The 57671-nt window shown below is 47.9% G+C and carries 46 protein-coding genes (2 of these 46 cut by a window edge); 18 read left to right on the forward strand and 28 right to left on the reverse strand.

The genetic code is table 11. The annotated features are described in order from the left end of the window. The 7 genes from Q0090_RS00345 to thrS form a co-directional block, all read right to left on the reverse strand. On the reverse strand, positions 1-52 hold the 5' portion of the coding sequence (locus Q0090_RS00345; RefSeq protein ID WP_297946259.1) for a permease-like cell division protein FtsX. The gene continues 821 nt to the left of window position 1, outside the view; 52 of the gene's 873 nt are visible here — the first part of the coding sequence; the start codon lies at positions 50-52; its stop codon lies beyond the left edge, outside the window. 327 nt (positions 53-379) lie between these two features. Next, a complete protein-coding gene (gene htpG, locus Q0090_RS00350) occupies positions 380-2449 on the reverse strand; it encodes a molecular chaperone HtpG (RefSeq protein WP_297946262.1) in 2070 nt (689 codons plus the stop codon). 36 nt (positions 2450-2485) lie between these two features. Further along, positions 2486-4675 (reverse strand): ATP-dependent Clp protease ATP-binding subunit, encoded by a 2190-nt coding sequence (locus Q0090_RS00355; RefSeq protein ID WP_297946265.1) that lies wholly within the window; start codon positions 4673-4675, stop codon positions 2486-2488. Positions 4676-4987: 312 nt separating this feature from the next. After that, positions 4988-5332, reverse strand: a complete 345-nt coding sequence (rplT, locus tag Q0090_RS00360) for a 50S ribosomal protein L20 (protein WP_004333375.1) — start codon at positions 5330-5332, stop codon at positions 4988-4990. 143 nt (positions 5333-5475) lie between these two features. Beyond that, positions 5476-5673, reverse strand: coding sequence for a 50S ribosomal protein L35 (gene rpmI / locus Q0090_RS00365; protein WP_040580681.1), 198 nt, complete (start codon positions 5671-5673; stop codon positions 5476-5478). A gap of 131 nt (positions 5674-5804) precedes the next feature. Next, positions 5805-6416 (reverse strand): translation initiation factor IF-3, encoded by a 612-nt coding sequence (infC, locus tag Q0090_RS00370; RefSeq protein ID WP_297946277.1) that lies wholly within the window; start codon positions 6414-6416, stop codon positions 5805-5807. A gap of 119 nt (positions 6417-6535) precedes the next feature. After that, positions 6536-8488, reverse strand: a complete 1953-nt coding sequence (gene thrS, locus Q0090_RS00375; RefSeq protein ID WP_297946280.1) for a threonine--tRNA ligase — start codon at positions 8486-8488, stop codon at positions 6536-6538. Between the two features lie 493 nt (positions 8489-8981). Between thrS and Q0090_RS00380 the strand changes: the two genes are divergently transcribed. From Q0090_RS00380 to Q0090_RS00420, 9 genes are all read left to right on the forward strand, one after another. Then, positions 8982-9542 (forward strand): nucleotide exchange factor GrpE, encoded by a 561-nt coding sequence (locus Q0090_RS00380; protein ID WP_297946282.1) that lies wholly within the window; start codon positions 8982-8984, stop codon positions 9540-9542. A gap of 28 nt (positions 9543-9570) precedes the next feature. Then, on the forward strand, positions 9571-10719 hold the full coding sequence (dnaJ, locus tag Q0090_RS00385) for a molecular chaperone DnaJ (protein ID WP_297946285.1): 1149 nt from the start codon (positions 9571-9573) through the stop codon (positions 10717-10719). Positions 10720-10745: 26 nt separating this feature from the next. Further along, positions 10746-12038, forward strand: coding sequence for a DUF4105 domain-containing protein (locus Q0090_RS00390; RefSeq protein WP_297946287.1), 1293 nt, complete (start codon positions 10746-10748; stop codon positions 12036-12038). After that, positions 12035-13612 (forward strand): alkaline phosphatase family protein, encoded by a 1578-nt coding sequence (locus Q0090_RS00395; RefSeq protein WP_297946290.1) that lies wholly within the window; start codon positions 12035-12037, stop codon positions 13610-13612. The genes Q0090_RS00390 and Q0090_RS00395 overlap by 4 nt, the downstream gene beginning before the upstream one ends. Positions 13613-13677: 65 nt before the next feature. After that, positions 13678-17016, forward strand: a complete 3339-nt coding sequence (secA, locus tag Q0090_RS00400; protein WP_297946292.1) for a preprotein translocase subunit SecA — start codon at positions 13678-13680, stop codon at positions 17014-17016. A gap of 183 nt (positions 17017-17199) precedes the next feature. After that, a complete protein-coding gene (locus Q0090_RS00405; RefSeq protein ID WP_297946295.1) occupies positions 17200-18111 on the forward strand; it encodes a YicC/YloC family endoribonuclease in 912 nt (303 codons plus the stop codon). Positions 18112-18120: 9 nt separating this feature from the next. Then, positions 18121-18687: a guanylate kinase gene (gene gmk / locus Q0090_RS00410; protein WP_297946298.1), complete on the forward strand. Its 567-nt coding sequence runs from the start codon at positions 18121-18123 to the stop codon at positions 18685-18687. Between the two features lie 139 nt (positions 18688-18826). Further along, the gene (gene hemH / locus Q0090_RS00415) at positions 18827-19810 is read left to right on the forward strand and encodes a ferrochelatase (RefSeq protein ID WP_297946300.1); all 984 of its coding nucleotides are present in this window, start codon (positions 18827-18829) and stop codon (positions 19808-19810) included. A gap of 237 nt (positions 19811-20047) precedes the next feature. Next, positions 20048-20644, forward strand: coding sequence for a hypothetical protein (locus Q0090_RS00420; RefSeq protein WP_297946303.1), 597 nt, complete (start codon positions 20048-20050; stop codon positions 20642-20644). Between the two features lie 129 nt (positions 20645-20773). On the opposite strand, the gene cobC is transcribed toward Q0090_RS00420, so the two are convergent. From cobC to aroQ, 6 genes are read right to left on the reverse strand one after another with little or no spacing between them, the layout of a single operon-like run. Further along, positions 20774-21307: an alpha-ribazole phosphatase gene (gene cobC / locus Q0090_RS00425; RefSeq protein WP_297946304.1), complete on the reverse strand. Its 534-nt coding sequence runs from the start codon at positions 21305-21307 to the stop codon at positions 20774-20776. After that, positions 21304-22104 (reverse strand): adenosylcobinamide-GDP ribazoletransferase, encoded by an 801-nt coding sequence (locus Q0090_RS00430; RefSeq protein WP_297946307.1) that lies wholly within the window; start codon positions 22102-22104, stop codon positions 21304-21306. Before Q0090_RS00430 ends, cobC begins: the two co-directional genes overlap by 4 nt. A gap of 11 nt (positions 22105-22115) precedes the next feature. After that, a complete protein-coding gene (gene cobT / locus Q0090_RS00435; RefSeq protein WP_297946310.1) occupies positions 22116-23156 on the reverse strand; it encodes a nicotinate-nucleotide--dimethylbenzimidazole phosphoribosyltransferase in 1041 nt (346 codons plus the stop codon). Positions 23157-23167: 11 nt separating this feature from the next. Beyond that, a complete protein-coding gene (gene cobU, locus Q0090_RS00440) occupies positions 23168-23680 on the reverse strand; it encodes a bifunctional adenosylcobinamide kinase/adenosylcobinamide-phosphate guanylyltransferase (protein ID WP_297946313.1) in 513 nt (170 codons plus the stop codon). Positions 23681-23714: 34 nt separating this feature from the next. Beyond that, positions 23715-24365 carry an O-methyltransferase gene (locus Q0090_RS00445; protein ID WP_297946315.1) on the reverse strand — a complete coding sequence of 217 codons (651 nt, stop codon included), beginning with the start codon at positions 24363-24365 and terminating at the stop codon, positions 23715-23717. Between the two features lie 18 nt (positions 24366-24383). Beyond that, a complete protein-coding gene (gene aroQ / locus Q0090_RS00450) occupies positions 24384-24812 on the reverse strand; it encodes a type II 3-dehydroquinate dehydratase (RefSeq protein WP_297946317.1) in 429 nt (142 codons plus the stop codon). Between the two features lie 92 nt (positions 24813-24904). Between aroQ and Q0090_RS00455 the strand changes: the two genes are divergently transcribed. Both Q0090_RS00455 and Q0090_RS00460 read left to right on the forward strand, forming a co-directional pair. After that, positions 24905-25810, forward strand: a complete 906-nt coding sequence (locus tag Q0090_RS00455) for a site-specific tyrosine recombinase (protein WP_297946319.1) — start codon at positions 24905-24907, stop codon at positions 25808-25810. A gap of 366 nt (positions 25811-26176) precedes the next feature. After that, complete coding sequence (locus Q0090_RS00460) at positions 26177-28201, forward strand: tetratricopeptide repeat protein (RefSeq protein WP_297946322.1); 2025 nt, start codon at positions 26177-26179, stop codon at positions 28199-28201. A gap of 201 nt (positions 28202-28402) precedes the next feature. On the opposite strand, the gene Q0090_RS00465 is transcribed toward Q0090_RS00460, so the two are convergent. Then, positions 28403-31441 carry a leucine-rich repeat protein gene (locus Q0090_RS00465; RefSeq protein ID WP_297946324.1) on the reverse strand — a complete coding sequence of 1013 codons (3039 nt, stop codon included), beginning with the start codon at positions 31439-31441 and terminating at the stop codon, positions 28403-28405. 585 nt (positions 31442-32026) lie between these two features. Here Q0090_RS00465 and Q0090_RS00470 point away from each other — a divergent pair. The 3 genes from Q0090_RS00470 to Q0090_RS00480 all read left to right on the forward strand — a co-directional run bounded on the left by Q0090_RS00470 (position 32027) and on the right by Q0090_RS00480 (position 36373). Next, positions 32027-33085, forward strand: coding sequence for a WD40 repeat domain-containing protein (locus tag Q0090_RS00470; RefSeq protein WP_297946327.1), 1059 nt, complete (start codon positions 32027-32029; stop codon positions 33083-33085). A gap of 130 nt (positions 33086-33215) precedes the next feature. Next, complete coding sequence (locus Q0090_RS00475; protein WP_297946330.1) at positions 33216-35366, forward strand: TonB-dependent receptor; 2151 nt, start codon at positions 33216-33218, stop codon at positions 35364-35366. A gap of 11 nt (positions 35367-35377) precedes the next feature. Continuing rightward, positions 35378-36373, forward strand: coding sequence for a sirohydrochlorin cobaltochelatase (locus Q0090_RS00480; RefSeq protein ID WP_297946333.1), 996 nt, complete (start codon positions 35378-35380; stop codon positions 36371-36373). A 153-nt stretch (positions 36374-36526) separates the two neighbouring features. On the opposite strand, the gene Q0090_RS00485 is transcribed toward Q0090_RS00480, so the two are convergent. The 12 genes from Q0090_RS00485 to prfB form a co-directional block, all read right to left on the reverse strand. After that, complete coding sequence (locus Q0090_RS00485; protein ID WP_297946336.1) at positions 36527-36910, reverse strand: GntR family transcriptional regulator; 384 nt, start codon at positions 36908-36910, stop codon at positions 36527-36529. Then, positions 36907-37674, reverse strand: coding sequence for a hypothetical protein (locus Q0090_RS00490; protein WP_297946339.1), 768 nt, complete (start codon positions 37672-37674; stop codon positions 36907-36909). Before Q0090_RS00490 ends, Q0090_RS00485 begins: the two co-directional genes overlap by 4 nt. Positions 37675-37699: 25 nt before the next feature. Next, positions 37700-38548 carry an ABC transporter ATP-binding protein gene (locus tag Q0090_RS00495; RefSeq protein ID WP_297946342.1) on the reverse strand — a complete coding sequence of 283 codons (849 nt, stop codon included), beginning with the start codon at positions 38546-38548 and terminating at the stop codon, positions 37700-37702. 9 nt (positions 38549-38557) lie between these two features. Then, on the reverse strand, positions 38558-39751 hold the full coding sequence (locus tag Q0090_RS00500; RefSeq protein WP_297946344.1) for a 1-deoxy-D-xylulose-5-phosphate reductoisomerase: 1194 nt from the start codon (positions 39749-39751) through the stop codon (positions 38558-38560). Positions 39752-39758: 7 nt separating this feature from the next. Beyond that, entirely contained in the window at positions 39759-40286 is a 528-nt protein-coding gene (rimM, locus tag Q0090_RS00505; protein ID WP_297946347.1) for a ribosome maturation factor RimM, read from the reverse strand. Continuing rightward, complete coding sequence (murA, locus tag Q0090_RS00510) at positions 40283-41593, reverse strand: UDP-N-acetylglucosamine 1-carboxyvinyltransferase (protein ID WP_297946349.1); 1311 nt, start codon at positions 41591-41593, stop codon at positions 40283-40285. Before murA ends, rimM begins: the two co-directional genes overlap by 4 nt. Positions 41594-41626: 33 nt before the next feature. Next, positions 41627-42217, reverse strand: a complete 591-nt coding sequence (locus Q0090_RS00515) for a DUF4290 domain-containing protein (RefSeq protein WP_297946351.1) — start codon at positions 42215-42217, stop codon at positions 41627-41629. 77 nt (positions 42218-42294) lie between these two features. Next, on the reverse strand, positions 42295-43578 hold the full coding sequence (locus tag Q0090_RS00520; protein ID WP_297946355.1) for a glucose-6-phosphate isomerase: 1284 nt from the start codon (positions 43576-43578) through the stop codon (positions 42295-42297). A gap of 16 nt (positions 43579-43594) precedes the next feature. After that, positions 43595-44599: an NAD(P)H-dependent glycerol-3-phosphate dehydrogenase gene (locus Q0090_RS00525; protein WP_297946358.1), complete on the reverse strand. Its 1005-nt coding sequence runs from the start codon at positions 44597-44599 to the stop codon at positions 43595-43597. A 156-nt stretch (positions 44600-44755) separates the two neighbouring features. After that, entirely contained in the window at positions 44756-46513 is a 1758-nt protein-coding gene (lysS, locus tag Q0090_RS00530) for a lysine--tRNA ligase (protein ID WP_297946361.1), read from the reverse strand. A 265-nt stretch (positions 46514-46778) separates the two neighbouring features. Then, positions 46779-48590 (reverse strand): DNA topoisomerase 3, encoded by a 1812-nt coding sequence (locus Q0090_RS00535; RefSeq protein ID WP_297946364.1) that lies wholly within the window; start codon positions 48588-48590, stop codon positions 46779-46781. Between the two features lie 103 nt (positions 48591-48693). Continuing rightward, positions 48694-49807, reverse strand: a protein-coding gene (prfB, locus tag Q0090_RS00540) for a peptide chain release factor 2 (protein ID WP_297946367.1) whose coding sequence is annotated in 2 segments (ribosomal slippage) — positions 48694-49743 and positions 49745-49807 — 1113 coding nt in all. Because the reading frame shifts where the segments join, the coding sequence is not laid out codon by codon here. A gap of 134 nt (positions 49808-49941) precedes the next feature. Between prfB and ruvB the strand changes: the two genes are divergently transcribed. The 4 genes from ruvB (at position 49942) to Q0090_RS00560 (ending at position 54459) form a co-directional block, all read left to right on the forward strand. Beyond that, on the forward strand, positions 49942-50976 hold the full coding sequence (gene ruvB, locus Q0090_RS00545) for a Holliday junction branch migration DNA helicase RuvB (protein WP_297946370.1): 1035 nt from the start codon (positions 49942-49944) through the stop codon (positions 50974-50976). Between the two features lie 62 nt (positions 50977-51038). Beyond that, positions 51039-51533, forward strand: coding sequence for an Lrp/AsnC ligand binding domain-containing protein (locus tag Q0090_RS00550; protein ID WP_297946373.1), 495 nt, complete (start codon positions 51039-51041; stop codon positions 51531-51533). A gap of 38 nt (positions 51534-51571) precedes the next feature. After that, positions 51572-52990, forward strand: a complete 1419-nt coding sequence (xseA, locus tag Q0090_RS00555; RefSeq protein WP_297946376.1) for an exodeoxyribonuclease VII large subunit — start codon at positions 51572-51574, stop codon at positions 52988-52990. After that, entirely contained in the window at positions 52990-54459 is a 1470-nt protein-coding gene (locus Q0090_RS00560; RefSeq protein WP_297946378.1) for a hypothetical protein, read from the forward strand. The genes xseA and Q0090_RS00560 overlap by 1 nt, the downstream gene beginning before the upstream one ends. Positions 54460-54632: 173 nt before the next feature. Here Q0090_RS00560 and Q0090_RS00565 read toward each other — a convergent pair whose 3' ends face one another. Then, positions 54633-55532 (reverse strand): Ig-like domain-containing protein, encoded by a 900-nt coding sequence (locus Q0090_RS00565; RefSeq protein WP_297946379.1) that lies wholly within the window; start codon positions 55530-55532, stop codon positions 54633-54635. Positions 55533-55616: 84 nt separating this feature from the next. Continuing rightward, positions 55617-57671, reverse strand: the 3' portion of a protein-coding gene (locus Q0090_RS00570) for a T9SS type A sorting domain-containing protein (RefSeq protein ID WP_297946382.1). The gene runs 894 nt beyond the window's last position; 2055 of the gene's 2949 nt are visible here — the last part of the coding sequence; its start codon lies beyond the right edge, outside the window; it ends in the stop codon at positions 55617-55619.

Raw genomic sequence — 57671 nt, forward strand, 5'->3', positions numbered from 1 at the left:
TAGCAATAAATCGAGTGTGAAATGAATACTTCCTCTTCTTGGGATGTGCCATATATCTAGGATTTTCTTACGCTGTCTGTCTCTATTTCTGTTTGGTAAATTTGTTGCTATATGAGACGATGTTGCGAGATACAACGCTCATTTTAGTGCATAACTTCACCGCCTACAAAGTTACTATCTTTTCATGATTCAGGCAATTTTGCTCCCCGGTTGCCCCTGTTGTGGGGGCCTCTTGTGGTTCGTAGTGCATCGATTGCCCACGGCCGGTCGATCCAAAAAAAATCTCCGGAGTGAAAGAAATGGATTAGATTTCCTTCACCTCCGGAGATAATGCGTAGGTATTACTACCTACAAACTCGGGTCTTTAGTTCTCTGGTTCTTATTGCTTTATTAGGCCGTAAGAGCGTGTCATGAAGTCGTGTAGACGCTCGCCTGAGAGCAAACCACGACTCAGAAGAGCGAGGTCCCAAAGCTGTGCAAGCTGGGGGGCACCTTCTGCAAATGCCTTAATAAGGGAGGTGAGTTGCTCGCTCTTTTCGTCGATTGCTTTGGTAATATCACCTCGGCGAGTACGCAGATCCTCTGGAATATCCTCTTCCTTTTTATCTCCGATCTCCTTGACTACTTCGGCGCGTTCATCGTGGAGTTTCTTTAGATCCTCTTGGAGGGACTGAAGAGAATCCTTCGAATTGTTCTTGAGCTCCGAGAGAAGTGTGCGCACGATAGGATGAGAAGCATTGACCACGAGGTTAAACGAATCGGGCAAAGTGCCGTAGAATGCCATCCCTTGTTGGAACTTGCTCATGTCTTTCATACGCCTAATCCACTCCCCTTGGATGAGTTCAACCGGTAGGGCGGTGGCGGAGGTGACCTCTTTCGTTGTTACCTGCACGTGGAAGGTACGTCCCTCTTCTTGCGGAGCCGTTTGAGTGAATAACTTATTGATAAGCTCCTCGTCTTGCTGGTCGAGAGACTCGTTCTTTGTCTCCTCTTTTACGATGAGGCGGTCTATGGTATCGCTATCTACGCGGGCAAAATGCACCTTCTCTTGCTTCTGTTCCAGCATATTCATAAGAGGGAGCGCAAGAGGTCCATCCATCACAATTACGCTGTATCCCTTATCGGTAGCCGCACGCATGGATAGGAATTGCTCCTCTTTGTTGGTGGTGTAGAGGATGCAAAGATTCCCGTCTTTGTCGGTTTGTTGGCTTTCGATGAGAGTGCGATACTCGTCGAAGGTGAAGTATTTGTTGTCGCAATCTCGGAAGAGCATGGAGGGGAAGAGACGATCATATGCTTTATCGTCGGTGAGCATCCCGTAATGTACGAATAGTCCGATAGAATTCCATTTTTCCTCATACCCCTTGCGGTCGTTCTGGAACAGTTCTGCCAGCTTATCGGATACCTTTTTGCTGATGTGCCGTGCGATCTTTTGAGCATTGGCATCATTTTGCAAATAGGAACGGCTTACGTTTAGGGGAATATCGGGAGAGTCTATTACCCCTTCGAGTAGCGTGAGCCACTCGGGTACGATGTCTTCTACATGGTCGGTAACGAAGACCTGATTGCAGAACAGCTTAATTCTATTCTTTTGTAGCTCTACATTGGGTTTAATATCAGGGAAAAAGAGTACCCCCTTTAGGGTGAATGGGTAGTCTACATTGAGGTGAATCCAAAAGAGAGGATCGTCTGAAGTGGGGTAGAGAGAGCGGTAAAATTCTTTGTAATCCTCCTCTTTGAGGTCATTGGGCGTACGTACCCATAGAGGGTTGGTATCGTTAATTTGATTATCCTCATCGGTGGGAACCATCTTGCCATCCTTCCATTCTTCCTTTTTGCCAAACAAGATGGGGATGGGGAGGAAGCGGCAATACTTATCGAGTAGAGCTCCTATTTTTTCTTTTTCTAGGAAGGCAAGGCTATCTTCGTCTACGTGGAGGGTGATGGTGGTACCACGATCGGTACGACTGGAAGGAGTCAAAGTATATTCCGGAGAACCATCACAAGACCAATGAACAGCTTCTGCTCCGGGCTGATAGGAAAGCGTATCAATCTCTACGGTATGTGCTACCATAAAGGCCGAGTAGAACCCTAGACCAAAGTGCCCAATGATGGCGGCTTCGCTCCCCTCGTACTTCTTTAGGAACTCCTCAGCCCCACTAAAGGCAATCTGATTGATGTAGCGGTCAATTTCGTCTCGGGTCATACCTACTCCCCTGTCCGTGATGGTAATAGTTTTGGCATCCTTGTCCAAATCGACGCGCACGGAGAGATCTCCTAATTCGCCTACACTAGTATCGGTACGTGCAATAGTGGTGAGTTTGGTAGTGGCATCTACGGCATTCGATACCAATTCTCTCAAAAAGATATCATGTTCGCTGTAGAGAAACTTTTTGATGATGGGGAATATATTCTCGCTTGTTACCCCAATTTTTCCTGTTGTTGCCATGTTATTTTTTGACGACTGATTGTTTGTTTTTCTAGATTATTGAGCCACCTCTGCAGGCTCGAGTTGCTCTTGCTTAGAGGGTACCTTAGCCTTGAGAGCTCCATCCTCTAATACGAACTCCACACAATCTCCTTGTGAGATGGCTCCATCGAGTATCAAGTCTGTGAACCTATCTTCGATCTCGGTTTGTAGGAGACGCTTCAGAGGTCGTACTCCATAGAGAGGATCAAACCCCTTTTGTGCCAGCCAGCGCTTGGCCTCCATGGAGATCTCAAAGCGATATTGCTCCCGTGCTACTCGTTGTTGCAAGACGGCTAGTTCGTTTTCGACAATGTGTAGGAGAGCCTCTTCGCTGAGGTGAGAGAAGTGAATTACGGCATCAAGGCGGTTGAGGAACTCCGGGCTAAAAGTGCGTTTGAGTTCCTTATCAATGATGTTTTGTGTGTACTCAGAAGCCGATTCGCTACTCATCTCAGACTCGGTACGGAATCCCAATGCCGATCGGAACTCAGAGACCCGACGGCTTCCCACATTCCCCGTCATGATGATTACGGTATTCTTGAAGTCTACCTTACGTCCGAGGCTGTCTGTTAGGGCCCCTTCGTCCAAAACTTGGAGCAGCATGTTGAATACTTCGGGGTGGGCCTTCTCTACTTCATCGAGTAGGACAACGGAATAGGGTTTCCGTCTTACCTTCTCGGTGAGTTGACCTCCCTCCTCATAACCCACATATCCCGGAGGGGCACCCACTAGACGAGAAGTGGTAAACTTTTCGGAGTATTCGCTCATATCCAATCGGATAATAGCATCCTCATCCCCAAATAATTGCTCTGCGAGTTTCTTGGCAAGGAACGTTTTCCCAATCCCGGTAGAACCTAAAAATAGGAAACTCCCGATGGGACGCTTTTCGTTGCGTAGCCCCAAGCGATTTCGTTGGATGGCTCGTGATACTTTGTCGATGGCCTCGTCTTGTCCGATAACAATGCTGCTGAGGGTGTCCTTTAGCGCCTTTAGTCGTTCCGTTTCAGCCTTGGCAATACGCTCTGCAGGGACGCCTGTGATGAGCGCCACGGTCTGAGCGATGTGGTCGGATGTGATGGTTGATACCGATTCTAGTTCCTCATTTTCGGAGGCGAGCTGCTCCATGCGGGCAAGTATATCACGCTCCTTCTCGCGCCAAGAGGCGGCAAGTTCGTAGTTAGAGGCCTTGATGGCTGCGAACCTTTGTTCCTTATAGTATTGGCTTCTCTCCTCCAGCTCTTTTGCTTTTTCGGAGGGTTCGCTATTGTTGGCATGCATCCGAGCCCCGGCTTCGTCTATTGCGTCTATTGCCTTATCGGGGAAGTATCGGTCGGATATATAACGATCGGTGAGTTCTACAGCACTCTCCAGAGCCTCATCCGTATAGTGTACTCTGTGGTATTTTTCGTAGATCCCTTTGATGTTTTTGAGGATGTTGAGGGTCTCTTCGGGGGTGGTGGGATTGACAATAATCTTCTGGAATCGTCTCTCCAGTGCCCCATCTTTCTCAATGCTTTTGCTATACTCCGCAAGAGTAGTTGCCCCTATGCAGCGGATCTCTCCTCGGGAGAGTGCCGGCTTGAGTATATTGGCCATATCCATACTCCCTTGGGTGGAGCCGGCTCCTATTATGGTGTGGATCTCGTCTATGAATAAGATGATCTCGGGATGCTCTTTGAGCTCCTTTACGACGGATTTTAATCGCTCCTCAAACTGGCCTCTGTACGAAGTGCCCGCAACGAGTAGCGCTGTATCTAGGGAGATGATGCGCTTGTCGTGTAGGATATGAGGAGTTGTACGGTCGTGAATGCGTTGGGCTAGCCCTTCTACAATGGCGCTCTTGCCCACTCCCGGCTCTCCGATCAGTACCGGATTGCTTTTCTTGAGACGGCATAGGATCTGGATAAGCCGCTCCACTTCCTTCTCCCGCCCAATCATGGGGTCTAGCTTACCCGTCTGAGCAAGCTTTGTTAGGTCTGTACCAAAGGTAGAGAGGGCTTTGAGTTGAGGGTCTTTGTGCTTCTCTCTCTCAGACGATGGGCCTGAAGAGGAATTGCTTGCCCCCTCGTTGTTTTTATCCGGCAGAGACTCCTCAAAGTCCTCTTGGCTAATGCCATTGAGAACCGTTGTCCCTTCTCGGTCTGGATCCATCCCCCTGAGGTGGTTGGTTTGCTTTATATTATTGTAGTCCATAATGCACTTCATTCTCATTATTTGCTTCAGACTCTTGCAACGTGCAAGTGTCGTCTCGGAGCTAAATACTCTCGAGGCTATCTGATTATTAGGAGGAAATTACAAAAACTGTGCCAAAAGACAACCTGTCATCCTCTCAGAGTTGGGGATAGATAGCAAAAAAGAAGGGCAATCAACTCATGCCTTGAGTGATTGCCCTTCTTGGTGATGTAAACCTAAAAGCTCCTCTCTTGTTTCCTCTTTCCCCTCTATTGCGCCATTTTACGATGGCTATTAAGAGTAGGGTACTAGCGTACCAAGAGAAGAGAGTCTCTGTTGTAGGGTTTATTTTACCTTCTCTACGATAGCTTTGAAAGCTGCAGGGTTGTTCATAGCGAGGTCTGCTAGAACCTTGCGATTGATCTCGATACCCTTGCTGTGAAGAGCTCCCATGAGACGAGAGTAAGACATCCCTTCCATACGAGCTGCAGCGTTGATACGTTGGATCCAAAGTGCGCGGAAGTTGCGTTTTTTATTCTTACGATCGCGGTAAGCATAGGTAAGACCCTTTTCCCAAGTATTCTTGGCAACGGTCCATACATTGCGGCGAGCACCGTAGTAACCGCGAGTTAGTTTAAGTATTCTCTTGCGCTTTGCGCGAGATGCTACATGATTTACTGATCTTGGCATAATAATTCGTTTTTGATGGGCAGCGGCTCTCGGTAGTCGATGCTACTCGTGAACTCTTTATCGGGCTTGCCCCTCGGTGAAACTTCGTTTTCTCTGAAAAACTTCTGATCGGATGTGGTTAATTGATACAGGAGAAGTTGCTATTAACGCATAACGAGCATCTCTCTTACGCTGGCAACGTTGGCCTTTTCTACCAACCCACTATACGTAAGATTACGTTTGCGCTTTTTGCTCTTCTTCGTGAGAATGTGGCTCTTAAAAGCATGTTTTCTCTTGATCTTCCCAGATCCGGTGATCGCGAAGCGTTTCTTTGCTCCCGATACAGTCTTTTGTTTAGGCATTTTCTTTTCTAATTTATTCGTGAAACTTTCAGTACTACTTCCTGCAACCATGGGGCACGCCTATGCCCTTCTGTTTACAGCCTTCTCCCTCTCTCTTAAAAGGAGATCGAAGTGAAATAGCACTCTCTTTGTTACTTGCTTTCTGTTTCTGCAGCTTGGGTCTCCACTTGAGGCTTGGGCTGTTGTTTCTTTGGTGCTGTTCCTTTTTTGGGGGCGAGCATCATAAACATTCGTTTTCCTTCGAGCGAAGGCATGCTCTCCACTGTTGCTATATCTTCCAAATCGGTAGCAAAGCGAAGTAGGAGTACCTCCCCTTGGTCTTTGAAAAGGATAGAGCGACCTCGGAAGAATACATAGGCCTTTACCTTCGAACCTTCCCCGATAAAGCTACGAGCATGCTTGAGCTTAAAGTTGTAGTCGTGATCGTCTGTTTGGGGACCGAAGCGGATCTCCTTGATTACGACCTTTACAGAATTGCTCTTTTGCTCCTTGAGCTTTTTCTTCTTTTGATAGATAAACTTCTGGTAGTCAATCACCCGGCAAACGGGAGGATTGGCCTCTGCAGCAATTTCTACAAGGTCGAGACCGGCACGATCTGCTATGCGTAGAGCCTCTTGTATGGGATAGATACCTTGGTTCACATTATCGCCCGTGAGACGAACCTCGCGTGCTGTAATGGCTTCGTTAATACGATGCTGATCTCTATTGTTGTTATTGCCGCTATGCTTCTTGTTGTCGTTCACTATCCTTTTTCTTAAGGGGTTGAGGGTTCTGAATATTCTTGTTTCTTTTCTTCTATATCTCCAGAGTGGTGATCCTGATGAGTTGTTCTACGCTCGAGTCTTGTGTAAGGCTCTGTTTATCAGCGGTCTCGCTGCCAGGCGTTCATTTCATCATCCACCTCTTGGCAGATTTTCTCCGCAAAGGTAGCTAATTTTACGGAACCTTGGTCTCCTTCTCCCTGCTTTCTTACAGAAACGGTTTCGTTTTCGCACTCTTGTGCACCCACGATTAGGAGGTAAGGAATGCGCTTGAGTTCGTTGTCTCGTATCTTTCTACCGATCTTCTCGTTGCGGTCGTCTACCGTTGCGGTTATGTCGTGATCGGCCAAGAAGTCCCTGACTTTATAAGCGTATTCGTTGAAGTTCTCACCGATAGGTAGCACGACAACCTGATCCGGAGTTAACCAAAGGGGGAAGCGGCCTGCGGTGTGCTCAATAAGGACAGCAACGAAGCGCTCCATGGAGCCGAAAGGTGCTCTGTGGATCATCACAGGGCGGTGCTTCTGATTGTCTTCGCCCGTGTATTCGAGGTCGAATCGCTCCGGCAAATTGTAATCGACCTGGATTGTACCCAATTGCCAGCGACGGCCAATGGCATCTTTGACCATAAAGTCGAGCTTGGGCCCGTAGAAAGCGGCTTCTCCATACTCAACTACAGCAGGCAGTCCCTTCTCTTGGCAGGCCTCTATAATAGCCTGTTCGGCACGATCCCAATTCTCATCACTCCCGATATATTTCTCGCGATTGTTTTTGTCGCGGAGTGATATTTGAGCTTCGAAGTTCTCAAATTTGAGGGCCTTAAATATGATGAATATGATATCCATCACCTTGAGGAACTCGTCTTTTACCTGCTCGGGCATACAGAAGATGTGCGCATCGTCTTGGGTAAAGCCACGTACACGGGTGAGACCATGTAGCTCACCACTCTGTTCGTAGCGGTATACGGTACCAAACTCGGCAAGGCGTACCGGAAGGTCTCGGTAAGAGTGCGGTTTGATGCGGTAGATCTCGCAGTGATGAGGGCAGTTCATGGGTTTAAGCATGAATTCCTCACCCTCCTGAGGCGTGGTGATGGGGCGGAATGAGTCTGCCCCATACTTGGCATAATGCCCGGAGGTCTTATAAAGTTCGATGTTCCCGATATGGGGCGTCATTACCTGTTGGTAGCCAAAGTCTTTTTGGATCTTCTTGAGAAAATCTTCGAGACGGAGGCGAAGTCGAGTACCACGAGGGAGCCAAAGGGGAAGCCCTGCACCTACCGTTTGGGAGAAAGCGAATAGCTCTAGCTCCTTGCCAATCTTGCGGTGGTCCCGCTTTTTGGCCTCTTCGAGTACGGCAAGGTACTCATCGAGCATCTTCTTTTTTGGGAAGGTGATACCATAGATACGTGTTAATTGCTTGCGCTTTTCGTCGCCACGCCAGTATGCCCCGGCTACGCTGAGCAGTTTTACAGCCTTAATGTACCCTGTGTTGGGGAGGTGAGGGCCTCGGCACAAGTCGGTAAAGCTACCTTGAGAGTAGGTGGTAATAGTACCATCCTCTAGGTCGTTGATTAGCTCTACTTTGTAGGTTTGCCCCTCGTTTGCAAAGCGATTGAGGGCCTCTTGCTTGCTGATGGAGCAGCGAGCCAAAGGTTGTTTCTCTTTGGCAAACTCGAGCATCTTCTCCTCGATCTTTGCCAAATCACTCTCTTTGAGCACGGTATCGCCTGTGTCTATATCGTAGTAAAACCCATTCTCAATGGCGGGTCCTATCCCAAACTGAGTGTGAGGGTATAGGGCTTGTATAGCCTCAGCCATAAGGTGAGCGGAGGTGTGCCAATAGGCGTGCTTACCCCCTTCGTCTTCCCACTTGAGGAGTTTTACGTTTGCATCTTTCGTAAGGGGAGTGGATAGGTCAACAATCTTTCCGTCCACCTCTGCTGCCAAAACGTCTTGAGCGAGGCGAGAGCTGATCTCCTCTGCTATCTGATACGGAGTTACACCCTCTTGGCATTCGCGTTGCGATCCATCGGGTAGCGTTATCTTTATCATAGTCTTTTCTTTTCTTCCTCTATTGTTCTAATGCCCGGCATTGACCCCTAGGAGTAGGTGTCATGCGGTCTTTCACAGAACAATTCTGTGCAAAGTTACAACTTTATACCCAATCAGCCACTTTTTCCTGGGGAGTTGTTTCTCGGAAATTTCCAGGCCTGTTGTTTTTCTTTTTCAGGCCTATAACAAAATATTTCTAGGGTGAGATTTTGAGGGATATAGGCTGGTTTTTCGGAAAATCTTGGGCAGCAAATTCTCAAACTTCAGGCGAGTTTATTTTGAACCTCTTTTGAGACTTCGTTTTCCCCTGGCCGGTTGCGGATGAGGTGAATACGCTATCTTTGTAGCCGAATTGTCGGATATGCACCTACTAGTAAGGTTCTGGCCCAGTTTTTGTATTTCCGTCTCGGGGGACGACCCTACCGGCAGTTTAAGGCGAGTGGATGGGTTCCCCTTAACGAGATTAGATACATTGCAATGGATGAATGAAGATATGAAGCAAAAAAAAGAGACCGAAAAAGAACTTGAGCAGAACGCTGCCAAGTCTCAGCATACAGAGGAAACAGTCCCCCAGAATGCCCCCGAAGTGGAGCAAGAGGCGCAAGACGAGCTCTCCAAAATAAAGGAGGAGTTGGCTGTGGCCAACGATAAGTATCTGCGTCTGGTGGCCGAGTACGACAACTTTCGCAAGCGCACAATAAAGGAAAAAGCCGACTTGATACAGAATGGAGGGGAGCGTATCTTGCTTGACCTCTTGCCCGTTGTCGACGACATCGAATTGGCTCTCAAGAATATTCGAGAGGCTAGTGATGTCTCTGCTTTGCGGGAGGGCGTAGAACTTATTTGTGGTAAATTTTCGGATTATCTTTCACGGCATGGAGTAGAGGAGATCAGGGCGATAGGGCAGCCCTTCGATGATGAGAAGGAGCAAGCTATTGCCATGGTGCCGGTCCCAAGTGAAGAGCAAAAAGGTATAGTAATTGATTGCACCAAAAAAGGATATACTCTCAATGGCAAGGTACTTCGCTTTGCGGATGTGGTAGTAGGGGAGTAAATAGTATCTCGGAGCAATTATAGATAATATGGCAACAAAAAGAGATTATTACGAGGTACTTGGTGTGGACAAAAACGCCACAGCAGAAGAACTGAAAAAGGCTTATCGCAAGATGGCCATCAAGTACCATCCTGATAAAAATCCTGGAGACAAGGAGGCTGAAGAGAAGTTTAAGGAGGCAGCCGAAGCCTATGACGTACTGAGCGATGCCGATAAGCGAGCACGCTACGATCGCTTGGGTCATGCAGGAGTCGATGGTGCCGCCGGTGCCGGAGGATTCTCGGGTGGCGGTATGTCTATGGAAGATATATTCAGTCACTTCGGAGATATATTCGGTGGCGGATTTGGCGGATTCGGAGGCTTCGGAAATGACGGACCTGTAGTACCTCAGGGTACTGATATGAGGGTCAATATTCGCCTGACCCTGCGCGATATAGCCAAGGGGGTGACTAAGAAGATCAAGGTCAAGAAGAAGGTGGCTTGTAGCATCTGTCACGGAAAGGGTACTACAGAGTCGGATGGGAAAAGCACTTGCTCCGTATGTCACGGAACGGGTCGGACCTCACGTGTAGTCCGTACTCCTTTTGGGCAAATGCAGTCCCAAACAACGTGTCAAAATTGCCACGGTACAGGAGAGGTGATAACGAAACCTTGTGCTCATTGTCATGGCGAGGGTATCGAAAATGGAGAAGAACTTGTAACCTTTGATGTACCCGCCGGAGCCAGCGAAGGGATGCAGATGACCCTGCGAGGCAAGGGAAATGCAGCGCCTCATGGAGGGGAAAATGGGGATCTGATCGTGCTATTCTCGGAGATTGAAGACCCCAATTTGATCCGTAATGGCAATGATCTTATATATAATCTTCTCATCCCCGTGCATATAGCTATACAGGGGGGAAAGGTCGAGGTTCCTACCATTGATGGAGTGGCACGAGTGAGCATAGAGCCAGGCACTCAGCCGGGGAAAATCCTTCGTCTCAGGGACAAGGGCCTCCCCAGTGTTCGGGGCTATGGCCATGGGGATTTACTCATCAATGTGAATGTATTTATCCCAAAAACGTTGGGCAAAGAGGAAAGTGAATTGGTCGAAAAGATGGCGTCAAAGCCCAGCTTTATGCCCACGCCAAAAGATAGAGAACTTATTGATAAGAAATATCGGGAGATGCTGGCTCGCTAGTCGCCTACCCGCATCGATATTCGCTTATGAAGCAACAAAATAAGAATGTTTGGAGTTGTTGGCTATTCTGTAGTCTGCTGAGTGGGCTTTTATCCCTCTTGGCGGTTCTTCCCCTGCAGGCAGAGCCTGTCGAGGAGGAACATACGGCAACTCCATTTAGCCCTTCGCTGGATAGCATTCCCACCCCTACGGTGAGTCTGCTGATTGTCCCGCCAAGAGACGAGGCTATTTATACGATCTATGGTCATGCGGCCATCCGAATACAAGGGGGCGTGGGGCTTACAGACCGGGTATACAACTATGGGGTTTTTGATTACGATGCCCCCAACTTTACGGCGAAATTTATTGCAGGGCGTACCGATGATTACATGCTCGCAGCTCAATACACGGCGGACTATGTACACAGCTACACAGAGCAGGGGTGCGATGTATATGAGTTGGTGTTGAATCTAAAACCGGAAGAAGCAAGAAAGGTGGAGGCTCTCCTTATGGATAATGCTCTTCCCGAAAATGCTAAGTATAGATACAATGTCGTCTACGACAATTGCGCTACGCGCCCTGTTGCCATCTTAGAGAAAGCAATACAAGGGCGCTTGTTGTATCCCGAGGATCTCAAGCCTTTTCTTGGGGTCACTTGGCGTAGTATGATCGATCATTGCAGCACTAAGTGGGCATGGCTCAAGCTGGGGACCGACTTAGCTTTAGGGATGCCTGCGGATGAAAAAGTAGAGGTGAGGGAGCAGGTTTTTCTTCCTCTCTATTTGCTTGATATAATGCGTTATACTCGTATTGTGGATGAGCAAGGCGAGGAGCGCAAGCTCGTACTCTCCGAGACTTCTTATATACGCACGGCAGAGCCTTCGATGGTTGCCCCTACGCCATTCTACCTACATCCGGGAGCTTTGGCGGCTCTTCTTCTAATAGGGGTACTTGTTGTTTGTGCCATAGATCGTAAGGGTCGCAAGGGATGTCGCATATTCTATGCCGGGTACTTTGCCGTTTTGGGATTGGTGGGAGTAGTGCTATTTTTTCTTTCTTTCTTATCATTGCATCCTCTTACATGGCCTAACCTTAACCTCATCTCGTTGCATCCTCTACACCTTTTTGTGGGGGCGCCTCTTATACTTTTTGCTCCCTACTCGCGTTGGAGCTACTGGTACCATCTTATCAATATAGGTCTGCAATTACTTTATGTCTTACTGATTGTATTTGCAGGTTGGCAGACGCCCAATTTGGCTCCTGTTGCATGGGCTTTGGGCAGTGTGGTGATATCTCTTCGTTTGATAGTTACAGCTAATCTAAAAAAAGCTCGGCAATGAATAAAGGGGGAGGGTGGTCTCGGTTACTTACTTCGCTGGTTGTACTCTCTGCACTCAGCATTCGACCTCTAGAGGCTCGTGATATTCCACGCCTCTTGCTGTGCATCCATTTAGAGGGGGCTGAGAGCAGTTTACTCGAGACTTACACTCCTTTATTAGGGCAAGATGGGCTAAAGCGCCTACTCTCTGAGGGCGTTTTGTATACCAATGCCGACTATGGCTTCCCCATTGCTGAGCCGCAAAGTGCCCTTGCAACTCTTGTAAGCGGCTGTTATCCGCGCGAGCATAATTTGGGATGGGGCACCGACTATACGGAGCTCTTCCGCTCTTCTCAACGAGGTGTCAATACGTCTAGCCGTCTCTCTCCCGAGCGCTTATCTTACTGCACGGTAGGGGATGTACTAAGGGACGTGACGCAGGGGAAGGCCTCTGTCTATGCTATCAGTGCTACTGCTCCTGAGGCTCTTACGTTGGCTGCAACGGGGGCTTCCGGAGCATTTTGGCTTGATGAGACGAATGGCATGTGGGCCTCGTCGGCTTACTATCCGGCTCTTCCCAAGGCTTTTACAGAAGTAAATAGAGCCACCCAATCGCTTAGGAATACAATCGCCAAGCAGGTTTGGACGCCTCTGCGCCGAGCCTCTTCTCCTTTGCCTTCTCACTATCTCCCCCAACCTCTTGAGGGAGATTTCCGATATTCTTTTGTAGGTGCTCATGCTTATCGTGAGTATATCTCTTCTCCCTTGGTGGGGGACGAAATTACACGTTTTGCCACGGCGTTACTCCAAGAGAGTGCCGTAGAAAAGTCTTCTGCACCTACCATCCTCAACATTACTTACCCCTTAGCTCCCAAGCATGCGGGTACGCCTTACTCTCCGTATAGTGCGGAGGCTCTCGATGCCTACCTCAGAGCGGATAAAGCTATTGGCTCTCTATTGCAGGTGGCAGAGAAGGCTTTTGGTGCAGAGCACTGCCTTTTTGTTGTCACCTCAGCTCCTCGTATTGCGGGAGCTGCCAAGCTAACACCCCCTAGTAATTCGATCAAAAAGCCTCTCTACTCTCCGGCCAAGGCTACGGCTTTGATTAACCTCTATCTCTCGGCTCTCTATGGTAAAGAGAATTGGGTAGAGCGTGCAACGAGTGATGCCGTTTACCTTAATCGTACCCTTATAGAGCGCAAGGCCTTATCCCTTAGGGAGCTGCAACTGCGTACGGCTGCCCTAATGCGAGAGATGGATGGCGTGGCAGAGGCCTTTGCGGTGAGCGAAGCAACCCCGGGAGATAACCTCTCCATGCGAATGCTGCGGGCTATCCCTCTTTCCGGCCGAGCTGATGTATTAGTTCGGCTCGATGCCACAACGTATGTTTCGGAGGGTAATGTTGAGTATCTTAATAATCCTCCTACGGCTCTGTCGCCCCTGCCTTGTTGGCTGATTATCGCCCATCCGGGAGGGAAGGCAAAACGCATAACACGACCCATTGAGATGGTGGCACTTGCCCCCACTCTGGCATACATCCTACGAATAAGGCCTCCTACGGGGGTTCAAGGTAGCCCTCTCGAAGAGTGGCTTTGACCTAAAAGATTACCCCCCTCTAAGAAGATAAAAAGAAGATATAGACTATAATACAGATTGATCATATGGGATTCAATGATATACTATCGAAGCTATTCGGTAATAAATCTCAAAGAGACCTCCGCGAGGTACAACCTTATCTTACAAAAATCAAGGAGACCTATCCTAGCATTCAAGCCCTAAGCAACGATGAGCTTAGAGCCAGGAGTGAGAGCCTAAAGCAGAAGATACGCGAGTATACGGCTGCCGAGCGTGCCGAGATTGAGACCCTCAAAGCCAATGTAGAAGAGTTGGATCTTGAGGCTCGCGAAGAGGTGTGGAATAAGGTAGACAAGATAGAAAAAACAATCCTTGATAGAACAGAAGAGATCCTCGATGAGGTGCTACCCGAGGCCTTCTCTATAGTGAAGGATACGGCTCGCCGATTCGCAGAAAATGCAGAGATTGTAGTAACAGCTACCGACCGAGATCGTGAGTTTGCCACCAAATTCGACTTCGTACGCATCGAAGACGACAAGGCGATTTATCAGAATCACTGGGTTGCCGGTGGTAATGATATGACCTGGGATATGGTGCACTACGACGTGCAACTTATTGGTGGGGTAGTGCTCCACAAGGGGAAAATTGCCGAAATGGCAACCGGGGAAGGGAAGACGCTTGTGGCAACTCTGCCCGTATTCCTCAATGCCCTATCCGGCAATGGAGTACATGTGGTTACAGTGAATGACTACCTCGCTAAGCGTGACTCTGAGTGGATGGGACCCCTCTATATGTTCCATGGCATTACGGTGGATTGCATCGACAAACACATCCCCAACTCCAACGGTAGACGCGCAGCATACAATGCCGATATTACCTTTGGTACGAACAATGAGTTTGGCTTCGACTACCTGAGAGACAACATGGCTACGGCTCCTTCAGACCTTGTACAGAGGAAGCACAACTATGCTATCGTCGATGAGGTGGACTCTGTGCTTATTGACGATGCTCGTACACCTCTTATTATATCCGGCCCTACGCCTAAGGGTGAAGATCAGCTTTTCGAAGAGTTCCTTCCCAATGTGGAAAAAGTGGTAGAAGCTCAGCGTAAGCTCTGTAATCAGATTCTGCTCGAAGCAAAACAGAAGATTCACAGCGACGATAAGAAGGTGCAGGAGGAGGGAGCCTTGCTGCTCTTCCGTACATTCAAGGGGCTGCCCAAGTCTAAGGCTCTCATTAAGTTCCTTAGCGAACCCGGGGTAAAGGCAACCATGCTCAAGACAGAAGAGTTTTACATGCAAGACAATATGCGTCAAATGCATGTGGTGACCGACCCCCTCTATTTCGTTATCGACGAAAAGATGAATAGCATTGAGCTTACCGATTTGGGGATTGATTTGCTAACGTCCGGTATAGGAGACCCAACGTTCTTTGTACTCCCAGACATTGCGGCAGAGCTTGCTCAACTCGATAATCTAGAGCTCTCTCCGGAAGATCGCTCCGCTCGTAGGGATGCTATGATTACGAACTACTCCATCAAGAGTGAGCGAGTGCACACGGTGAACCAGCTACTCAAGGCCTATACTCTCTTTGAGAAAGACGACCAGTATGTGGTAATGGATAATAAGGTGATGATTGTAGATGAGCAGACGGGTCGTATCATGGACGGGCGTCGCTACTCAGATGGTCTCCACCAAGCTATCGAAGCCAAAGAGCGTGTGAAGGTAGAAGCTGCCACACAAACATTTGCCACAATTACGTTGCAGAACTACTTCCGTATGTACCACAAGCTATCGGGGATGACCGGTACTGCCGAAACAGAAGCAGGAGAATTGTGGGACATATACAAGTTGGATGTTGTGGTTATTCCTACGAATCGCCCCATCCTCCGCAAGGATATGAACGACCGCATCTACAAGACGGCTCGTGAGAAGTATAACGCTGTTATCGAAGAGATTGTAAGCCTCGTAGAGCAGGGGAGACCGGTGCTTGTGGGTACTACTTCTGTAGAGATTAGTGAATTGCTCAGCAGAATGCTCTCTTTGCGTAAGATCGAACACAACGTGCTCAATGCTAAGTTGCATCAGCGAGAAGCCGACATCGTGGCTCAAGCAGGGCGCAAAGGCACTGTTACCATTGCTACCAACATGGCAGGTCGTGGTACCGACATTAAGCTCACCCCCGAGGTGAAAGAGGCGGGTGGTCTTGCCATTATTGGTACGGAGCGTCATGAGTCTCGCCGTGTGGACCGTCAGTTGCGAGGCCGTTCCGGTCGTCAAGGAGACCCCGGTAGCTCTGTTTTCTACATCTCTCTTGAGGACCATTTGATGCGTCTTTTTGCGAGCGATCGTATTGCTTCTTTGATGGACCGTATGGGCTTCAAAGAGGGTGAAGTACTCGAAAACAATATGCTTTCGAAGTCGGTAGAGAAGGCACAAAAGAAGGTCGAAGAAAATAACTTCGGGATTCGTAAGCGTCTTCTTGAGTACGACGACGTGATGAACTCTCAGCGTGAGGTGATCTATACTCGTCGCCGCCATGCTCTTATGGGTGAGCGTATTGGGATGGACGTCCTCAACATGCTCTACGATGTAACGGAAGGGATTGTATCAAAATACAAGGATGGAGAAGACTACGAAGGCTTCGTCGCCGAGATGTTCTCTACGCTAGCCGTTGAGGTGGAGCTAACCGAAGAGCAATTCCGCAAAGAGCGTGAGCTTGTAGAGATTGTCTTCGATGAGGTATACAAGACCTTTAAGCGTCGCTGTGATACCATTGCTTCTGTTGCTTATCCCGTTATTCATCAAGTACGAGAAGAGCACGGAACGCAATACGAACGCATCGTAGTTCCCATTACAGACGGGCGTCGCGTCTACAATATCGCCGTAAACTTGCAAGAAGCCGATGCCTCAGAGGGTAAGAGCATCGTCAAGGAACTTGAGAAGAGTATCTCACTCTATACCCTAGACGAAGCGTGGAAAGAGCATTTGCGTGAGATGGACGAACTCCGTAACTCGGTACAGAATGCAAGCTACGAAAACAAGGATCCTCTCCTCATCTACAAGCTGGAGAGCTACGAGCTATTCAAGACAATGATAGACTCGATGAACCGCAAAGCCTCTGCTATCTTGATGCGTGCGCACATCCAAGTGGCTCCTCCTCAGGAGGCCGAAGCTGCCCCAACCCAAAAGGTGGAAGTGAAGCAAGCTACTCCCGAGCGCCCCACGGATATGAGTCGCTATAAGACTAGAAAAGACGATATCGAAGAGCAACGTGAGGCACAACGTGCCGCTGCCGCAGGAGCCGGACAGGCTTCGCAACCGAAGGCTGAGCCGGTACGTGTAGAGCCGAAGATTGGCCGCAACGATCCTTGCCCCTGTGGTAGTGGTAAGAAGTTTAAGAACTGCCACGGACGCGATCTCTAATCCACTAGCTTAGGGATAGCTCACCTAGGTATGAGAAAATAAAAGTCAGATTTCGTACTACGACAAGAGGGGCTTCCCTCTCTATCGTAGTGCGAGATCTTTTTTGATTTTGAGTTGTTTTGATTAATACTTTATAGAGCATTATATTCTCATTTATACATAGAAAAAATAGGACTATAAGATATGATTCTATCAATGACAGGCTTTGGGAAAGCCGAGGGCTCCATAGCTGGAAATGCGATCTCAGTGAACATCCGATCTCTAAATAATAAGCAACTAGAGCTATCTTCTAGAATTCCCAATTTATTTCGAGACGCAGAGCCTGAGATACGTAGTGTAATAAGTAAACGAGTAGTACGTGGAAAGGTCGAACTTACAATCTCGTTGACTCCGATTACAGACCCTGCCTCCGGAGGGGATACCTCTGATAGTTCTTTCTTTGACAAGGAGAAGATCGCCCAATACTACCGAGAGCTGACTCAGATATCTTCGCAATACAACATTCCCCTTCCGCAAGATTTGCTAACTCGAATCCTCTCGCTTCCCGGAGTGACAGCGACTACGTCTGCCGAAGTGGCTACCAAGGCTTCCGCTCAAGAGCAAGCAGAGCTCTTGGCCCTTATAGAGGAGGCTCTTACGAGCTTTGAGGCTTTCCGCAAACAAGAAGGGGAGATGCTTGAGCGTGTGTTTGAGGAGAAAATTGCCAATATCGGGGCCTTACTAGAGGAGGTTGCCCCCTACGAGACGCAACGTATTGAGGACATTCGTACTCGTTTTACAGAAGAATTGGCCAAGCTTGATGGGGTAACTATTGACAACGGCCGCTTCGAGCAGGAGATGATCTACTACATAGAGAAGCTCGATGTGCACGAAGAGAAAGAGAGACTTGCCAACCATCTAAAATACTTTATGGAGACCATGAAAGAGGCCTCAACACAAGGGGTAGGTAAGAAGCTCGCCTTTATTGCTCAGGAGATAGGTAGAGAGATCAATACCTTAGGCTCGAAGAGCAACCAAGCCGCCATGCAGCAGATTGTAGTGCGCATGAAGGATGAACTGGAGCAAATTAAGGAACAAGTACTGAACGCTTTGTAATAATCTATTATGTCTCGCATAGTTATACTATCAGCCCCTTCCGGTACGGGAAAAAGCTCTGTGATAGGTCGTATTATAGAGGATCCTAACCTTAAACTTACTTTTTCTATCTCTGCCACCAATCGTCTCCCCCGTGGAGAAGAGAAGGATGGAGTGGAGTACTATTTCCTCTCCGACCAACAATTCCAAGAGTATATAACGGAGGAGCGATTCATCGAGTACGTAGAGGTGTATCCAGGGCGTTACTACGGTACGCTCAAAAGCGAACTAGAGCGCATCGGTGGTCTTGGGCGCAATCTGATCTTAGATATAGACGTAGAGGGTGCCTTGGAGGTGAAGAAGAAGTATGGTCAAGATGTGCTCGCTATCTTTTTGCTACCCCCTTCTATCGACGAATTGCGCCACCGGCTCGAAGGGCGAGGTACCGATACCCCCGAAGTAATTGCCGATAGACTGGCACGGGCTGAGTATGAAATAAGCCTGGCAGGGCAGTTCGATACTCAGTTTGTCAATGATGATCTTACACGTTGCTCCGAAGCGGTGCGGGAGGCCATTGCCGACTTCCTAAGTCGCTAGACCCTACTTGTCCAATTATCATAGAAGGTATGTGCTGAAGATAAATTCGGTGCGTCCTTTTCTTTTTCCCAAAAAAAATCAATACTAGGCCCCTTCCCCTCCATTGTAAATAACCTAAAAAGAGTACCTTTGCTGGGCAATGAAAGCGATTGTTTTGTGTAATATTGCTACTCCCAAATCCTCTGCTTCGGAGGATGTGCGTGAGTACCTCTCTAAGTTTCTGAGCGATAGATACGTAATCTCTATCCCTCAGCCCTTCCGTTCTATCCTCGTTAATGGCATTATAATACCACGTCGGCTCCGCCATTCGACGGCTCGGTATCGGCTCTTGGAGTCGCTCTACGAGGGGGAGATGCCGCTCCGTAAATATATGAATGCGTTGGTTGAGACAATGCAGGGCCTCTCCCAAGATTGGGATGTCTTTGGCTATCTGCAGCACGGAGAGGAGCGCCCTGAGGACTTGGTAGCTCGTCTTAGAGCAAGGGGGAATTATACGGAGATTGTGGTGCTTCCCCTCTTTCCACACAAGACCTTTAGTACCTATTTGTCGGCATCTCGTCAGCTTTGTCGGCATCTACGGCGTCTCTTGGGTGAGGGGGTCATACTGCGTGTTACTCCGCCTTATTTTCGCCATCCTCACTACATCCAACTCATCCAGAAGCGGCTAGCCGATACGCTGGATACGCCTAGTGATCTCTATGTTGCTGGGTTTCATAGTATCCCTATAAAGCATCAGCGTATGGGGAGGAAGCGGGGATTTAACTACCGAGAGCAGTGCTTGGAGACCGCCACCCAAATGTTTTCGATTCTCCCTCATACGACCGAGCGCAGGGTCTACTTTCAGTCCGCCCTAGATAGGGTGCATTGGATAGGTCCCTTTTTAGAAGAGGAGATGAAGGGATGGGTTGACGAGGGCTTCCAACGTGTTACCATTGCCTGTCCCGGCTTTGCGATAGATTGCCTTGAGACGGTACTGGATATCGGGGTGGTGCTACGAGAGGAGTTCCTAAGCCTGGGAGGTCAAGAACTTCGGTTGCTACCGGCACTCAATGGTGATGAAGATGTAGCAGACTTCCTCTTGTCTCTCGCTCATGAATCTCTGGATATCCCATCTGCCTTCTAACGGAATTCTCTCTCTATATATAAGTTTCTTAGATTTACTTTGGAGGGACTGAGGGAGAGATAACCCCCGTTGCTACGGATTTAGATCCACGAAACCTTCTGTTTCCCTTGTGGTGAACTTGTGAAATATAAGGAATTTTACCCCCCCCCCTCTATGCTTTATAGTACATTTGCACCGGCTAAGAGTAGCAAAGGAAAAGTATTTAATTCACAATAAATCAGGAAAGGAAAACAGAGAATGAAAAAGATTATCTCACTCTTGTTGTTGTGCATGGCAATTCTGCCCATGTCTGCTCAGAAAAGGAAGTTAGAATTGAGTATCTATGGAGGAACTCAGTCTTATACCAAATTCGGCAACGCGTACAAATACACCTTCCAAACGGGCTTTGGTTTTGGTGCCCAATCTAAGTACTATCTAAGCAACCGTGTGTTTTGGGCTACCGACCTATATGGGGGAACAGATGGTGGTTCGGATTGGATATTAACGGGGCTTCCCGGAGTGGGTTTTCGCTACATTGGTATGTGTCGTCGAGACTACTCAATAACTACAGGTGTGGGCTTTAATTACGTGTCAACAAAGCTACTAGACTGTTATCTGCAAATGAATCTGGGGGTAGGCATAGTTGATGGATATTACCACGATGTTCTTCCTCCCGATTACGGTGCAGTGACTATAAGTCTATTGAAGCCCTCTTACATGATAGCCCCTTCTACGGGAATAGACTTTAAAATTGCCGACAAATGGAAGTTAGGACTAGGATATACTTTCCGATATTTGGGGGACGTCGATGGTAGCCACTCTGTCTTTGCTCGTGTTACCTATGTGCTAAAATAGAAGGTAAAAGATGGATAGATAGGAGGCTATTTCTACCTCCTCCCTTATAAGAGGATGTGTCAATTGGGCATATCCTCTTTTTTTTGGTTTTCTCGCAATTCTTATGCTGCGGCCTTGATCGTAGGGAGTCTATACCTCTAGAGGGTACACTGTGCCGTAGGGCACTTGCAGGTCGAATATATGGTCTAGCGAACAATGCTCAACTAGGAATCGCAGCGCCGTTATTACGCCTCCATGGGTGAATAAAGCCAAGGTATGAGGTGGTGGTATTGTCTCTTTTAGCTCTTCTAAGAACTCCTCGGCACGAGCTACCACATCCATAAAGCTCTCGCCCTCCGTTGCCCTGGTGTGCACAAAGTCGGCATACCAAATCTGTAATTGGGGATCGTCAATACGTGCATATTCCAATCCCTCCCAAGCCCCGAAGTTCCGCTCGATGAGCCGACTATCCGCTACTGCATGGGGGAATCCACAATACTCCGCAAGCCGTTTACAGCGACTGAGTGGACTTGTAAAAGCCTGATCTATCTTGTATTCCGAAAGCCTCGTTTTCACCCGAGCTGCCTCTTCGCAGAAACTATCTCGTAGGGGCATATCACTTGCTCCGTAGCAAATCCCAGGCTTTACATCTACCGAGGTATGGCGAATCAAAAGTAGCTTCATAGGGTGTGGGGTAGTAAGGCGATGAGGGAGAGATAGGAAACAAGCTCTACCAAGAGGAAAATCCCTCCGTAGCAGTCGCCCGTATAGCCTCCAATTCGATGCTTTAGATAACGTAGGGCAGCGAAGAAGGTCACCCCGGCTATCCCCAAGACGATGAGTAGGGCCCACCAGAGAGTAGGCCTTAGGAGTAGTAAGCCGATAAGAAGCAAAAGTGCAGGGGTAAACTCGTAGTAAATACCTTGGCTAGAGAGGGATTTGAAGGAAAACCCCACCTTGGCTTCTTGTTCTTCTCGGGCGTAGGGGAGGAAGTTGTGTAGTAGGGAAACGAGGGCTTTGCTGCTCACGTCTAGCCAAACAATGAGTAGGCATAACTCCCAGCCCGAGGCGTAGATTTGCAGCAATACGAGCATGAGAGATAGGAGCGAGAAGTGAGCGATTAGCCCCAATACTCCGTAGGTGCCAATGTGAGAGTCTTTCATAATGGCAAGGGCCTTCTCCCGAGAGCAACTGCCCCCGAAAGCATCGCAGCAATCTGCCCAGCCGTCTTCGTGCAATGCGCCCGTAAGTAAAAGACGGAACAATACAGCCATGAGAGCGCCTCCAACAGCCCCCCAAAGGAGCCCGCCTAGGTACATGCCTAGGGCCATACTTCCCCCCGTTAGAATGCCCACTATAGACCAGTAGGCTACTACGTTGCGGTAGCTATCGGGGCGGATATTGGGGATGAACTTGTAGAGCGGTATGCGTGTGAAAAAACATACGGCAGCAAATAGCTCGTCAAGGGCTTTAGGGCGCATGGTGTAGTCTCTTACTTGAAGTATTTGATAATGCCGTCTGAGCTAAAGGTACCCATTTGGGTAAGCATGGCTACAGCTCCCTGTACAATGGGGTAAGCCATCATGGCTCCCACTCCTTCTCCTAGGTGCATACCGAGGTCGAGTAGGGGCGTTGCACCCATTGCGGCAAGCATCCGAGCGTGTCCGCTCTCTTTGCTCTTATGCCCAAAGACGGCATAATCTAGGAAGTTGGGGTTGATGTGCGATGCCATAAGGGCTACAGCGCTCATCACAAAACCATCTATGAGTACCACCATCCGCCGCTCTGCTGCTGCAAGCATGGCACCTACAGCCATTACGAGCTCAAATCCTCCGAATTCTTGCATGAGATGCTCAGGGGTTGGGGTGCCTGTAAATCGGCGAATAGCAGCCGATAGTACCTCAAGTTTGTGTTCTACCCCCTTGCGAGATAATCCGGAGCCCACACCTACGCACTCTTCGAGAGGAGTCCCTGTAAGGTAATGCATCCATAGGGACGAGGTGGAGGTATTACCAATCCCCATTTCCCCTACACTTAGCACATTACACCCTTGGCTTGCAAACGAAGCCACAAACTTCTCCCCAACGGATAGACAACGCTCCATTTGCTCAGGAGTCATAGCCGATTCTAGGCGATAGTTGCGGGTTCCTTCGGCTATTTTTCGGTTTATTATGGAGGGCTCTATGGAGAGATCTCCTATTACACCGGCATCTACAATGGTGAGGTCGAAGCCGTATAGCCGAGCAAAAACAGTGGCGCAAGCACCGCCTCGGGCAAAGTTTAGCGTCTGTTGGTAGGTAATGATCTGAGGTGCCAAGCTAACTCCGTCTGCTACAATGCCATGATCTGCCGAAAAGAGGATGTGGTAGGGATGCTCTAGGTGAGGCGATAGGGTACCCTGCATTAGGGCAATGCGTTCTGCCAGAGTCTCTACATAGCCTAGCGATTGTTTACTCTTGGATAGGTGGTCTATCTTTTCTCGAATAGGGGCAATCAGCTCACGGTCTATAGGGGGGATATTGTATTGTCTCATTCTAGAGTAGATTATTTAATGCGTATAGGGATGCCGGATACCATCAGAGTGACCTCGTCGGCTTGGTGTGCAACGATCTGATTGAGGCTTCCCTGTAGGTCTGTAAATCTGCGCTGCGTGGCATTGGGAGAGACGCCGCCCAGCCCGAGTTCGTTGGTGACAAAGATATAGGTAACATCCTTTTGGGCAAATAGAGCCTCTAGCTGCTCGCGTAGGGCAAGTAGGGCTTGCTCGATAGACTCATTGAGGTCGAAGAAAAAGTTGGTGGCCCACAACGTAAGGCAGTCTACCAATACAACGCGTTGAGAGAAGTTGTGGCGAGCTAGCTCTTTTCCCTCTTCTATGTTGGTCCACTGAGGACCCCTGCGAGCTTGGTGCAAGGCTACACGCTGGCGAAACTCTTCGTCGAAGACTCGAGCCGTGGCTACATAGATGGGATTGGGAGAGAGAGACAGAGCCAATTGCTCGGCATATTGGCTTTTGCCGGATCGCTGTCCTCCGGTTATTAGCAGTACGCGTGTCATCTTGAGGATCTTCGAGGGGGTTAGGGGTTCTTTTTCATCGCTTGCGGATGAGTGTGAGTCCATCACGGAGAGGCAGCATGACTACTTCCACACGGGGGTCGCCGGCTACGAGGTCGTTGAAGTTGAGTATCCCTTGCGTCTGAGCATCCTTAGGGGGAGGGGATTGGAGTACCTTGCCGTCCCACAGCGTATTGTCTGCAAGGATCAGGGCTTGAGAGGGTAGTGCAGGGATAAGTAGTTGGTAGTAGCTCGGGTAGTGCCTTTTGTCTGCATCGATGTACACCAAGTCAAAGGGGTGCTGAGAGAGTAGCTCTTGCATTACCTCTAGAGCATCTCCAATATGGACTACCACTCTATCTCCAAAGGGGGAGAGAGCCAGCGAGCGATGGATAAAGTCTTCCATTTCGTCGTTGTGCTCAATGGTGTGTACCCGAGCAGAGGGGTTTTGTAGCCCTTCGGCTAAGCATAGGGAGGCGTAGGCGGTGTAGGTACCCAGCTCCAGCACATTACGGGGATTGACCAACTGAACCAGCATCTTGAGTAATCTCCCCTGCAGGTGCCCCGAGAGCATCCTAGGTTGCAAAAGGTGAACGTGCGCCTCACGACGCAACCGGCGTAGCTCGGTGGGTTCTTGGGAAGAGTGTTGCTCTAGATATTCCTCTAGTAGGTCTGTTTGTAGTGACATAGTGCGGTTGCCTCTCCCTTATTCCTCAAGGAAAGCGAGTAGAGCTAAGCGATAACTATGAATGCCAAAGCCGGTAATGGTGCCGCGTACTACGGGCGCGATGTAGGAAGTGTGCCGGTACTCTTCTCTCGCTGCGGTATTGCTGAGGTGTACCTCTATTACGGGAGTGGATAGACTACGTATGGCATCCGCAAGGGCTAGGGAGGTGTGGGTATAGGCTCCGGCATTGAAGATAATGCCCGATACCTTTTCGTCGTCGAATTGTTGGAGCAGGTCAATCAGCACTCCTTCGTGGTTGCTTTGGTAGTACTCTATGGTAATGTTGGGGAAATCTCGTTGCAGTCTCTCCATCATTTCTTGGCTCGATACTACTCCATAGATAGAGGGTTCTCGCCGTCCCAGGCGATTGAGGTTGGGGCCGTCTAGTATAATGTAACGTTGCTGCATAGGTATAGTAGTCTTATCTTTGTGGCTACAAAGGTAGTGCATTAGCTCTATAGGTGGTTACCCCTCTTGGGGCACCGGAACTCGCAAACGGGATGAATACGGAGAATCAAAGGCTTGCCGCAGCTTTTAAGCGACACTTGCAACTGGAGCAGGCATTAAGCCCCAATAGCATCAGTGCCTATCTGATGGATTTGGGCAAGCTTATTGCTTATGCCGAGGATTGCGCTCTGCCCCTAGACCAGGTAGAGTATGAGCACCTCGAGACCTTTGTTGCCTCGCTCTACGATTGTGGCATAGCGGCTCGCTCTATTGCGCGCATCATTGCCGGCGTAAAGAGCTTCTACCGCTTTCTCTATGTCGATCAGTACATCCAAAAAGATCCGACAGAGTTGCTCGAGTCTCCCAAGTTGGATTTGCACCTACCTACCGTGCTCTCTGTGGAGGAGATCGACCGTATCCTAGAAGCCATAGACTATAGCAAAAACGATGCCCTCCGCAATAGAGCCATCATAGAGGTACTCTATAGTTGTGGCTTGCGTGTGAGTGAGCTGTGTCATCTCAAGTTGGGCGATGTGCATCCGGAGGAGGCATTCGTACATGTCGTTGGCAAGGGGCGCAAAGAGCGTCTCGTACCCATTAGTCCGGTGGCTCTCGATGCCCTGGCTCAATACCTCGCCTCGCCCCATAGACCTATACCCAAGCCGGGGCAGGAGGATTATATATTTCTCTCTCGCTTGGGTAAGGCCATTGCACGCAATAGCGTCTTCGATCTTATCAAATCTCTGTCTGAGGCGGCAGGGATCACTAAGACGGTGAGCCCGCACACTTTTCGCCATAGCTTTGCCACGCATCTACTCGATGGAGGAGCTAATCTGCAAGCCATCCGCCTAATGCTGGGGCATGAGGATATAAGCACCACCGAGATTTACACGCACATCGATAGCCAAACTCTGCGAGAGGAGATCCTCCGGCACCATCCGCGTAACAAGGAGGGATAAACCCAATGCTCGGGGCAGAGTAGAAGGCATGCCGATGCGGAGCCTGCTCTAGGCGGCAAATAGCCTTTTTAGTCTAAGAAGAAAAGCGAGGGAATTGCTGCCTAATTTTCGATTCCTTTTTAGCCAGAAACCTCACCCCATACTGCCTGAGATTTTTTATTTTCTCACCCCAAAGTGGAGGGGAAAATTAGCCGGAATCCCAACAAATTCCACCCAAGAAAAAACACTTTTCTGAGCCCCAATATTTTTTATACCTTTACGCATTTGAAAATCCGTTGGTCTTAATCCCGATCGGTTGTTGGGAGTTTGTACTATGCGATTTTCCTCTATGTATGATAGCAGTTGAGCAACGTGTTTGATAAAACTATGATAGAAATACCTCCAGGCCTAAGGGAGGCCATCAAAGCAGATGAGTTGGTACTATTCGTGGGTGCCGGCCTATCTTGGAACTTTAAGAACAAGAAAAATGAGACGTTGGAAGGATGGACAAAAATGGCTTCGTCTATTACCTCCCATTTAAAAGAGAAACGTCGTATCACGGAGGAGGTGAAGCAATCTTGCGATAAAAAGGAGCCGATAGATGCTCTTAAAGAGATAGAAGATAATGGAGTAAACAAAGGAATAGTAGGGAGCTTTGTCAAGGACTACTTCTCCTTGGGAGAGGAGAACGATTATTCCTTTCAGCAGAAGCTGTTCGAATTATCCACAAAGATCATTACCACCAACTATGATAGAGCCTTTGAGATGGCGGTTCCTAGACTCCAAGAGATAAAAGCATATCGGGGTAAAGACTATGAACTAAATAGACTGAAAAAAGATTCTATCTTTTTATTCAAATTACATGGTTGTATAGAGCATATAGACTCTATGGTCTTATTCCCATCCGACTATGAAAAACTTTATAATAGCAAAGGGAGAGATGCAGAGCATGCCCTATATGCTTTGAGAAATCTCATTTTCAATAAAACATTTCTCTTTATTGGGACGGGTTTGGGTGATCCTCAAATCAATAGCTTTTTTGAAGAGATCAAAAGAATTCAAGGGATCTATAGTCAAGAGCACTACATTATTACTCCTGAATCGTTAGGGGAGTCTCTTGATTTTTTGACTCCTATTAAAGTTGATTCTTATGTAAATGTCCCAACGGTTATAGATCAGCTTTTAGAATTTAAGCGAGTTGCAGAAGAAAACAAGAGCTCTCAGGAGAAGCTGTTCCTGGCTCAACTCAAGGAGACCGAAGAGAGAAATGAAGTCCTTACAAAAGAGCTTGAGAAAGTAACGGATGAAAATGAAAGACTCTTACTTCTTTTAGAGAGAGAATCCAATAACCACCTTAATATCGGGTTAAGGCATCATCTGGCTGCAGAATACTTAGATGCCTCAGAAGAGTATAAGTGCGCGATTGAATTAAATCCTAGAAATTATGAAGCATTCTCTAATTGGGGTGTTACTTTAAGTTTGTTGGCACAGACAAATTTTGGATTCGACATTGAAAAATTGTGCAACGAAGCCATTGACAAATATCAAAAGGCAATAAAGTATAAGCCAGGCTCTACTGAGATATATAACAATTGGGGGAATACTTTATGTCTTCTAGCACGGATAAAATCAGGAAAAGACGCTGAATTTTTCTACAACGAAGCATTTGAGAAATATAGAGAGGCAGCAATGTATAAGTCAGACAAGCATGAGACCTATTATAATTGGGGAGTTGCTTTAAGTCTCTTGGCAGAGACAAAATCTGGCAGTGATGCAGAACGATTCTATAATGAGGCTATTGACAAATATCAAGAGGCAATAAAGTATAAGCCGGACAAGCATGAGGCCTATTATAATTGGGGACTTAATTTAAGTTCCTTGGCGCAGCAAAGATCTGCTATTGAGGCGGAAAAACTCTATAATGAAGCTATTGAGAAATATCGAGAGGCAATAAAGTATAAGCCTGATTACTATGAAGCCTTTTGCAATTGGGGAATTGCTTTAAGCGATCTAGCAGGGACAAAATCTGGTCTCGATGCTGAAAAGCTCTATAACGAAGCTATTGAGAAATATCGAGAGGCAGTTAATTATAGGCCAGATCACTATGGGGCCTATAATAATTGGGGAAATGCTTTAATTTATCTAGCGCAGATAAAGTCTGATAGCGAGTCTGAAAATCTGTACGATGAAGCCACTGAAAAATATCAGCAAGCGATTGAGTATGGAGGAGATTCTTTCTATAATTTGGCTTGTCTTTATGTGCTGAGAAATCGGAAAGAGGAAGCGCTGAAGTATTTGGATCATGCGCTCTCAAGAGGAGAAGTCTCGGTAGAAATTCTGGAGAGTCGGTGGATTTGGTTGCGAGATGATCCGGACTTTAAGTGTCTTCTCTCTCAACATAAGGGAAAGTAGGGGCGGGTGCTTACTAGAATCCTCTACAGAGCAAAAAAGAGAGACAAAAGGCTATCTATATCGGATAATTCGTAGTAACCTTCTCCCGAAGCTCTCAAATAAAAAGAGTCGATATATCTCTCCATTTGGAGAAATATACCGACTTATTACATCTGCTCCTCCCTTTGAGTTACGCACCCAAAGGGGGAGAGAGGTGCTCTATTAAAGAGCGATTTTCTTCACGAGACGCTTGCCCTCTTGGCTTACTACTACGATGTAGTGTCCACGGCCAAGGTTGAGGGAGATAGCTTCGTGAGCGTTAGCTTCTACAAGCATCTTACCTTCGAGGTCGTAAACAAGTACGTGAGCGCTATTGAGCCCTGAGATGCTGAGAGCCTCGCCTTGGATAGCGAAGAACACGTTGTCAAGAGCTACCTCATCTACTGAGAGGAGGTCTTCTTCTACGATATTGGTAAATATCTTCCAACCCGGAGCTTGGCTGTATGCAGCCTTAGTGCCGAAGGGTACGTGGAGAGTTGCTTGCTCGATTTCTACGATATCAGAGAATGCCAACTCATCGAGTACGGGAGGTACTGTATTGAACGAGAATACGTTGGCAATAGACTGGCAGCCTCTGAATGCATTAGCCCCGATCTGTACGTTCGTAGGAATGTTGAGCGAGACAATAGCAGTACCTTGTAGTGCTTGCTCACCAATGAAGGTCACACCCTCTCTGGGGAGATCGAAACTTGCCAATCGGAAACAACTCTTGAAGCAGAAGTTGCCAACGCTCTTGAGTGCCTTGCAGTGATCGATCTTGAGCTTAACGATGTTGGCAGCGCCATTGAACGCATAGTCTTCTAGCACTTCGAGAGACTCGGGGAGTACGAGCTCTTGAGGAACAAAGTTGAAGGCGAAGGCATATCTCTCGATCTTCTTAATGTCATTAGGGAGCTCGATAGGCTTCGCAGCTTGCCCTTGTTGTACAAATGAGGGGTAGTGCATCAAGGCACGGTCTGCCTTGCGGATGAGCATACCATCAACGGTTTCGAAGAAGTCGTTGCTACCCTCAATCTTCTTGATGCTCATAGCAAAGGTGAATGCACCCGTGCGTATCTTTTCTACAGAAGCGGGGAGTGTGAATACCTCTTTGGGGTAAACGGTAGCTACTTGTACCAGTTCCTTACCATCCTTTGAGTAGACAGCGTTGTCTACAGACTTGAAGTGTGGGTTGGCAGCATCTACTTCCAATTTCTTCAACTGTCCGCAGTACATAAAGGGAAGTACCCCGATGGTTTCTACCTGAGCAGAGATCGTTAGGCCTGTTAGCTTAGAGCCCATAAAGGCATAGTCTGCAATGTGCTTAACATTGTTGGGTACCACGACATCGCCCACGGCATCCCACTTAACGAGTGTATTGCCTTCGATTACGGGGTCGTTGTCGCCACCATGGTGTCCTTCCTCGTAGCAAACCAAGTGTACATTGAGGTCGCTCGTTACATTGTTGATGCGAAGTTCGTTATTCGTTTCGGTTTGCTCCTCATCGTTAATGATCCAAGCTCCTACCTTGTAGCCCGCATTGGGAGCTGCTGTGAAGATAATATCTTGGCCACTTGCAATAGCTTCGCCACTAGCGACGGGTGTACCTTCTGAGGTGCGAGCCGAGAGTGAACCATTGCCGCTCATCTCTTTGTATTGGATAACTACAGAGCCTTCGTTGCGCTCGAAACGAACGAGGAAGTCGATCGTTTCTGTAGGAGTTACCGTCCAAGTTGTTTGCCCCTTGAGAGACTCTCTTTCTACATACTTACCTTCGCTATCCTCAAAGAGCCAGTCTGTCACCTTGTATCCCTTGATGGGAGTAGCCGTGAACGTTACGCTCTTACCTGTGGGTACGAGATCACTACTCTTGAATTCTTTTCCGTCCATTACGGCGGTTACCGTACCACCGGCAGCGTTGGCAGACTTGAAGAATATACGGTTCCCCTCGGGGAGCTTGTTGCAATGCGCAACGATGTTGAGCGCTTCATTTACAGAGGGTATCTCAAGTATCTTTTGGGTTCCGGGGATGCCTTCCATCTTCTGACCGTTTACGGTCCAGTGCGAAAACTCGTATTGAACGAAGTTGTAACGGCATTCCATCTTGAGCGTACTGCCTTCGGCTACCTCGTCTCCGTTCTCCACGGTAACGGGTCCCAAGAGCCATGCTTCTATAAATCCTGCTTCTTGTGGATCTACTTTGAAGGTTACTCGATGTTTCTTTAGTTCTGAATCGGGAGCTCCTACCTGGATCTTAGCTCTCTTATAATACTTCTCAAGGGATGTCTTTACCGTTTCGTTGGCTACATAGATAGTCATGGAGGCGTTGTCGCTAGGACCACTCATGTTGTTGTCGCCAAAAGCAACAAATCCGGCACTTTCGTGGATGTCTACAAGCTTGATACCGGCAATTTGGCTGAATGCCAAGAAGCCTACAGTCTCGAGCTTAGGTAGGTCGATGCTTTCCAAAGCATCTGCCGATAGGAAGCAATTGTCGCCTACGCTTTTTACGGACGTACCGATGATTGTATTGAGCTTCTTTAGGTTCTGACCTGCGCCATCGGCTATGATTGTTGTTTCGTTGGGGAGAGTAATCTTAGCCACCTGGGGGAGTAGGATTACGGCCTGTGTCTTATCTTTCGAAAGCACAGCTCCGTCCAAAACCATATATCCTGCCTGAGGATGGGTGATGGAGAACTCAGTAATGTTGGGGTTGTTATTGAAGGGATTCTTTTCGATCTTCTCTAGGGCTCCTCCTAGGATCACTTTGGTGAGAGAGGTGCAGTTGAAGAAAGCATTTTTCCCCAAGATCTTGATTGCCGGGAGCTCAAGGGTGGTAAAGCTCGCGTTGTCGCAAGAGGCAAAAGCATCTTCGCCGATTTCCTCTACTTGAGGCATCTTCATGGACTTAATACCCTTGCATTCCTTAAAGGCTTCTTTGCCAATCTTTTTTACGTTGTTGAAGTCGATAGAGGTAATTTCGTCGTTCGAAGAACGTAGGCCACTGCGCATACCGGCAGATTCCCAATCGTCATCGCCCCAATCACCACCACTTTGGTAGAAACAGTTAGGGGCAATTTCTACTACCTCATCGGGCATTTTGATGTCTCCTGATGCCATTGGCCAGCTTATAAGCACGCCATCTTGAACGTTCTGAGCTTTGACGACGCCAAAGGTCGTGGCAAGCAAAGACAACAGGAAGAAAAGAGTAATTTTTTTCATCTGTAAATATTATAACGATTCAATTTTTGTCTGCGCATGCAGACACTTCTTTTTTGTTGGTGATAAGTTCGTTGCGAATAAAGGCCCATCGGAGAGGAGGGCTTTTACAGGTTTTCGATGGTAGGTGAGAGTTGGGATTTCCCCGATAGGGAAATGAAGAAAAAGGTCACACCTTCCCCCTATATTCGATCTATTTAGCCGATCGCAAAGGGAAAATAGCGCATAGGAGGGGGTGTTAGTCCCTCTTAGTAGTCTTACAGACTCTCTTTGTGCGGGTATAGCTTTATTGTCCGTTGTTTGCAAAACTTGTTTCTTAAAGGGAATTCACTGTAGGTTTGTTGGTGTTTTGTGAGAAGTGTCTCTAAAAATGACCTACATATGCACTATCCACGCTAGGATAGCTATCTCTTTGGGAAACAAAGGTATATAATTATTGGGGCTTTTCAATAGACTTCTCGGGAGAAAAATAGGTGCAAATACCGGGAGCAAATAGCTATCTTTGCCTCGAGAATGTGAGGTAAAGCCATGGAGAACACCGTCACTTGCCCTCGCTTCATGCCATGATTCTTTAGAATGTAAAATGCTATGACAAAGAAAAGTATCGCACGATGGATTGCTCTGTTTCTCACGAGCACAACCTTATGCCTAGCCTTCGGCTCCATCCCAGCCGAGGCTCAAAAGAAAAAGGGAGCCACTCGTCAGGAGGCAAAAGGCTCGAAAGTGCCCAAACTACAACTCCTCAAGCATCACAAGTCCGAGGGGGATGTGGATCTCGTTGTTTTAAATAAGTCGGGTAGTGTGGCTGCCACCTACTTTGGAGAGGATTATGGGACGCAGCGTAAGGTCAAGAAGCTCGTCCTTTGGGACACTTCTAAGTTTACCCAAATTGCCGAATACAAGATTAATTGTCGTGATATATGCTTTGGAGAGGACGAAAATACCCTCCTGTTTGTAGATCCCTATGGGATCAAGGAGATGGACATCCGAAGCGGAGAGATCTCGCTAGTGCTAGAGGGAGAGTTCCTAAAGGCGGCCTACAATCCGCTAGACAACAATGTGATTTTTTATTCCGATGAGGTGGATGCCTATTATTACGATCGTACAACAGAGACTTCGGAGCACCTACATACAGTGAGCAAAGGCTCTGGTGTAAGACCCTTCCGCTTCTATCGTTTCACCGAAAATCACTTGCAGATCTTGATGTGTCGTAACTATACGTTACAGATAGATCTTAGAGACTATACAACCCAAAAGGTGTATTTCTCGGAGGATGATAATTGCCACATAGACCTAGCACTGAGCCCCGATGAACAGTGGATCCTGCAGGGAGGTGCCTTTAACTATAACCGGTTGTATAAGAATGCTGACTACCTAGCTCGAGGAGAGGAGGCTAGGCTTCAAGGTCAGTTTGATACGAATAATATCAATTATGAAACCCTTAAATTCATGGAGGATGGCTATATCCTCTGTGGAACGGTCAATGGTCGCTCGGTAGAGATCTGGGATCTCAAGACGCTCAAGAAGGTGAGTTCTTTTGCTCAGAAGGGTAAGCTCAGTTATGTTGGTGGTATTGCCTATAATCCGGAGAAAAGGCTCATTGTTGTAGGTTCTCTCTACGGCATCGTCTGCTTCTTTAGGTATTAAGCACCATTGCTTTCTGTTACTTTGCCTCGGTTACCTTGGAATAAATCCGAGGCAGCCGGGGCTCTTGGATATTATTACGTACCTTTGCAGATACAAAAAATAGATTATCTGAGAAAATGAAATAGAGGAGATGAGAAATCGATTGTTTCTTGCCTTTGTATTTGCCTTCTTGCCCCTACTGGCAAAGGCACAGACTGATACTCTTATTCACTCTTCACAACAGTTGGGAGAAGTGGTAGTGACGGGGACCGGTACTGCTCACTATCTCAAAGACGCCCCTGTACAAACCGAAGTGATCACTCGTAGCATGTTGCGCAATTACTCAGGGCGCAGCATCAGCGATATTCTTACGGCTCTTAGCCCCGGCTTCGATATCTCCTCTAGCGATATGGGAGGGCGTATTACCATGGGAGGACTCAATAATTCCTATATTCTTATTCTTCTCAATGGACGGAGATTGCATGGTGACCTTGGGGGGCAAAACGACCTTTCTCTCATCGACCCTCTGGATATAGAACGTATCGAAATAGTGCGCGGAGCCTCTTCTTCTCTCTACGGATCAGACGCCATTGCAGGCGTAATCAATGTGATAACAAGACGGAAAACCAAACAGATCCCCCTGAGCTTCGATAATACAACTCAGGTGGGCGGCTTTGGGCAATTGCTCCAACATAACCGCCTACAGCTGCAACTAGGGCAACTGCATTCCGATACAAAGTACTCGGGAGCACGCAGCGATGGTTGGCAAAATTCGACTCAAGAGTACTATCGTTATAAACTCTATGAGAACTCCACCACAAAGACAGAGAGCGCATCCGATAATAACCGCATAAGTCAGGCTTTTTCGTTCACCCCCTCTCCTCATTGGAGCTTCTCCGCAGATGGGATGTACTACCTTAAGCACATCTATCATGAGCCGGGGTTACCTCGCTTTCGCTCTTATAATCTCCGTTACCGAGACTTCTCTCTGGGAGCTTCGGCCGAGTATAAACAAGAGGGAGAGTTCTCACTCGCTTTCCTTGCAGACTATAGTCGCCACCGTTACTTCTACGATTACTACAATAATTACATTGACGAAATATTTGAGCATCAGCTTATTGGGGGGAAAGATGTGCGGGTCCCCAAGCATATTGTCTACAGTCCCGGATCCTCTTCCTTGGAGAGCGATCAAGGGCAATTCAATGCTGCGCTAAAAGCCATTATCCCGTTCAACGAGAAGCATCTTTTCTCGGCAGGGGTGGAGTATCGTCTTGACGACTTATATGCTCCTAAGCGTATGGTCAAGGCGCGCGAGGCTAACTATACACTCTCTTCTTATGCTCAAGATGAGTGGAATATTCTCCCCAAACTAAATCTAACAGCAGGGGCGAGATTGGTGCACCATGAGGCATTCGGTTGGCACCTTACACCCAAGGCTTCCCTTCTCTACAAAAGTGGAGATTGGAGATGGAGAGCGACTTATTCGTGGGGATTCAAGACACCTACGATCAAAGAGTTATACTACTTCTACGAACGCCCCATCATGAGTAAGGTGAGGCTTTATATTGGGAATGAACGTCTCAAACCGCAGCGGTCTCAGTACGCCTCGGCAAGTGTAGAGTATCGACATGAGGGCTGGCAATTTTCGTTTACCCCCTCTATCAATAAACTATGGGACATGATTGCTCTCGTTTCCGTACCCATTCCTCCCGGTTATGCCGGTGATGAGGGGAACGACTACGATGGAGCCATGCAATATATAAACATGGAGCAGGCGCTCGTCGCCAACTTCGAATTCTCGGGAGCATACACCTCCCCCCACGGATTTGCTTTTGGTGCAGGCTATAGTTATACCTCGGCTCGAGCTCACTTGGTAGACGAAGAGGCGAGTAAGAAGGCGCAGAGTCCCATCATAGAAGTGCGCAGTATCGATGGCACGGCTAACCACCATGCCAATCTCTTTGCCAAGTGGGGGCATACGTGGGGCAAGTACTCTCTAGGAGTCGGGATCTATGGAAAAGGTCAGACCGAGCGGTACTATAAAGAGTATGGCAATGCCCCAGGATTTTTCCTTTGGAAACTCTCTACGGATCATTCCTTTGCCCTCCCCGCAGGATTGCATTTGGAAGCCGCTTTGGGGATAGACAACCTGCTCAACCATGTAGAGAGACATCCTTATGGGTACAACTTTGGTACTACAACCCCCGGTCGTACCCTATTCCTCTCCCTCAGTTTGGGCTATCAAACGGGAAAGAAATCTCAGAAAAACAAAAGGCAACAGATAAGAAGTACAACAATCTAATTAGTATCGAAATGAAGATTCTAAAGGCTTTGGCTATAGCAACAATAGCCACTACTACACTCCTTATGGCTTCTTGCAAAAAGCAGGATCCCAAAGATCAAGAGATCGTAAAGTATGAGAAGAAGCACGACACAGCCGTTTTGCTCGTAACATTTGGTTCTACTTTCGACGATCCCCACACAACATACAAGAAGCAGATTGCAGATTTCGAAAAAGCATTCCCCAATGCCGATGTATTCTTCTCATTCACCTCTCGTACTTGTATCAATCGTTGGCAAGCTGCTAAGAATGAACAATTCATTACTCCAGACCTCTGGTTCAAATCTTTCCTTCAGAAGGATTATAAGACCGTGCTCGTACAGTCTCTCCATGTTATCCCCGGAGAAGAATTTACTCTCTTGCGCGATGGTTATGTAAAGCCTCACTACAATTTCCCCGCTGAAGAGTTGAATCGTGACAAGGCTGTGCTAGGGAATGCCCTTCTTACTTCGGACGAAGATATCGAAAGCGTAGCAAAGATCTTGGTAGATGCGTTTGCTACTCAGCTCAAGGCTGGGGATGCCGTTGCTTTCATGGGTCACGGTAATCCCGTTTCAGACTACGACCGCGCCAATGCTTCTTATGAGAAGATCGAAAAGGCCATGAAGGCTTATGCTAAGAAGACCTACAACAATGATAATGTATATGTAGGTACCGTGGATTATCCCGCTATGCTCGTAGATCACGTAATTGATCAGCTCAAGAGCTCTACATGCGCCACCAAAAAGATCCACCTTCACCCTCTCATGTCTATTGCCGGAGACCACGCCAATAACGATATGTCTAGCACTGCTACCGAAGAGGATGGTAAGAAGCTCCCTCTAGAAGAACAGAGCTGGCGTAATCAGATCGCTGCTCAAGGTTGGACTGTAGAGTCCCACCTCAAGGGGCTCGGCGATTACCCTGCCATCAACCAAATTTGGATCAAGCACCTCAATGAGGCTATCGCAAGCGCCAAAGAAGATTAATCAGAAGGTATCTCGCCTTGTCTCTGGAGAGGGGGACCGCTCATACCCCCTCTCTTTGTACGAGAGACGATCTAGAGATACAAAAAGAGGTAGGATGCCCCCGAGCATCCTACCTCTTTTCTTTTAAGGAAGAGACGGTCTTAAGATGGTTCCCTAGACGCCCTTGGTTATCATCGTTCGGTCTAGATCGTGGCGGAGATTCTCTAGAACACGATCGTAGGGAATGTTGAGAAGCTTCATCTCCTTGGCCACTGCAGGGAGAATCTCGTTATAGAACCTCTTCTGACGTTCTTGCGCAACAATCTCAATAGCCCCCTCTTTTATGTAGTTGCCAACCCCGGGACGGGATTCGATCAATCCGGCTGCAATCAAACGATCGTATGCCTTTACAATGGTGTTCGGATTGACCTCTAGACGAGCCGCCATATCACGTACGGATGGAATACGAGTTCCCACTTTATAGGTGCCCGAGAGGATCCCATTGTGGATTCTCTCAATAACCTGAAGGAATATAGATTGTGGTTGAATCGGATTCATTGGATTTGCTTCTTCTTAAAGATATAATACCCCCCAACACACATGGCAATATCCACGAATAAAAATAGAACAGAGGCAATGATATAGGTCGAGATCTTCTCGTAAAGATCTCCTGTAATGTAATTCTCAAGGGAGAACTCAACGAGAAGGGGAAGCAACGTCACGAAGATAAGGATAAACCCTACACTGGCTGCCAAGGTGGCTATCACTTGATTTCGTATAAGTATCCGGAAGAAAAAGAGCCCTACGATAAGGACAGATACGAGAGATACGAAGAGTATATGTTGCCAGATATCTAGCGGAGTCTGCATGTTTTCCCCGAGGAATGGCACAATGTGGGATAGGGCCATAGATAGATTGGGAGAGAAGATGAGAAGATAGGGAATGAGTGAAAGAACAGCAACAACTGTAGCCAATAGAGACATCACAACCCCCTGCAATAGTATAAGAAGATACTTCTCTAGCGAAGACAAGGGCGCCAGATAAAAGTGTGGAATACGGCTATAATAAAGGGTGTTCGAAACCCAGGAGAGGAATGCAAATAGGTAAAGAATACGCGCAATGGCGAAGTGAAAAAAGGAGGGATCTATGGAGTAAATCGCTTTTTCCCACTCTGTAAATGATCTGGAGAAGGCTAAGGGAACAAGCTCGATAAACCAGATTACGATCATAAATATGATGGCAACGAGTATGTGCTGCCTACGATTGATCATCCAATCTCCCTTAAGCAAAAGTAGTATGCGTCCGAGGCTATTATTTATCATAGGTGATTTTCTCTAAGGGGTAGGGTTACACTAGGTTATTTGCTCGTAGTATGGCACTTATTTTTTCTTTCTCTCGGGAGATCCCATTGAGGAAAAGTTCTGTGGAGAAAAGCCCTTCTTCCATATCATCTCGGTGCTCAAATATTCCTATATCTCCTGAGAGAGATGACTCTTCGTAGAGGGCTTCTGCTCGGTTGTAGTCGGTAACCATCCCGAAAGAGAAGATCTCGGATAGCTTATATATGGAGGCATTTACCAAGAGGTGTCCACCCTCTAATATTACTATGCCATCGAGGAGAGACTCAAGGTCTCTTAGCTGGTGTGTACTTATTATTACGGCTTGCTCTTCTGATATATGCTTTGCGAGCAATTTCCTAAAAGCCGACTTCGAAGGGGTGTCTAGACTATTAGTCGGCTCATCCATCAGAAGAAGAGGAGTCTGTAATGAGAGGGCAAGGGCTATAGCTACCTTCTTTTTTTGTCCCTGAGATAGCATCGACAACCGTTGCTCCCAATCCAACCGAAACTCCGTCATTGCCTCCTCTGCAATCTCTTGCGAGTAGTTGGGATAGAAGGGGGTGATCAATGAAAAGTAGGTTTTTACCTTAAGGTTGGGCACAATGATCTCTTCGGGGAGGTAGTACACCTGCTCGAGAGTTTTACGCATCCTCTTAGAGGGGTCTTCTCCATTGACCAGAAGATTTCCCGAGAGAGGGAGCAATTGCCCACACAGCAGCTTGAGAAGTGTTGTTTTTCCTTCTCCATTGCATCCAAGGAGCCCTACGATAGATCCCTTGGAGAGATTAAGAGAGAGATCGTCAAGGACGAGGTTCCCCTTTTTGTACTGGAAAGAAAGATGTTCGATTTTGATCATACAGACATTTTACAAACGCGCTTTAGCATAACTGTGGCTCCTTCCGGCATATTGCTTGACTAGCTGTGAGGCCATTTGGCGACACTCTTCATTTATCTCAATGAGAGCTGTTAAGGAAACGTCAGTCTCTTCAATGTTAGGAACATGCCCTAGGACATATGCATTGATCTCGTGTATCGTAGTAAATCCTATTTGCTCGTGGAGGAAGGCCTCTACGGCTATTTCATTGGCAGCGTTGAGAGCGCAAGGGGAGGCTTTCCCCGCTTCCATAGCCTGATAGGCCAAGCTGAGATTGGGGAACCTCTCAAGGTCGGGGTGCTCAAAGGTCAGTTGTAGTTGGGTGAAGTCGAGCCTAGGAAATCTATTGTTCAAGCGTAGTTCTTCTCCCAACGCAAAGCTAATGGGCAAGCGCATATCGGGCTGCCCAAGTTGCGCTTTTACGCTTCCATCCTCAAATTGCACCATCGAGTGAATGATACTCTGGGGGTGTACGAGAACCTCAATTTTTGAGGGTGGGACATCGAAAAACCAACAGGCCTCCATCATCTCAAAGCCCTTATTCATGAGAGAGGCAGAGTCTATTGTCACCTTGGCTCCCATACTCCAATTGGGGTGCTTTAGAGCATCTTTTGGGGTTACGTTGCCTAGTCGCTCGGTAGGAACGTGCAAGAATGGTCCGCCCGATGCGGTAAGAAGTATCTGCTCCAGCGGGTTGCGTTCTCCGAGCAAACACTGGTAGATTGCGGAGTGCTCAGAGTCTACGGGGAGGATATTTACCCCTTTAGCTCGAGCTTTCTCGGTAACAATGGCACCGGCCACCACCATTGTTTCTTTATTGGCTAGGGCAATAGTTTTACCCGCATCAATGGCACAACAGGTGGGAAGGAGGCCGGAGTAGCCCACCAGAGCCATGAGTACGATATCGGTTTCGGGGAAAGAAGCGACCTCGTAGAGGGCCTCTTTGCCTGTGTGTACAGAGATGGGAAGATCTTGAAGAGCCGCACGAACCTGAGGATACAGGCTTTCGTCTGCAATTACTACATGACTAGGAAGAAACTCCCGAGCTTGCCGGATAAGTAGCTCCGCTTGTCTATTCGCGGTAAGTACGGAGACAGCAAAACCTTCGGGGTGCGCCCTAATTACGTCAAGGGCTTGTGTGCCAATAGAGCCTGTGGAGCCGAATATTGCTATCTTTTTCTTCATATTCAAATTAGATCAATCCGTCGGGGATAGTAAGACTTATAAGCTGTTTTTCAACATCAATATAGTGCACTAGCCCGTCCGCTATGGGTATCATGACCTCCTCATTGGAGTCTTTTCTCTCCACAATCAAGAGTATATTGGCTGTATTGTCATCGATATCTATAACCTTCCCTACCGGCACTTCGTTTGCATTCACAAGCGTATAACCGATAAAGTGGTGGGGTTGGAACTCGATATCTTCGCCTATCAAATCGGCGGGTACATACACAGGGCAACCATCGTATCGCTCAGCTTCCTCTCGGTTATCCACCTCCTCAAACTTGACCAGTAGGGAAGACTCGGCTTTCCCTCGCAGATCTTCGACTAAAAAGGGGACGGGGAGACCATCTATCTCTAGATGTAAGAAAAAATCTTTATCCTCAGCAAGAGAAAACATACTCTCCTCATCTATGGAAGGGTAGAGGTTAATCTCTCCGTGGATGCCATGGGCACGCCCCAGCCGCCCTACGAGGATAAGTTCCGGTGTGTCGGTCATTCTCCTATGCGACTGATGTGGGCACCTAGATTATTCAGACGGAGATCAATCCGTTCGTATCCGCGGTCTATTTGGTCTATTCGATCTATTCGGCTTGTCCCTTCGGCGCTCATGGCGGCAATCAAAAGGGCTATACCGGCACGTATATCGGGAGAAACCATCTGAGCAGGGCGAAGAGCTACTCTACCGCCTAGCCCAATAACCGTAGCTCGGTGGGGGTCGCACAAGATGATCTGTGCCCCCATATCGATGAGTTTATCGACAAAGAATAGGCGGCTCTCGAACATCTTCTGGTGGATAAGAACGCTACCACGAGCTTGGGTGGCCACTACCAAAAAGACGCTCAAGAGGTCTGGTGTTAGACCGGGCCAAGGGGCATCGGCAATGGTAAGTATGGAGCCATCCATATAGGTGTCGATCTCGTAGCCGTCGTGTTCGGGTATAAAGAGATCGTCGCCACGCTCTTCTATCGTGATCCCCAAGCGGCGGAATGCCGAGGGAATGATACCGAGGTTGGGGATGTTTACGTCTTTAAGCGTAAGCTCACTATGGGTCATAGCTGCCATACCAATAAAGCTACCTACCTCTATCATATCGGGTAGGAGTCTGTGTGTGGTCCCACGTAGGGAGCTTACTCCCTCTATGTGGAGGAGATTTGAGCCTACACCGGAGATCTTAGCTCCCATGGTGTTGAGCATCTTGCAGAGTTGTTGCAAGTAGGGTTCGCAAGCTGCATTGAAAATCGTAGTCACTCCCGGGGTCAGTACAGCCGTCATAATAACGTTGGCGGTACCCGTTACAGAGGCTTCGTCGAGGAGCATATAGGCTCCCTTTAGGTTGCCTCCATAGATCTCGTAGCAATGCTTTTCTTCGTTGTAGGTGCATCGTGCCCCTAGTGCTGCAATACCCGTAAAATGGGTGTCAAGACGCCTACGACCAATCTTGTCTCCCCCCGGTTTGGGGAATATGGCGAATCCGAATCGGCTAACAAGAGGACCAACAAGTAGGATGGATCCTCTAAGGGCACGACTCTTGGCTTGGAAGTGCTCGCTCCGTACGAAGTCCAAATCAATAGATGCCGCACGGAAAGAATATTCGCCGGGAGCCAACATATGCACCTCTACTCCCATACTATGGATAAGGTTGATCAGATTGTTGACATCCAATATGTCGGGTATGTTGCTAATACGTACTTCTTGGTCGGTGAGTAGGGTGGCTGCAATTACTTGCAGAGCTTCGTTTTTTGCTCCTTGAGGGGTCAAACTACCACTAAGTTTGTACCCACCTTCTATTACAAATGATGCCATATCCTTATTCGTGCTTTGGTCCGAGGAAGCGCTTTACTTGCGCTTTTTGTTTTTCTGTTTTGTCTGTTTGGGTGTAGAGTATGCGGGTAAGTCAAGCTTATAGCGAGCCTCGCTGTACACGAGGTTACCGTTGGAGAGCTCAAAAAGATCCTTGAAGATCTGGTAGTCGTCTACTGTGTTCTTGTTCCACTCCAAGTAATTGATCTTCATCTGTTTGGCAATACTGATGGCAAGAGCATCTCTCTCGGCGCCCTCGGGTAGCTCTATTGCTTTTTGGATTAAGCCCTGTATGATGTGCCCATAGTGACGGTAGATAATATCGTTATCGGGGTAGGGGATTGTCTCAGGCTTGGAATAAAGAGAGGTGGGGGAGACTACTTCGTAGGGATAGTCTATATCCAGCTGGAAGCCAGACATGATGGCAAGATGATCCCAAAGAGCTTTTTCGCCATCTTGAGCCAGACGATGATCCGGAGCGAGTTTCGCCATTATGCGGATGATCGACTCGGCGCACCACTGACGCTCAGCTCGGTCTTCGAGCGTGAGACAGTGATTCACCATATTTTGGATGTTACGCCCATACTCGGGCATTGGTATCTTTTGTTGTTTACTATTATACTTCATTGCATTCTCTTTGGTAGTGAGAAGTGTTCGTTCTAATATAGCTTTGCTCTATTGGGGAAGTACCCCGCAGAATCGGGTTATACCGGTTTGTTTAAGAGCTGATTCATCTTTTGTTTGTAGGCCTCAACCCCAGGCTGGTCGAAGGGATTGATCTGCATCATGTACCCACTAACCCCTGCTGCCATCTCGAAAAAGAGGAGAAGCATCCCCAGGTTATACTCATCGAGGCGAGTCATTTTAATCCTAAAGAGAGGAACTCCGCCCTCGCTATGGGCAATACAAGTGGCCTCTTCGGCTTGGCGGTTAACCCAATGAAGGGATTGGTCTGTGAGGAAGTCTAGCCCATCCCTAAAGTGCTTATCCCCCTGAATGATGACATCATTTGTAGGAGCCTCTTCTACAGATAACATGGTCTCCATGATGGATCGCTCTCCATCTTGGATCCACTGCCCCAAGGAATGGAGATCTGTACTAAAGGAGGCTGTGGTAGAGAAGATGCCTTTTCCGTCCTTGCCTTCACTCTCTGCAAAGAGCTGTTTCCACCACTCTTGAAGCGAATGGAGAGGGGAAGAAAAGGTGGAAAAGATCTCTATTTTCTTTCCCTTTTTGTATTCTTTGATGCGCCAACCTGCATAGGAGAGTAGCGGCATCACTGCCTCCTGGTCTCCCCGCAAGATCGCCGCAGAAAAGTCTCTTGCCCCACTGAGCATCTTGCGAATATCAATACCGCAATAGGCTAGGGGAAGAAGCCCTACAGCACTGAGCACCGAGTAGCGCCCGCCGACAGAGGGAGGAATAGAAAATGACCGATACCCCTCGTGGGTGGCTATTGCTCGAAGAGATCCATGCTCGGGATCTGTTATTACGACAATATTATTTCGAATTAAGTCTTCGTCTCCCTTGGCATTCTCGACCAAGAGGTGCCTTAGTTGATGAAAGGCAATAGAAGGCTCTAATGTGCCCCCACTCTTCGATATATATATGATGCCAAAGCTTTTCCCTTTTAGATAGTCTTGTAGATGGGATAGATAGCAACTATCTAGGTGATGCCCTGCAAAAAGTAAAGAGGGAGTCTCCCTACAAAACGAAGGAGGAGTAAGTGCATCTATCACGGCTTTGGCCCCGAGATAGCTACCACCAATACCGATACATACAACGCACTCTGTACGGGTGCGTAAATCTTGGGCTGCCGTCTCTATCTCCTCCAATAGGGTAGTCTCTGCAAAGGGAAGGTCTAGCCAACCCCTGTATTCGCTACCCAGGCCTCCCCCCTCAAGGAGTCGATCAAGCGCTATTTGCGCCTCTTCTAGAGATCCAGAGGATATGGTTGCAAAACTCGTATCTATGCAGAGGGGAAGCATATTTTGTTACCAACGATTATTTGAAGTGTTTAGAAAGCTCAAGTATCGCCTCTGTAGCATCTCTTTTTTCGTAGAGGATCTCATAGACCATATCGCAGATGGGAATATTTACTTGATAGCGTGCATTCACTTCGCGTACGCACTTGGCTCCGAAGTATCCCTCTGCAATCATTTCCATCTCTGTTTGTGCCGCCTTTACGCTATAACCTCGCCCAATCATATTCCCAAAAGTGCGGTTGCGACTGAACTGAGAGTAGGCTGTTACCAGCAAATCCCCGAGGTATACAGAGTCTGTAATTTCCCTATCAATCAGGTGCACTGCATTGACAAAGTTGTTCATCTCTGCTATGGCATTGGAGATAAGTACGGATTGGAAGTTATCTCCATATTGCAGTCCATTGCAAATGCCTGCAGCTATGGCGTAGATATTTTTGAGCACAGAGGCATATTGCACCCCCACGACGTCGTTTGTCGTAACGCAGTTTACAAAATCATTGCGGAGCACCTCTGCAAAAGCTTCTGCTTGCTTGAGGTTTTTACAAGCGACTGTGAGATACGAACGCCTATGTTTTGCAACTTCTTCTGCATGGCAAGGCCCTCCTACCACAGCTATAAGCTCTTTGGGGACATCAAACTCCTCCATCAAGTAGTCGGAGACAAGCATATTTTCATCGGGTACGATACCCTTGATCGCATTGACGATCAACTTGTCTCGCATACTCGACTTGCGTACCTTTTTGAGGTAACTCTTCGCATAGGGCGAGGGAGTGACAAGTACAATCGTATCACTGGCACGAAAGAAACTATTGATGTCCGACTCCGAGAAGAAGGTAATATTATTGGTATCGAACTCTGCCGCCGGTAGATAATTTGGGTTGTGGCCCAGCTTTAAGAAGCCTTTTACCTGTTCGCTACGGCGTACGTACCAATTGATATGGGGCTGCGATGTTAGTACAATTTTAGCCAAGGCGGTAGCCCAACTACCACTTCCTAAGATCCCAACTCTTCCTATAGGTTTCATCGCCTTTCCTTTTCTTTCTTAATCACCAACTCCTACTCAAGATGAGTATAAGAAGGTTTTATTTCCCTCAATTCTCTTATCAGTATCCACCATCTTTGGGAGCATTATAGGATTGAGAGATTAACCGAACCTCCCCAGCTCCCTTCGATTCTTTCTCTATTCTTTACTCTGTGTCCAGGCTGTTACCTCTTCTAGAGAAGGCATAGTCATGCCGAGTTTGTACTTCTTGTTTATGTCCATCATAGCCTGCATGATACGCCCGGGCTTCTCTTCTGCATGTAGAGATTCAACGGTAAGGTAACCTGCTTTCTGCAAGAGGGGGACAAAATCTTCGTTAACTCCTAGGGCAATGTAGGCAGCCGGTTTGTCTCGTTTTACTACAGTCTCCGGCTTCATTTGGGGGAAGAAGAGCACCTCTTGGATGCTTTCTTGTCCCGTTAAGAGCATCACAAGGCGATCCATACCAATTCCTAATCCTGCCGTAGGAGGCATCCCGTACTCAAGAGCACGGAGGAAGTCTTGATCTATAAACATGGCCTCATCGTCTCCTTTCTCGGATAGAGCCAATTGGTCTTCGAATCGTTTGCGCTGATCGATGGGGTCATTCAATTCGCTATATGCATTGGCAAGCTCTTTACCATTGACCATCAATTCAAAACGCTCTGTAAGGGCGGGATTGGTTCGGTGCTCCTTGGTGAGAGGCGACATCTCCTTGGGATAGTCTGTAATGAAGGTGGGTTGGATGTACTTCCCTTCGCACTTCTCTCCAAAAATCTCGTCAATGAGCTTGCCTTTACCCATACTGGGAGTGGTCTCAATACCGAGTTGCTTGCAAACCCCTCGCAACTGATCTTCGTCCATACCACTGATGTCGATGCCGGTATGTTCCTTGATGGCCTCTAGGATGGGAACCCGCTTGAATGGGGGGCGGAAGCTGATCTCGCGATCTCCCACTTTTACCTCCGTGGTGCCTAGTACCTCCTGAGCAATACGAGACAACATGGTCTCTGTAAAGTCCATGAGCCAGTTGTAATCTTTATAGGCTACATAGATCTCCATGGCGGTAAACTCGGGATTGTGGGTACGATCCATCCCTTCGTTTCGGAAGTCTTTGCTGAATTCGTACACCCCTTCGAAGCCTCCTACGATGAGCCGCTTTAGGTATAGTTCGTTGGCAATACGCAAGTAAAGGGGAATGTCAAGCGCATTGTGATGCGTAATAAAGGGGCGTGCTGCTGCGCCTCCCGGTATCGATTGCAATATGGGGGTCTCCACCTCTAGGTAACCATGCTCGTTGAAGAAATTGCGCATGGAAGTGAAGATCTTGTTGCGCTTTAGGAAGATGTCTCGCACTCCGTCATTGACCAAGAGGTCTACATAACGGCGGCGATAACGCTGCTCGGGATCGGAAAACCCGTCGAAGACCTTGCCGTCTTTCTCCTTTACGATAGGGAGAGGACGTAATGACTTGCTCAGTACCGTAAGGCTTAAAGCGTGTACAGAGACTTCTCCCGTTTGCGTCTTGAAGACGTAGCCCTCTATGCCGATAAAGTCCCCAATATCTAGGCACTTCTTGAATACGACATTGTAGAGATCGGTATTCTCGCCATCGGCTAGACTATCTCGTGTGATATAGATTTGAATGCGTCCGGTGCTATCGGCAAGCTCCACAAAAGATGCTTTGCCCATAATACGGCGTCCCATGATACGTCCGGCAAGGCGTACCCGTTGCTCTCTCAAGAGAGCCTCTCGTTCTTCATTCCCTTCGGGGTATGAATTGATGATCTCTTGTGCATAGGCAGTAACTTTGAATTCTGCCGCAGGGTAGGGGTTAATGCCTAAGGAGCGTAATTCGTTCAGACTATTGCGACGTGCTATCTCTTGGTCGCTAAGTTCGAGCATGCTGAGGTCCATCTCTATATCTCTCGTTTATATCAGTAACTACTTTTTGATTGGCGATGTTGGTGAAAGTGTGCCTTACACTTGCCTTGCTCGATACTTATCCTTCTCAATTTGCTGCTGAGAGAGATGATCGCTCTCAAAGAATGATAATGCGAGCCTTTTTTGCCAACATATGTCACCACAAAGATACGAAATTTATTCGCTTCTAGCTGAGATTTGCTCAGAAGGGAAGCAACAACCTGGTGTTAGCTAGCAGAAAAAGATATTTTCGGAGGTATTAGTGGTAGCGACGAACACTTTGCACCAAGTCGGAGACTTGCTGTTTGAGCTCTTGTAAGAAGTCTGATGCCGTGTATTCGCCACTTTCGATTTGTCGGAGCTTATACTCCCACATGCCCGTTAGTTCTGCGCTTTTTAGCAGGGGGTCTTGTATTGTGTCAATCAATTGAATCCCCGTCTCGGTGGCACGTAGCGAAGACTTTTCTCTTCGGATGTAGTCACGCTTGAAGAGGGTCTCGATAATGGAAGCCCGGGTGGAGGGGCGCCCAATACCATTTTGCTTAAGAGCCTCTCTCAATGTTTCGTCCTCGACTTGCTTCCCTGCTGTTTCCATGGCTCGCAGCAACGTAGCCTCGGTATAGTACTTGGGCGGCTCTGTCGTACGCTCTCGAATAGAAGGCTCGTGGGGACCGGACTCCCCCTCCTTAAAGGCGGGTAAGAGGCTCTCTTTTCCCTCTTGGGGCTCCCCTTGTTCCTCTTTATTTCCTTGGCTTGTTGCCTCCTCTTTGCCCTTTTGAGGATAGAGTACAACACGCCATCCCGGATCTAAAATCTCCTTTCCGGTCGCCTTTAGTTCTGTCCCCTCCACCTCGGCAAGAACCGTCGTTGTAGCCGTTTTGGCATCGGGATAAAATGCGGCAATAAAGCGTAGGGCGATAAGGTCGTAGATCCGATTTTCGTTCAACGTAAGTCCGGAGGGGAAGGGCACTCCTGTAGGAATGATGGCGTGGTGATCGGTTACCTTTTTGTTGTCGAATACCTTTTTGCTCTTCTTGGGAGGCTTCCCCGTTGATAGGATGGGGGTGACAAGCGGCTCGTAGGGGCGTAGTCCCTTGAGGATGGATGGCACTTTGGGGTAAATATCCTCGGATAGGTAGGTGGTGTCTACACGCGGGTAGGTCGTAAGTTTCTTTTCGTAAAGGCTTTGGATGGTCTGTAGAGTAGTCTCTGCCGTCATGCCAAAACGTTTGTTGGCCTCTACTTGTAGGCTGGTAAGGTCGAAGAGTCTTGGAGGGAGTTCTTTCCCCTGCTGCTTGGTTACCTTTTTGATGGTAAGTGGAGCGGAACGGATGCTCTCAATAAGTGTTTCCACCTCCTCTTTGGTGGAGAAACTCTCTGCCGTCTGCCGGAATAGCGTCTCTCTATAGGTCGTCTGCAACTCAAAGGAAGTCGAGGGTACAAAGTGCTCAATTTGTCGTCCTCGCTCCACAATGAGAGCTAGGGTGGGCGTTTGTACTCGCCCAACAGAGAGCACCCTCCCGGGTTGTGGGAAGCGCATGGTGTAGAGGCGCGTTGCATTGATCCCGAGGAGCCAGTCGCCAATAGCTCTTGCGAGGCCTGCCTCGTAGAGACTTTTCATCTCTTCATTCGAGCGAAGTTGGGCAAATCCCTCTCGGATGGCCTCGTCTGTAAGGCTGGATACCCATAGCCTGCGAATGGGACATTTGCAGAGCGCTTTGGTGAGAACCCACTGCTGTATAAGTTCTCCCTCTTGCCCGGCATCCCCACAATTGATCACCTCATCGGCCTTCTCTACAAGCTGGCGGATGACTTCGAACTGGCGCTTATAGTCTTCGTTCTCAATTAGTTTGATGCCAAAGCGCTGAGGAATGAGAGGGAGGTCGCCGAGGCTCCATCGTTTCCAGAGAGGGAGGTAGTCGTTGGGCTCTTTTAGGGTGCAGAGATGCCCCAGAGTCCACGTAACACAGTACCCATTGCCCTCAATGAACCCATTTTGAGAGTGGTTTGCTCCCAATATGCGAGCAATCTCGCGAGCTACAGACGGTTTCTCGGCAATACAAACAATCATAGATAGATGGGCTCCTCTCTCTGGGTGATATTTTTTTCTTTTTAGGGCAGAAACCACTCCGGTTTCTAGCTGGAATTTCTAGAGTTTCTGCCCTAAAAAGAAATTATTTCTCGCCACCAAATTCCATTAAATAGGCCTTGATAAAATCATCAATGTCACCATCCATTACAGCATTTACATTGGAGGTCTGGAAGTTGGTGCGATGGTCTTTTACGCGTCGATCGTCGAATACATAGCTTCGGATCTGCGAACCCCATTCGATTTTCTTCTTACCGGCCTCTACTTCTGCTTGGGCAGCCCGTCTCTTCTCTAACTCTATGTCGTAGAGTTGAGAGCGGAGTAGGCGGAGGGCGTTCTCTCTATTGTCTAGCTGAGATCTACTCTCGGTATTCTCGATAACGATCTCTCGCTCTTCTCCCGTGTCGGGGTCTTTGAATTGGTAATGCAAGCGTACACCAGTCTCTACCTTGTTCACGTTTTGCCCTCCGGCTCCACTTGAGCGGAAAGTGTCCCATGATAGGTTGGCAGGGTTGACTGCAATCTCTATACTATCGTCAACAAGGGGCACAACAAAAACAGAGGCAAATGAAGTCATTCGCTTCCCTTGGGCGTTGTAGGGAGAGACACGCACGAGGCGGTGTACCCCATTTTCGCTTTTGAGGAATCCATAGGCTAGGTCGCCCTCAATCTGCATGGTTACCGTTTTGATACCCGCTTCGTCGCCATCTTGCCAGTTGGTGATGGTTACTTTGTAGTCGTGGTTTTCTGCCCAACGCTGGTATAAGCGTACAAGCATCGAGGCCCAGTCTTGGCTCTCGGTACCTCCAGCTCCCGCATTGACCTTGAGTACTGCCCCTAGGCGATCTTCTTCTCTGCGGAGCATGTTGCGGAGCTCTACATCCTCAATCAGAGAGAGAGCTACTTGATAGGCTTGGTCTACCTCTTCTTCTTCGGCAATCCCCTCCTTGTAGAAATCAAAGCTCAGTTTTACCTCTTCTACGGCAGACTCTACGGATTCGTAGGCTTCTATCCAGCGACGAATCTCCTTGACCTTGCGCATTTGCGCCTCGGCTCTTTTGTTGTCTTCCCAAAAGTCGGGAGCTTGGGTGATAAGTTCTTCTTCCTCTAGTTGGATACGTCTATTATCGACGTCAAAGATACCCCCTCAGCGCTTCCTTGCGCTCCAACAGATTGTTCAGTTGGTCTATTGTAATCATCTTCTATATCATTAAAAACTTCTGCAAAGGTACGGATTCATTTCTCAAGGGGGCCTATTTCTCTTGATATGATGTGCAACTAATAGGCGGAGAATGTCTGTGATGGCAGCAAAAAGAGTAACTTTGTAGCCTGTATGGATAATGTGTTTGATATACGAGAAGAGAGTTGTCGCCCTATTACCGACGAACAGATAGAGGAGGCCCTTCGCCCGATTAGTTTCCGTTCTTTTAGAGGACAGGATACGGTGGTGGAGAATCTCACTGTATTTGTGCAGGCTGCAGCTATGCGTGGCGATAGTCTCGACCACGTCTTATTGCATGGTCCCCCAGGACTGGGGAAGACCACGCTCTCCAATATCATCGCAGCCGAGCTAGGGGGGGGCATTAAAATAACATCCGGTCCGGTACTCGATAAGCCGGGTGATTTGGCGGGGTTGCTTACCTCGTTGGAGCCTCGTGATGTCCTATTTATTGACGAAATCCACCGACTAAGCCCCATTGTGGAGGAGTATCTCTACTCGGCAATGGAGGACTATCGCATTGATATAATGATTGATAAGGGCCCTGGTGCTCGCTCTATTCAGATAGATCTCAACCCCTTTACTCTGGTAGGAGCAACAACGCGTAGTGGCTTGCTTACAGCCCCCTTGCGTGCCCGTTTTGGGATAAACCTCCACCTCGAGTACTACGATACCAAGACGATTGCAGGTATTGTACTCCGGTCGGCTGGCATTTTGGGGGTTGCGTGTAGCGAAGAGGCTGCCGCTGAGATTGCGCGTAGGAGTAGAGGTACGCCCCGTATCGCCAATGCCCTACTGCGCCGGGTGCGTGACTTTGCCCAAGTGAGGGGGAATGGAACGATTGATTCCGAGATTGCCGTTTTTTCATTGGAGGCCCTCAATATTGATAGCTGTGGGTTAGACAATATAGACCACAAACTATTGACGACCATTATAGATAAGTTTGGAGGTGGCCCCGTGGGGGTATCCACCATTGCCACGGCTATGAGCGAAGATGTCGGCACCATAGAGGAGGTTTATGAACCTTTTTTGATCAAAGAGGGTTTTATCAAACGCACTCCCAGAGGACGAGAAGCTACAGCTCATGCCTATGAGCATCTTGGACGTACCATATTACCTCCATACAGCAACTCCCTCTTTGAAGATTAACCCTCCATCGGGAGAAATAGATACAAAATAAGAGTACTAGAATTAGTAATATAGATATACATATGAAGATAGATAAGTTAGATCGTCGCATTCTTGCCATTATCTCGGACAACGCTCGTATTCCGTTTCGTGATGTAGCTGAGCGATGTGGTGTATCTCGTGCTGCTATTCACCAGCACGTACAGCGCATGGTGGAGCGTGGAGTTATCACGGGCTCCGGCTATCGTGTAAACCCTAAGGACCTCGGTTATACCACTTGCACCTATATTGGGGTGCGTCTAGAGCGTGCTGCCATGTATCGTGAGGTATTGCCCCAGATAGAAGCAATACCCGAAGTAGTGGAATGCCATTATACTACGGGTCCGTACTCAATGCTGATCAAACTATATGCTGTAGACAACTCGCACTTGATGCACATATTGAGTAATCGCATTCAGTCTATTGCCGGAGTCTCTTCTACTGAGACCCTGATCTCTCTTGCAGAAGGATTTGTACGTAACATGCCTATCCCAGAAGAGGATACATCGGATTCGTATACTTCCTATAACGCAGAGTAATAGGATATTCCCCGGTAGGGGATATCACCCCAATCCCTATGAAGGTTTTTTCCCTTCACGAGTTAAATAGCAGTATCCGTCGAGCCTTTGAGCAAAACTTTGGAGGCCGATATTGGGTTACTGCGGAGACTAGTGGGATTAAGTCTCCCCTTCAGGGGGGACACTTTTACTTCGAACTCCTTGAGAAAGGAGAGAGAGAAGGGCAGATCTTAGCCCGATCTCGAGCTGTGATGTGGCGCCCCTCCGTAGGGCCTTTGCTCGCCAAGTTCGAAGCGGTAACAGGTCAGACTTTTACAAATGGTCTGCAGGTGCAGCTTCTGGTAGGCATCCGCTTTCATGAGCAATTTGGTCTCTACCTTGAGATTTATGATCTAGATCCCTCATTTACCTTGGGGGATATGGCAAGAAAGCGCAAAGAAACGCTTGACCGCCTAGAACGGGAGGGGCTGATCGATTGCCAGAAGGCTCTATCCTTAGGTCGCCCCTTACGGCATATTGCTGTTATCTCTTCGGCTTCGGCAGCAGGGTGGGGCGATTTCTATAGTCATATACAAGCAGCAAGAGAGCAGTGGCCTTTCCTTCTTCGACTTTATCCGGCCTTGATGCAAGGGGAGGGGACAACTTCGTCTATTCTTTCCGCACTCCAAGAAATCAAACAGAGTGGGATCGCCTATGATTGTGTGGTACTTATACGAGGTGGAGGGGCAGAAATTGATTTGATGGCATTTGATAGCTATGAGCTTTGCGCCGCAATAGCTCGCTATCCCTTGCCGATTATCGTGGGGGTGGGGCATGAGCGCGATACCAGCGTTGCCGATAGAGTGGCTCACCACTCCCTAAAGACCCCCACAGCTGTAGCTGAGTTCCTCCTCAATAGCAGGGAGAGAGAATGGACGCTCCTGAGGAAGCTCTCGGAGCGATTGCAGCGATCCGTTATTCTCATGCAGGACTACCATTTGGTCCTTTTGCAGCGGTTGGTGCATCATCTCCCGATAGCGATAAAAGAATCTACCCAGCGGGAGTTCTTTAAGTTGCAACGACAAGAGGCAACTTTGCAACGCACCTCACTCATGCTTTTGACTCAAGAGAGACAACGAATTGAGCACTGCAGCTACGTGCTCAAAGCCACAGTGCCCAAGTTATTACTCAGCTACCAGGGCGCATTAGAGCAGGAGCAGCAGCACTTGCAGCGACTTCTCCCTCTCATCCTAGAGAAGAAGAACGAATCTCTAGAGCACCTAGCAAGGTTGGTGCAGCTCCTTAGCCCTCGACAGACACTCAAGCGTGGCTATTCGATTGTGCGAAAGGCGAATAAGAGTATTCTCTCTTCTCAGCAACTAACAAAGGGAGATACCCTTGAGATCTTCTTATATGAGGGACGTATAGGTGCTGAGGTCTCGTCTGTAGAACTCCCTCCCCCCGACTCCAATAACCCTGAAAACCCTAACTCTTTGTGATGAAATATATTGCTTCTATTGGTTCTCTATTGGTCTTCTTAGCCCTCACTTTGACGGGTTGCCATGACCAATTTGATCATTTTACATCAGACTCGAGTGCCCGTATTTCGTTCTCTCAAGATACCTTGTGTTTGGATACCTTGTACTCTGAGCAGCCCTCTTCTACACGTACGCTATTGGTGTATAACAAAGGAAACAAGGCTCTCAAAATAGATGAGATAAGGTTGCTTCATGGAGTGGAGCGAGGCTTCAGAATAAACGTGGATGGGCGCTCCGGACAACGTTTTGAGAGAGTGACACTACCTGCAGGAGATAGTATTCATGTGTTTGTAGAAGCTACTCTGCCAAGGATGATGGACGATTTGCCCCAATTGATTACGGACTCAATTCTATTTCGCTTCAATGGGAAACAACAAGCACTACGAATAGAAAGTTGGTGTCATAATCTTGATCAATACGATCTGCTTCACATCCAAAGAGACTCCGTGATTACAGCTCAAAGACCCCTTTATGTCCGTGATAGCTTAGTCGTAGATGAGGGGGTAACCCTTACCTTGGATGCAGGTGTACATCTATTGTTAGGCGATAACGCCCACATCAGCGTCTATGGCACTTTATGCTCCAATGGTACTCCAGCGGAGAGAGTACTCATAGAGGGCTTGCGACGTGACTATTTAATCCCCTCCGTTAACTATCGTCTCGTGCCCGGGCAGTGGAACTATGTACGTTTAGCTCGTGGTACAAAGGGGAATAAACTCCTCTATACAACCATCCGAAATGGTAGAGATGGGCTTATTTGTGATGGCTCTCTGCCCGCAACCGGAGACGAAACTCTGTATGCCGAGGGGCTGATTATTACAAATATGAAAGGGCGAGCCCTTACTCTTGATAGAGCACGTGCACGGTTGTACAATTGTGAGCTTTCAAATACACTATCTACAACGCTTTTGGTTACAGGAGGCGTAACGGAACTATTGCATTGCAGTTTGGTGAATTACTACGCCTGGGATAAAAGAGAGGGGAGTACCCTGGTATATAATTTGCCAGAGGGGAGTGGAGCAGAGCAGACCTCACTCAAAGCGACCAATACCCTAGTGGATGGCACGCGCAGCGTTATCCGTATTGCCGGAAGGGATCTTATGGGAGGAGAGATCGAACTTGCCGAGAAGGTAAGAGAGCGAACCACATTTGATCATTGCTATTTGCGTACTGCCCTTCCTCAAAGTAATGGTGTCGCCTACTTCGATTGTATCGAAGCCAAGCAACCTGCAGACGATGTGTATGTGAATGCAGGGCGAGACCGGAAAAAGGATAAGATGGATTTTGTTTACTTCTTCCAGCCTTGGGCAGATGCTCCATGGGTGCAGAAGGGGATGCCTACCACCCTGTCTATCGATATACAAGGGCGTACAAGAGCTACTCAGCCTACTATAGGTGCCTATGAACCCTCTACGGAGAAGCGGAAGTAGATAAGGGAAAAAGGACTTCTTACGGAAATGAAAAGGTCTCGATTTAGAAGGTTGCGACAACCTTTTAAACCGAGACCTCTTTTTTAGAGCTCTTCTCTCTTGAGAGAAGGAACTCCAAGGATGGGAACGTTGTACTCAAGTCCTATGAGACGCAAACGTTCCCTAAATAAGGATCAATCATGATCGTGGTGGTAGTGGTAGAGGATGTTTGCAAGTACTCTATACTTACCTTCATGGGTTCCTTTATTAATCTTTTGAGTATATATGATAATAGAGATCTGTTCGTCTTCTTTGTGTTCCTTTCCGAACATCTTGCTGTTGATAGCTCCATAGGTATATCCGATACTCCCCGTAGAACCTCCGAAAGTGCCATTTTCGGTAAAGCCGTATGCTTTAGCAAATTCTTCGATCTTCTTCTTTCCCTCTTCTGTGGTAAAGGGATTTTGCTCTTCTCTAATACCAGTATACAACTCGATGTGGATGAAGTCCTGGTTGTCTTGAGGATAGTCGTAGCGAATAACCTCAATATATCGGTTGTCAATGAGCTTCCCTTCATCAGTGACGGGGGCAAAATAGTACCCATCTTTGTCGGAATCCTTTTTCAAGAGATCATTGCTGAATCTCCATCCAAAGGGTTGGTTGGCAGCGTTGATTTCTTTGAAGAGTACTTTCATAAGAGCTCGTTCGGGAATATAGAAAGGAGGAGCTAGCTTATTGTCTTTGTCGCCAATCATGCGAGCAGAATAGTCTGTATCAGGTGTGTAAACGAGTACAGGCACTCTTCTTGTTTGGTTTCCTGCCTTTACAGCAATGGTAGCAGAGCCTAAGGCAATAGCTTTGACTTCTCCCTTTTCGTTCACAGTTGCGATCTTTTCGTCGCTAGAGCTAAAGGAAACAGCCGTGCTCTCTGGGGTGACAATGGCTTTGATCGTTGCTTCTTCTCCCACTTTTAGTTTTAGAGAGGTTGGAGAAACCGTTAGTTTTACGTTAACTTCTGGGGTCTTGGGACCGCATGCTGATACCATCAAAGAGAAGATGGCAAGCGCCATAATGGCAAATTTGTTTCTATTCATATGTTTTTTGTTTGGATTGCCCTTGGAGGAGAAAAGGTAGTACAGCAGAGGTGCTGTACTGGCCTTTTCTCTACCGAGGATTGTTTATTTCTTTAGTACAGTGATGCGTTGAGAGATACGTTGGTTTGCAGTTTCTAGTACTACAATAAATACGCCTTCGCTTAGCTGAGAGAGATCTATACTCTCTTGAGGATTGCTGATCTGAACGAGGCGAGCTCCGTCCATGCTGTACACACTTAGCTGGGCAACCTCTTGTGCATTCTTTAGATAAAGTGTAGAGTTAGCTCCAAGCTGTGTGGGGAATACTTCCGGAGTATTTGCATTGATTTCTTCCGTTGCAAGCTCTGCTTCGTAAGAAACCTTCACTTCGTACTTATCGCTAGCCGTACCGGTTGCATCTTGGTAGCTTGTGCCTTTTACACCCTTGGCTACTTCTACACCATTCTTCAATACCTTATATTCCTTTACAACAGGGAAGGGTACGGGAGATGCTGCTTTGGCGAAGCATTCGAAATTTTCTTTCTTTTCTGCTTCGGGAGAAGAAGAGAAAACGACACGGATTGCGTGGTAGGCTTCGGGAGGTGTAGAGCCCTTGTAATAATCTTCGGGAACGGGCTGTTGCATCTCATTAACGAGGAGGAAGGCGTCTAGGTAGCGGCGAATTTCGTTTTCGCTATCCTTTACGTAAGCAACCCCAAGGGGAGCCTCATTGTTGGGAGATCCAACACCAACAAATAGATCTTGCATGGGGTCGAATTGGAAGGGCTTATCAAGAGTTACCGTTAGCCATTCGCCTTCTTTCCATGTGTCGGGTACATCGAATACTTGCTCGTATAGCTTACCAACATTGGAGTCTTTTATCCTGTTATATACAACGCCATTGCGAATGCAGATGCTATATTTCCCCTTTGCTTTTGTATCGGGGATGAGGCGTACGGCATAGATGCAAGGAGCTTTTTCTCCCACAAATTTGTCGCTAGGCATGCGCTGTACCAATCTGTATCTATCAGGAGTTCCCCAGCGGCCCTTCATTTCGCACTTCGTACGTGTGTATGTGCCGAACTGCATGTTTTTGGGATAACCAAAGAGGGAGAGCTCTTGCAAATAAGCGGGAGCTGTCCAAGTCAAGCTAACGCCATTAGAACCATTGTTGGCTACCTTCACAGGTACAGTGTCGATGAGTTTTCCGAGGTACAAACCGCGTTCGGCGATATCCGAGTCCCCATAGGTGTAATCCTTACCGTTATTAAACCCATCATCGGGGATGGTAAGGCCGTTGTAGTTATAGCGTACTTGTACACCATATACAACACCTCCTTCTCGGTCTGTCCCGTTGAGGGCTTCGGCAGGAGTCTCTGTAAAAGAGAGTTCGTCTGTTTCGGCGATTTCTTTTACCAATACTCCATTGCGATATACACGATACTGCAACTTCCACTCTGCGGGGATGTTCGTTTTATCGATGGCTCTCCAAGATACTGTTATCTTATTGTTGTCTGTAAGCTTAATAGATAGTCCTGTAACGCTTTCGAGGGGCTTTAGGTTTTCCCTCCAAGTCCCTTCGAGTTTTTCTGCCTCACCGTGTGTTTTGGGGTCGAGGTAGATGTCCATTGAGGATAGAGGATTGCTGGGATCCTTATAGTTATCCCAGTGGCGGCTGAGACGTCCATAATAGTTGGGGTAGTCACCACACTTAGAGCGCCCTCCCGTGAGGGTCCCTATGACTAAGTGATTCTCATCAAAAATTGAAGAACCCGATGAACCTCCTTCTGTATCCCCTTCGGTGAAGGTTACTAGGAAGTGGTCTCCCTTTCCGCCCTCAGATCCGAAAACATCCCATGTACTAATCTCCAAGGGTTTGTCAGAAATAGAGATCTTTTTAGCATCTCCAGAAGGATGGTGGATTCCTACGATTCTACCTTTGGGGCGTGAGGTGATACGATCCCAACCGTTGTAGTAAACTCTATAGTTCTTGGGAACCTTACTATTGGCAAGTAGGAGCATACCATCGCTCTTGGGTACTGCCTTTCCTTCAATAATAGGAAGGTAGGTCTTTACGGTACAGCCGATAACAGACTTGCCTCGGCTCAACGCTTCTGCACCATTGCTGCAAGTTGGCTTTTCATAATTGAATCTGAAAAC

Origin of the sequence: uncultured Porphyromonas sp. (genome assembly GCF_938023125.1) — a bacterium.
In the GTDB taxonomy this organism is placed as follows: Bacteria; Bacteroidota; Bacteroidia; order Bacteroidales; family Porphyromonadaceae; genus Porphyromonas.

Coding starts and splice junctions, on each gene's coding strand:
- htpG (WP_297946262.1), bottom strand. CDS start 2,449: ATGGCAACAACAGGAAAAATTGGGGTAACAAGCGAGAATATATTCCCC.
- Q0090_RS00355 (WP_297946265.1), bottom strand. CDS start 4,675: ATGAAGTGCATTATGGACTACAATAATATAAAGCAAACCAACCACCTC.
- rplT (WP_004333375.1), bottom strand. CDS start 5,332: ATGCCAAGATCAGTAAATCATGTAGCATCTCGCGCAAAGCGCAAGAGA.
- rpmI (WP_040580681.1), bottom strand. CDS start 5,673: ATGCCTAAACAAAAGACTGTATCGGGAGCAAAGAAACGCTTCGCGATC.
- thrS (WP_297946280.1), bottom strand. CDS start 8,488: ATGATAAAGATAACGCTACCCGATGGATCGCAACGCGAATGCCAAGAG.
- Q0090_RS00380 (WP_297946282.1), top strand. CDS start 8,982: ATGAAGCAAAAAAAAGAGACCGAAAAAGAACTTGAGCAGAACGCTGCC.
- dnaJ (WP_297946285.1), top strand. CDS start 9,571: ATGGCAACAAAAAGAGATTATTACGAGGTACTTGGTGTGGACAAAAAC.
- Q0090_RS00390 (WP_297946287.1), top strand. CDS start 10,746: ATGAAGCAACAAAATAAGAATGTTTGGAGTTGTTGGCTATTCTGTAGT.
- Q0090_RS00395 (WP_297946290.1), top strand. CDS start 12,035: ATGAATAAAGGGGGAGGGTGGTCTCGGTTACTTACTTCGCTGGTTGTA.
- secA (WP_297946292.1), top strand. CDS start 13,678: ATGGGATTCAATGATATACTATCGAAGCTATTCGGTAATAAATCTCAA.
- Q0090_RS00405 (WP_297946295.1), top strand. CDS start 17,200: ATGATTCTATCAATGACAGGCTTTGGGAAAGCCGAGGGCTCCATAGCT.
- gmk (WP_297946298.1), top strand. CDS start 18,121: ATGTCTCGCATAGTTATACTATCAGCCCCTTCCGGTACGGGAAAAAGC.
- hemH (WP_297946300.1), top strand. CDS start 18,827: ATGAAAGCGATTGTTTTGTGTAATATTGCTACTCCCAAATCCTCTGCT.
- Q0090_RS00420 (WP_297946303.1), top strand. CDS start 20,048: ATGAAAAAGATTATCTCACTCTTGTTGTTGTGCATGGCAATTCTGCCC.
- cobC (WP_297946304.1), bottom strand. CDS start 21,307: ATGAAGCTACTTTTGATTCGCCATACCTCGGTAGATGTAAAGCCTGGG.
- Q0090_RS00430 (WP_297946307.1), bottom strand. CDS start 22,104: ATGCGCCCTAAAGCCCTTGACGAGCTATTTGCTGCCGTATGTTTTTTC.
- cobT (WP_297946310.1), bottom strand. CDS start 23,156: ATGAGACAATACAATATCCCCCCTATAGACCGTGAGCTGATTGCCCCT.
- cobU (WP_297946313.1), bottom strand. CDS start 23,680: ATGACACGCGTACTGCTAATAACCGGAGGACAGCGATCCGGCAAAAGC.
- Q0090_RS00445 (WP_297946315.1), bottom strand. CDS start 24,365: ATGTCACTACAAACAGACCTACTAGAGGAATATCTAGAGCAACACTCT.
- aroQ (WP_297946317.1), bottom strand. CDS start 24,812: ATGCAGCAACGTTACATTATACTAGACGGCCCCAACCTCAATCGCCTG.
- Q0090_RS00455 (WP_297946319.1), top strand. CDS start 24,905: ATGAATACGGAGAATCAAAGGCTTGCCGCAGCTTTTAAGCGACACTTG.
- Q0090_RS00460 (WP_297946322.1), top strand. CDS start 26,177: ATGATAGAAATACCTCCAGGCCTAAGGGAGGCCATCAAAGCAGATGAG.
- Q0090_RS00465 (WP_297946324.1), bottom strand. CDS start 31,441: ATGAAAAAAATTACTCTTTTCTTCCTGTTGTCTTTGCTTGCCACGACC.
- Q0090_RS00470 (WP_297946327.1), top strand. CDS start 32,027: ATGACAAAGAAAAGTATCGCACGATGGATTGCTCTGTTTCTCACGAGC.
- Q0090_RS00475 (WP_297946330.1), top strand. CDS start 33,216: ATGAGAAATCGATTGTTTCTTGCCTTTGTATTTGCCTTCTTGCCCCTA.
- Q0090_RS00480 (WP_297946333.1), top strand. CDS start 35,378: ATGAAGATTCTAAAGGCTTTGGCTATAGCAACAATAGCCACTACTACA.
- Q0090_RS00485 (WP_297946336.1), bottom strand. CDS start 36,910: ATGAATCCGATTCAACCACAATCTATATTCCTTCAGGTTATTGAGAGA.
- Q0090_RS00490 (WP_297946339.1), bottom strand. CDS start 37,674: ATGATAAATAATAGCCTCGGACGCATACTACTTTTGCTTAAGGGAGAT.
- Q0090_RS00495 (WP_297946342.1), bottom strand. CDS start 38,548: ATGATCAAAATCGAACATCTTTCTTTCCAGTACAAAAAGGGGAACCTC.
- Q0090_RS00500 (WP_297946344.1), bottom strand. CDS start 39,751: ATGAAGAAAAAGATAGCAATATTCGGCTCCACAGGCTCTATTGGCACA.
- rimM (WP_297946347.1), bottom strand. CDS start 40,286: ATGACCGACACACCGGAACTTATCCTCGTAGGGCGGCTGGGGCGTGCC.
- murA (WP_297946349.1), bottom strand. CDS start 41,593: ATGGCATCATTTGTAATAGAAGGTGGGTACAAACTTAGTGGTAGTTTG.
- Q0090_RS00515 (WP_297946351.1), bottom strand. CDS start 42,217: ATGAAGTATAATAGTAAACAACAAAAGATACCAATGCCCGAGTATGGG.
- Q0090_RS00520 (WP_297946355.1), bottom strand. CDS start 43,578: ATGCTTCCCCTCTGCATAGATACGAGTTTTGCAACCATATCCTCTGGA.
- Q0090_RS00525 (WP_297946358.1), bottom strand. CDS start 44,599: ATGAAACCTATAGGAAGAGTTGGGATCTTAGGAAGTGGTAGTTGGGCT.
- lysS (WP_297946361.1), bottom strand. CDS start 46,513: ATGGACCTCAGCATGCTCGAACTTAGCGACCAAGAGATAGCACGTCGC.
- Q0090_RS00535 (WP_297946364.1), bottom strand. CDS start 48,590: ATGATTGTTTGTATTGCCGAGAAACCGTCTGTAGCTCGCGAGATTGCT.
- ruvB (WP_297946370.1), top strand. CDS start 49,942: ATGGATAATGTGTTTGATATACGAGAAGAGAGTTGTCGCCCTATTACC.
- Q0090_RS00550 (WP_297946373.1), top strand. CDS start 51,039: ATGAAGATAGATAAGTTAGATCGTCGCATTCTTGCCATTATCTCGGAC.
- xseA (WP_297946376.1), top strand. CDS start 51,572: ATGAAGGTTTTTTCCCTTCACGAGTTAAATAGCAGTATCCGTCGAGCC.
- Q0090_RS00560 (WP_297946378.1), top strand. CDS start 52,990: ATGAAATATATTGCTTCTATTGGTTCTCTATTGGTCTTCTTAGCCCTC.
- Q0090_RS00565 (WP_297946379.1), bottom strand. CDS start 55,532: ATGAATAGAAACAAATTTGCCATTATGGCGCTTGCCATCTTCTCTTTG.